The 57,671-nt window shown below is 39.2% G+C and carries 53 protein-coding genes and 2 pseudogenes (2 of these 55 running past the window's edge); 19 read left to right on the forward strand and 36 right to left on the reverse strand.

Translation table 11 applies throughout. From position 1 onward, the window contains the following. A protein-coding gene (locus tag AACL23_RS02475) for a nucleotide sugar dehydrogenase (protein ID WP_095034386.1) crosses the window boundary here: on the forward strand, positions 1-303 show its final stretch. 864 nt of this gene lie to the left of the window's left edge; the window shows 303 of its 1,167 coding nt (coding positions 865-1,167); its start codon lies beyond the left edge, outside the window; the stop codon is at positions 301-303. 55 nt (positions 304-358) lie between these two features. Next, complete coding sequence (locus tag AACL23_RS02480; protein WP_100096155.1) at positions 359-1,285, forward strand: Wzz/FepE/Etk N-terminal domain-containing protein; 927 nt, start codon at positions 359-361, stop codon at positions 1,283-1,285. Here the strand turns inward: AACL23_RS02480 and AACL23_RS02485 are convergent. The 10 genes from AACL23_RS02485 to rpoE form a co-directional block, all read right to left on the reverse strand. Beyond that, positions 1,282-2,007 carry an oxidative stress defense protein gene (locus AACL23_RS02485; RefSeq protein ID WP_100096154.1) on the reverse strand — a complete coding sequence of 242 codons (726 nt, stop codon included), beginning with the start codon at positions 2,005-2,007 and terminating at the stop codon, positions 1,282-1,284. The two genes, AACL23_RS02480 and AACL23_RS02485, sit on opposite strands and share 4 nt — an antisense overlap. A gap of 41 nt (positions 2,008-2,048) precedes the next feature. Beyond that, entirely contained in the window at positions 2,049-2,897 is an 849-nt protein-coding gene (gene mscS / locus AACL23_RS02490; protein WP_095034828.1) for a small-conductance mechanosensitive channel MscS, read from the reverse strand. A 97-nt stretch (positions 2,898-2,994) separates the two neighbouring features. Then, positions 2,995-3,699 carry a DNA repair protein RecO gene (gene recO / locus AACL23_RS02495; protein WP_015873113.1) on the reverse strand — a complete coding sequence of 235 codons (705 nt, stop codon included), beginning with the start codon at positions 3,697-3,699 and terminating at the stop codon, positions 2,995-2,997. A 12-nt stretch (positions 3,700-3,711) separates the two neighbouring features. After that, positions 3,712-4,659: a GTPase Era gene (gene era / locus AACL23_RS02500; protein WP_095034389.1), complete on the reverse strand. Its 948-nt coding sequence runs from the start codon at positions 4,657-4,659 to the stop codon at positions 3,712-3,714. Then, the gene (gene rnc, locus AACL23_RS02505) at positions 4,656-5,336 is read right to left on the reverse strand and encodes a ribonuclease III (protein WP_171967654.1); all 681 of its coding nucleotides are present in this window, start codon (positions 5,334-5,336) and stop codon (positions 4,656-4,658) included. The genes era and rnc overlap by 4 nt, the downstream gene beginning before the upstream one ends. A 79-nt stretch (positions 5,337-5,415) precedes the next feature. Further along, positions 5,416-6,366: a signal peptidase I gene (lepB, locus tag AACL23_RS02510; RefSeq protein ID WP_339051548.1), complete on the reverse strand. Its 951-nt coding sequence runs from the start codon at positions 6,364-6,366 to the stop codon at positions 5,416-5,418. Positions 6,367-6,407: 41 nt separating this feature from the next. Continuing rightward, positions 6,408-8,207 (reverse strand): translation elongation factor 4, encoded by a 1,800-nt coding sequence (gene lepA / locus AACL23_RS02515; protein ID WP_171967653.1) that lies wholly within the window; start codon positions 8,205-8,207, stop codon positions 6,408-6,410. Beyond that, on the reverse strand, positions 8,204-9,160 hold the full coding sequence (rseB, locus tag AACL23_RS02520) for a sigma-E factor regulatory protein RseB (RefSeq protein ID WP_100097075.1): 957 nt from the start codon (positions 9,158-9,160) through the stop codon (positions 8,204-8,206). Before rseB ends, lepA begins: the two co-directional genes overlap by 4 nt. A 23-nt stretch (positions 9,161-9,183) precedes the next feature. Next, positions 9,184-9,789 (reverse strand): RseA family anti-sigma factor, encoded by a 606-nt coding sequence (locus tag AACL23_RS02525; protein ID WP_012738239.1) that lies wholly within the window; start codon positions 9,787-9,789, stop codon positions 9,184-9,186. A 25-nt stretch (positions 9,790-9,814) separates the two neighbouring features. Then, a complete protein-coding gene (rpoE, locus tag AACL23_RS02530) occupies positions 9,815-10,390 on the reverse strand; it encodes an RNA polymerase sigma factor RpoE (protein ID WP_012738238.1) in 576 nt (191 codons plus the stop codon). Positions 10,391-10,554: 164 nt separating this feature from the next. On the opposite strand from rpoE, the gene nadB reads away from it, so the two are divergent. Next, a complete protein-coding gene (nadB, locus tag AACL23_RS02535) occupies positions 10,555-12,165 on the forward strand; it encodes an L-aspartate oxidase (RefSeq protein WP_100096151.1) in 1,611 nt (536 codons plus the stop codon). 81 nt (positions 12,166-12,246) lie between these two features. On the opposite strand, the gene AACL23_RS02540 is transcribed toward nadB, so the two are convergent. Then, positions 12,247-13,644, reverse strand: a complete 1,398-nt coding sequence (locus AACL23_RS02540) for a M48 family metalloprotease (RefSeq protein ID WP_234817537.1) — start codon at positions 13,642-13,644, stop codon at positions 12,247-12,249. A gap of 308 nt (positions 13,645-13,952) precedes the next feature. On the opposite strand from AACL23_RS02540, the gene AACL23_RS02545 reads away from it, so the two are divergent. Next, positions 13,953-15,323: an MFS transporter gene (locus AACL23_RS02545; protein ID WP_339051551.1), complete on the forward strand. Its 1,371-nt coding sequence runs from the start codon at positions 13,953-13,955 to the stop codon at positions 15,321-15,323. 511 nt (positions 15,324-15,834) lie between these two features. Further along, a complete protein-coding gene (locus AACL23_RS02550) occupies positions 15,835-16,062 on the forward strand; it encodes a hypothetical protein (RefSeq protein WP_044612250.1) in 228 nt (75 codons plus the stop codon). Positions 16,063-16,435: 373 nt separating this feature from the next. Here the strand turns inward: AACL23_RS02550 and AACL23_RS02555 are convergent, their stop codons facing one another. The 4 genes from AACL23_RS02555 to tusA form a co-directional block, all read right to left on the reverse strand. Continuing rightward, positions 16,436-16,666 (reverse strand): hypothetical protein, encoded by a 231-nt coding sequence (locus AACL23_RS02555; protein WP_012738231.1) that lies wholly within the window; start codon positions 16,664-16,666, stop codon positions 16,436-16,438. A 183-nt stretch (positions 16,667-16,849) separates the two neighbouring features. Further along, entirely contained in the window at positions 16,850-17,143 is a 294-nt protein-coding gene (locus AACL23_RS02560) for a hypothetical protein (RefSeq protein ID WP_171967649.1), read from the reverse strand. A 26-nt stretch (positions 17,144-17,169) separates the two neighbouring features. Next, positions 17,170-17,364: a hypothetical protein gene (locus AACL23_RS02565; RefSeq protein ID WP_100096147.1), complete on the reverse strand. Its 195-nt coding sequence runs from the start codon at positions 17,362-17,364 to the stop codon at positions 17,170-17,172. Positions 17,365-17,550: 186 nt separating this feature from the next. Continuing rightward, the gene (gene tusA, locus AACL23_RS02570) at positions 17,551-17,835 is read right to left on the reverse strand and encodes a sulfurtransferase TusA (RefSeq protein ID WP_422389618.1); all 285 of its coding nucleotides are present in this window, start codon (positions 17,833-17,835) and stop codon (positions 17,551-17,553) included. Positions 17,836-17,904: 69 nt separating this feature from the next. Between tusA and rfaQ the strand changes: the two genes are divergently transcribed. Continuing rightward, positions 17,905-18,993 (forward strand): putative lipopolysaccharide heptosyltransferase III, encoded by a 1,089-nt coding sequence (gene rfaQ, locus AACL23_RS02575; RefSeq protein ID WP_012738227.1) that lies wholly within the window; start codon positions 17,905-17,907, stop codon positions 18,991-18,993. A 28-nt stretch (positions 18,994-19,021) separates the two neighbouring features. On the opposite strand, the gene rnd is transcribed toward rfaQ, so the two are convergent. The 3 genes from rnd to tsaB are packed head-to-tail and all read right to left on the reverse strand — an operon-like array spanning position 19,022 to position 22,466. After that, positions 19,022-20,152: a ribonuclease D gene (gene rnd / locus AACL23_RS02580; RefSeq protein ID WP_339051554.1), complete on the reverse strand. Its 1,131-nt coding sequence runs from the start codon at positions 20,150-20,152 to the stop codon at positions 19,022-19,024. 25 nt (positions 20,153-20,177) lie between these two features. Continuing rightward, the gene (locus tag AACL23_RS02585; protein WP_100096145.1) at positions 20,178-21,773 is read right to left on the reverse strand and encodes a glycoside hydrolase family 10 protein; all 1,596 of its coding nucleotides are present in this window, start codon (positions 21,771-21,773) and stop codon (positions 20,178-20,180) included. Between the two features lie 3 nt (positions 21,774-21,776). After that, positions 21,777-22,466: a tRNA (adenosine(37)-N6)-threonylcarbamoyltransferase complex dimerization subunit type 1 TsaB gene (gene tsaB, locus AACL23_RS02590; protein WP_100096144.1), complete on the reverse strand. Its 690-nt coding sequence runs from the start codon at positions 22,464-22,466 to the stop codon at positions 21,777-21,779. A gap of 164 nt (positions 22,467-22,630) precedes the next feature. Here tsaB and speE point away from each other — a divergent pair, with 164 nt between their 5' ends. Together speE and speD are read left to right on the forward strand one after the other, a co-directional pair. Next, positions 22,631-23,503 (forward strand): polyamine aminopropyltransferase, encoded by an 873-nt coding sequence (speE, locus tag AACL23_RS02595; protein WP_171967646.1) that lies wholly within the window; start codon positions 22,631-22,633, stop codon positions 23,501-23,503. Between the two features lie 73 nt (positions 23,504-23,576). Continuing rightward, entirely contained in the window at positions 23,577-24,371 is a 795-nt protein-coding gene (speD, locus tag AACL23_RS02600; RefSeq protein ID WP_012738222.1) for an adenosylmethionine decarboxylase, read from the forward strand. Between the two features lie 93 nt (positions 24,372-24,464). Here speD and AACL23_RS02605 read toward each other — a convergent pair whose 3' ends face one another. After that, positions 24,465-25,328, reverse strand: a complete 864-nt coding sequence (locus AACL23_RS02605; RefSeq protein ID WP_339049971.1) for a YicC/YloC family endoribonuclease — start codon at positions 25,326-25,328, stop codon at positions 24,465-24,467. Positions 25,329-25,464: 136 nt separating this feature from the next. On the opposite strand from AACL23_RS02605, the gene rph reads away from it, so the two are divergent. After that, complete coding sequence (gene rph, locus AACL23_RS02610; RefSeq protein ID WP_100096142.1) at positions 25,465-26,190, forward strand: ribonuclease PH; 726 nt, start codon at positions 25,465-25,467, stop codon at positions 26,188-26,190. Positions 26,191-26,224: 34 nt separating this feature from the next. Further along, entirely contained in the window at positions 26,225-26,881 is a 657-nt protein-coding gene (gene pyrE / locus AACL23_RS02615) for an orotate phosphoribosyltransferase (protein WP_100096141.1), read from the forward strand. A 121-nt stretch (positions 26,882-27,002) separates the two neighbouring features. Here pyrE and metK read toward each other — a convergent pair whose 3' ends face one another. From metK to priA, 3 genes are all read right to left on the reverse strand, one after another. Continuing rightward, entirely contained in the window at positions 27,003-28,160 is a 1,158-nt protein-coding gene (gene metK, locus AACL23_RS02620; protein ID WP_339049974.1) for a methionine adenosyltransferase, read from the reverse strand. Positions 28,161-28,638: 478 nt separating this feature from the next. After that, positions 28,639-29,091, reverse strand: coding sequence for a large-conductance mechanosensitive channel protein MscL (mscL, locus tag AACL23_RS02625; protein WP_100096139.1), 453 nt, complete (start codon positions 29,089-29,091; stop codon positions 28,639-28,641). A gap of 179 nt (positions 29,092-29,270) precedes the next feature. Continuing rightward, positions 29,271-31,475 carry a primosomal protein N' gene (gene priA, locus AACL23_RS02630; RefSeq protein ID WP_012738215.1) on the reverse strand — a complete coding sequence of 735 codons (2,205 nt, stop codon included), beginning with the start codon at positions 31,473-31,475 and terminating at the stop codon, positions 29,271-29,273. 293 nt (positions 31,476-31,768) lie between these two features. Between priA and AACL23_RS02635 the strand changes: the two genes are divergently transcribed. Beyond that, positions 31,769-32,002 carry a hypothetical protein gene (locus AACL23_RS02635; protein WP_012738214.1) on the forward strand — a complete coding sequence of 78 codons (234 nt, stop codon included), beginning with the start codon at positions 31,769-31,771 and terminating at the stop codon, positions 32,000-32,002. A gap of 105 nt (positions 32,003-32,107) precedes the next feature. Here AACL23_RS02635 and nuoN read toward each other — a convergent pair whose 3' ends face one another. Then, a complete protein-coding gene (nuoN, locus tag AACL23_RS02640; protein WP_339049978.1) occupies positions 32,108-33,601 on the reverse strand; it encodes an NADH-quinone oxidoreductase subunit NuoN in 1,494 nt (497 codons plus the stop codon). Positions 33,602-33,932: 331 nt separating this feature from the next. Between nuoN and AACL23_RS02645 the strand changes: the two genes are divergently transcribed. Beyond that, positions 33,933-34,370 carry a DNA polymerase III subunit psi gene (locus AACL23_RS02645; RefSeq protein WP_171967883.1) on the forward strand — a complete coding sequence of 146 codons (438 nt, stop codon included), beginning with the start codon at positions 33,933-33,935 and terminating at the stop codon, positions 34,368-34,370. Then, positions 34,315-34,761 carry a ribosomal protein S18-alanine N-acetyltransferase gene (gene rimI / locus AACL23_RS02650; RefSeq protein ID WP_095034404.1) on the forward strand — a complete coding sequence of 149 codons (447 nt, stop codon included), beginning with the start codon at positions 34,315-34,317 and terminating at the stop codon, positions 34,759-34,761. Before AACL23_RS02645 ends, rimI begins: the two co-directional genes overlap by 56 nt. A gap of 50 nt (positions 34,762-34,811) precedes the next feature. Here the strand turns inward: rimI and hflC are convergent, their stop codons facing one another. Next, a complete protein-coding gene (hflC, locus tag AACL23_RS02655; protein WP_100102965.1) occupies positions 34,812-35,801 on the reverse strand; it encodes a protease modulator HflC in 990 nt (329 codons plus the stop codon). Between the two features lie 5 nt (positions 35,802-35,806). After that, positions 35,807-37,039 (reverse strand): FtsH protease activity modulator HflK, encoded by a 1,233-nt coding sequence (gene hflK, locus AACL23_RS02660; protein ID WP_100102964.1) that lies wholly within the window; start codon positions 37,037-37,039, stop codon positions 35,807-35,809. 280 nt (positions 37,040-37,319) lie between these two features. Here hflK and AACL23_RS02665 point away from each other — a divergent pair, with 280 nt between their 5' ends. Then, positions 37,320-37,514, forward strand: coding sequence for a hypothetical protein (locus AACL23_RS02665; protein WP_100096135.1), 195 nt, complete (start codon positions 37,320-37,322; stop codon positions 37,512-37,514). A gap of 67 nt (positions 37,515-37,581) precedes the next feature. Here the strand turns inward: AACL23_RS02665 and hfq are convergent, their stop codons facing one another. The 6 genes and pseudogenes from hfq to clpB all read right to left on the reverse strand — a co-directional run bounded on the left by hfq (position 37,582) and on the right by clpB (position 45,102). Beyond that, on the reverse strand, positions 37,582-37,863 hold the full coding sequence (gene hfq, locus AACL23_RS02670; RefSeq protein ID WP_012738205.1) for an RNA chaperone Hfq: 282 nt from the start codon (positions 37,861-37,863) through the stop codon (positions 37,582-37,584). 152 nt (positions 37,864-38,015) lie between these two features. Next, the gene (gene miaA / locus AACL23_RS02675) at positions 38,016-38,957 is read right to left on the reverse strand and encodes a tRNA (adenosine(37)-N6)-dimethylallyltransferase MiaA (protein ID WP_100096134.1); all 942 of its coding nucleotides are present in this window, start codon (positions 38,955-38,957) and stop codon (positions 38,016-38,018) included. Then, on the reverse strand, positions 38,944-40,725 hold the full coding sequence (mutL, locus tag AACL23_RS02680; RefSeq protein WP_339049985.1) for a DNA mismatch repair endonuclease MutL: 1,782 nt from the start codon (positions 40,723-40,725) through the stop codon (positions 38,944-38,946). The genes miaA and mutL overlap by 14 nt, the downstream gene beginning before the upstream one ends. Positions 40,726-40,791: 66 nt before the next feature. Further along, positions 40,792-41,730: pseudogene (locus tag AACL23_RS02685) on the reverse strand (N-acetylmuramoyl-L-alanine amidase); the annotation flags it as partial. Between the two features lie 65 nt (positions 41,731-41,795). After that, a complete protein-coding gene (tsaE, locus tag AACL23_RS02690; RefSeq protein WP_339051557.1) occupies positions 41,796-42,302 on the reverse strand; it encodes a tRNA (adenosine(37)-N6)-threonylcarbamoyltransferase complex ATPase subunit type 1 TsaE in 507 nt (168 codons plus the stop codon). A gap of 226 nt (positions 42,303-42,528) precedes the next feature. Continuing rightward, positions 42,529-45,102 carry an ATP-dependent chaperone ClpB gene (gene clpB / locus AACL23_RS02695; protein WP_100096130.1) on the reverse strand — a complete coding sequence of 858 codons (2,574 nt, stop codon included), beginning with the start codon at positions 45,100-45,102 and terminating at the stop codon, positions 42,529-42,531. A 155-nt stretch (positions 45,103-45,257) separates the two neighbouring features. Here clpB and manA point away from each other — a divergent pair. From manA to ftnA, 3 genes and pseudogenes are all read left to right on the forward strand, one after another. Next, positions 45,258-46,439 (forward strand): annotated as a pseudogene (gene manA / locus AACL23_RS02700) (mannose-6-phosphate isomerase). A 35-nt stretch (positions 46,440-46,474) separates the two neighbouring features. Beyond that, positions 46,475-47,974: a YdgA family protein gene (locus AACL23_RS02705; protein WP_100096128.1), complete on the forward strand. Its 1,500-nt coding sequence runs from the start codon at positions 46,475-46,477 to the stop codon at positions 47,972-47,974. A 118-nt stretch (positions 47,975-48,092) separates the two neighbouring features. Beyond that, on the forward strand, positions 48,093-48,605 hold the full coding sequence (ftnA, locus tag AACL23_RS02710; RefSeq protein ID WP_012738195.1) for a non-heme ferritin: 513 nt from the start codon (positions 48,093-48,095) through the stop codon (positions 48,603-48,605). A 414-nt stretch (positions 48,606-49,019) separates the two neighbouring features. Here the strand turns inward: ftnA and proC are convergent, their stop codons facing one another. Then, a complete protein-coding gene (gene proC, locus AACL23_RS02715) occupies positions 49,020-49,847 on the reverse strand; it encodes a pyrroline-5-carboxylate reductase (protein WP_100096127.1) in 828 nt (275 codons plus the stop codon). Further along, positions 49,834-50,553, reverse strand: coding sequence for a YggS family pyridoxal phosphate-dependent enzyme (locus AACL23_RS02720; RefSeq protein WP_100096126.1), 720 nt, complete (start codon positions 50,551-50,553; stop codon positions 49,834-49,836). The genes proC and AACL23_RS02720 overlap by 14 nt, the downstream gene beginning before the upstream one ends. A 20-nt stretch (positions 50,554-50,573) precedes the next feature. Here AACL23_RS02720 and AACL23_RS02725 point away from each other — a divergent pair, with 20 nt between their 5' ends. Together AACL23_RS02725 and epmA are read left to right on the forward strand one after the other, a co-directional pair. Beyond that, positions 50,574-51,575 (forward strand): PilT/PilU family type 4a pilus ATPase, encoded by a 1,002-nt coding sequence (locus tag AACL23_RS02725; protein WP_339049991.1) that lies wholly within the window; start codon positions 50,574-50,576, stop codon positions 51,573-51,575. A 189-nt stretch (positions 51,576-51,764) separates the two neighbouring features. After that, entirely contained in the window at positions 51,765-52,742 is a 978-nt protein-coding gene (gene epmA, locus AACL23_RS02730; protein WP_012738191.1) for an elongation factor P--(R)-beta-lysine ligase, read from the forward strand. Positions 52,743-52,799: 57 nt separating this feature from the next. Here epmA and mscM read toward each other — a convergent pair whose 3' ends face one another. The 3 genes from mscM to rsgA form a co-directional block, all read right to left on the reverse strand. Further along, entirely contained in the window at positions 52,800-56,129 is a 3,330-nt protein-coding gene (mscM, locus tag AACL23_RS02735) for a miniconductance mechanosensitive channel MscM (protein WP_407079242.1), read from the reverse strand. Between the two features lie 293 nt (positions 56,130-56,422). Beyond that, positions 56,423-57,289: an archaetidylserine decarboxylase gene (asd, locus tag AACL23_RS02740; protein ID WP_100097071.1), complete on the reverse strand. Its 867-nt coding sequence runs from the start codon at positions 57,287-57,289 to the stop codon at positions 56,423-56,425. A 15-nt stretch (positions 57,290-57,304) separates the two neighbouring features. Next, on the reverse strand, positions 57,305-57,671 hold the 3' end of the coding sequence (rsgA, locus tag AACL23_RS02745) for a small ribosomal subunit biogenesis GTPase RsgA (RefSeq protein ID WP_100096124.1). The gene runs 695 nt beyond the window's last position; the window shows 367 of its 1,062 coding nt (coding positions 696-1,062); the start codon falls outside the window, past its right edge; its stop codon occupies positions 57,305-57,307.

Genomic DNA, 57,671 nt, shown 5'->3' on the forward strand with positions numbered 1-57,671 from the left:
GATGCCATTCTTCAAAAAAAGCCTGAAGTAGTGGGGATTTATCGTTTGATTATGAAAAGTGGCTCAGATAATTTCCGCACTTCTTCTGTTCAAGGGATTATGAAGCGCATTCATGCGAAAGGTATTGAGATCGTCATTTATGAGCCAGTTTTAAAAGAAAAGACGTTTTTTGGGTGCCAAGTAATAGAGGACCTGGTCAGGTTTAAAAATAAATCAGATGTGATTATTGCAAATCGCCCTACATATCATTTGAACGATGTATCAAAAAAAGTGTTTACTCGTGATCTATTTGGGCACGATTAACCTTTTAAAAAGTTTTCTGTTAACAATAAATTCATCTTAAAATTCGGAGCGGTTAATGAGTGATCAAAAAATACAAAATGTTCTTTGTCATCAAAAAAAGCATTCTAATATGTCTGAAAACACATTAGATCTAAAACCTTCAACAGATGAAATTGATTTAATTGATTTGCTTGCAATTTTTTTTAAAAATAAAGTAAAAATTTTTTTCATCACTATTTTTTTTGTGATTGTGAGTGCTCTGATATGTTATAAATTGCCAGAAAAATGGACCAGTAAGGCTATAATTACTTATATCGATGACAATCAACTGCAACCTTTCGAACTGTTATCTTATAAATTAAAATTATTTGATATTTCTTTAAATTTTGATCAAAAAAATTTACTTTCCCTTTTTATTCAATTATTTAACTCAAATGTTCTTAAAGAGAAATATTTAGTTAATACGAGTTATTTTCAAAAATTAATAAAAGATCATCCAGAAAATAGAAATCAATTCATGCTTGATATTATTAAAAATATTCATATCGAATATTCAAAATCAAATAAAGAAAATGACTTTAAAGGTTACGTATTTTATACCTTATCCTATAGTGCTGATACTGCTAAAGATGCTCAAAATTTATTAAACGGATATATCAATTATATATCTGCTATTTTTGACGAAAAACTTAATAACAAGATTACAAATAAAATAAACATAAAAAAAAGTGTACTTTCCTTTATTATTGATAATAAAGGAAAGTCAATTAATGATGATGTAAATTTACCTATGGCCAAATTACAGTTAGAGAAATTACAGTCCATAAAATTATCAGATATCAAAATCATCCCCTTCGAATATCTGCAAAAACCTAACGAACCCGTGAAAAAAGATTCACCTCAATCTGCCTTTATTATTTTGTTATCAGGTATGGCAGGCCTTATGGTTTCTATGTTTTATGTTTTAGTTCAACATTATTTATCGCAGCGAAACAAACCTTAATGTTTTTTTTCAAGCTCAAATACAACATCAACCTGATCTGTAAATTGAATCCTTTGTTTTTGATAAGTCAAAGCGGTATCAGATGAAATGCTGTTTTCTGTCTTGTAGGTGCTCAGAAGGGGCTTAGGCTGATAAGCAGCCTCTCCATGATATCGGACACTGTAAATGGGCCCCAAGATAGACTGAAAACTTTGGGCTAAAAGTTGCGCCTGTTGTTTGGCGTTTTCGATGGCTTTTTGCTGTGCTTTTTTACGATAAAGATCTGGATCTGCGACACTGAATTTGAGTGCTCGAATTTCATTTAATCCCAATTTTAAGGCCTGATCGAGCAGTGTATTGAGTTTATCCATTTGGCGTAATTGCACCTTTACTTCACGTATGGCTCGATACCCTTTTAATAAAGTTTTCCCTTCTTTTTGATAATCGTATTCCGGCTCTGTGATCAGATTAGCCGCATGAATGTCTTTTTGATCTACTTGATTTTTTTCTAAAAAATCAAAGTACTGGTTAACACGATGATCGACCTGTTTTTTAGCATCAGCCGCATCTTTAGCCAATATATTCACGTTAATAATGAGGTTGGCGATATCAGGAACCGCCTCTACATTTGCGATCCCTGAAGTAGCAACATAAGGCCCAGAGGGCCATTGATCTGCTTTTGACATGATAGGGAAGAGACTAAATAAAACGATGAATGAATGAATAAGCTGATGTAATTTCATTTTGTTTCCTCAATATAAGCAGATTATTGTAATCGAAAAATTTATTTTTTGATTTGGTGAAGATGGACATCCATTTGTGGATAAGGAATACCGATCTGGTGTGTATCTAATGCTCGTTTAAAATTTTCCATTAAATCCCAGTAAACTGGCCAAGCATCAGCGTTAAGAGTCCAAACCCGAACCACAAAATTTAATGAAGACGCCGCCATTTCGTGTAAACGTACGATGACTTCTTTATCCGCTAAAATACGTTGATCAGCGGCAATAACCTCTCCCAGGACTTTTTTAACGACATCTATATCCGCATCGTAAGAGACACCAACGATGATTTCAGTCCGGCGTTCAGGTTCACGCGTGATGTTGATAATATTACCTGCGATAATTTTTCCGTTAGGAACGACGATGATTTTTGCATCAGGAGAACGTAAGGTCGTTGAAAACAGTTGCACGTGTAATACAGTGCCAGAAACGCTGCCCAGGTCAACGAATTCGCCTGCCCGGAAAGGACGAAAAGCCACCAGTAATACGCCTGCAGCAAAGTTAGACAGAGAACCCTGTAGTGCCAAGCCCACTGCCAAGCCCGCAGCACCTATGACTGCAATGACGGAGGCAGTTTGTACCCCAAGCCGTCCTAGCACGGCAATAATGGTAAAGGCCAGAATGCTGTAACGCACCATGGTTGATAAAAAATCAGAGACCGTGGCGTCGATACTTCGATTTTTCATCATCTTGTTAAGCGTCTTCGAAACTACTCGCGCCACAATTGAGCCCGTTATCATGATCAGAACAACAGCCACTATATTGATGGCATATTCAATTAATAAATCACGATTATCGATCACCCAACTTCCGGCGTTATGAATGCGATTGACTACATCAAGTTCTTCCATTTTTTTATCCCAAATTGAAAAATTGAGGCACATAAATCTGTGGTTGATTTTTAAAAGTAAAGCGTAAAACGCAAATTTATTCTACGTGAATTTTTTTCTAAAGGTTAAATTTTCTAAATAATGAGCGGCTGTTTAAAGGCCGATGTCCAAGATGAGGTTTTAATGCGATTCGAGTAAAACGTTTGGCGGCTTTCAGTGTCTCTTGATCATAAAATGCACCTTTGGCTAGTGATTGTAATTGATGGCCGGTAAAACCAAGAGAGTCGTCCTCCGGGCTTCTGATAAAGCCGATTTCATGTTGATAACGATAAGTCATTTGAGCGACCACAGGTTCGCCCGTTTCTACACAATGAAGAAAATCAACACCGTAGCCTAGATGCGTTAATAGTGCTAATTCAAAACGGCGTAGTGCCCGTTCCGATGTATCTTGAGCACTGGCTAATGCCTCCAAACAGTCGAGATAATCAAAAAAAAGCGCACGATAATCAATATTTGGTAGCAACAGGCGAGATAAAAGCTCATTAACATATAAACCGCTGTACAGGAAAATGCCAGTTAAAGGCACGGCAATAGAAATGGGTTCCGCACCACATAAGGTTTTTATCGCTGATTTTCCGCTCCAACGCAAAAGTAAGGGCGTAAAAGGTTGTAAATAGCCTTTTAATGCAGATCGAGGGCGAAGTGCTCCTTTTGCGATCAGAGATATCCGCCCTTCGTTTTCAGTCAATAAATCCAGTATTAAACTGGTTTCACTATAAGAGCGGCGATGAAGAATAAACGATCGATGCCAGTGATGATGCATAAAATGAACGGGTTATCTTAGGTCGTCGCTGTAACCGAGGCTACGCAATGCACGTTCATCATCGGCCCAACCTGATTTTACTTTTACCCAGAGCTCAAGGTGAACTTTAGTGCCAAAGAGTTGTTGCATATTTTGGCGCGCCTCAATTCCCATCGTTTTGATTTTAGACCCTCGATGACCTATCACAATTTTTTTTTGTCCTTCTCGCTCAACAATAATAAGGCCATGAATGTGATAAGCCCCTCGAACATTCACTTCAAATTTTTCAATTTCAACCGTGACAGAATAAGGTAATTCTTCACCTAAAAATCGCATCAATTTTTCACGAATGATTTCTGACGCCATAAAACGTTCAGAGCGATCTGTGATGTGGTCTTCAGAAAAATGGTGAGGCGCTTCAGGGAGGTGTTGACGTACAATTTGCTCAATACGATCAATTTGTATTCGTTTTTTTGCAGAGATAGGGACCAAATCAAAAAAGCGGACGTCCAAAAAGCTCAGTTTTCGCTTTAAAAAAGCAATATGAGGCAATAATATTGATTTATCTGTGACATGATCGATTTTGTTGACCGCCAATAAAACGGGACATGTCACTCCTCTGAGCTTATTGACTATCATCTCATCGTCGGGAAACCAATGTGTCCCCTCCACCATAAAAATAATCAGCTCTACATTTCCAATCGCACTGCGAGCGGCGCGATTCATAAAACGATTAATAGTCCGTTTTTCTTCAATATGTAATCCCGGCGTATCGATATAAATCGCTTGATAAGACCCTTGAGTATGAATACCCATGATGCGATGACGGGTAGTTTGAGCTTTAGAAGAGGTGATGGAAATTTTTTGCCCGAGAAGTTGATTAAGCAGTGTTGATTTTCCCACATTTGGACGACCTAAAATGGAAATAAATCCACAATAGGTGTTTTCTGTTTTTTTTTGTTCATCTTGTATTAACTTCATTCAAATTCCAGCTTTTTCAACGTTTTTTCTGCTGCTTCCTGTTCAGCTTTGCGGCGATTAGAGCCCTTTCCTACAACCAGTTCCTCTAATCCGCTGACTTGGCAATGAATAGTAAACTCTTGATCATGTGCTTCACCACAAACCTGAGCGAGCAGATAAAAAGGCAACGGCAGTTGGTGGCTTTGCATGTATTCCTGCAAACGTGTTTTTGGATCTTTTTGCTGATGGGTTGGATTAATCTGTTCTAAACGTTTGTGGTACCACCGCAAAATGGTTTTTTCTACTGTTTGAATATCACTGTCTAAAAAAATAGCGCCAATAATGGCTTCGATGCTATCTGCTAAAATAGATTCACGTTGAGCCCCACCCGTTTTGAGTTCGCCTTGCCCGAGTTGTAAGTAGGCTCCAATATCAAACTCACGAGCGATTTCAGTTAAAGTATCCCCTCTGACTAAAGTGGCCCTCATGCGGCTCATATTCCCTTCATTAATTTCAGGAAAGCGATGATATAACTGATTTGCAATCACAAAGCTTAATATAGAATCCCCTAAAAATTCTAAACGTTCATTGTGTTGCGTGTGTAAACTACGATGAGTCAGAGCTTGTAGAAGAAGCGATCTTTCTTTAAAAGAATATCTCAATTTAAGTTCTAGACTGTTGATATTAATAGAATTCATTGTTATTTATAATCGGTTAATATACATAAAGACATTACGTTAAAATGCCTTTTTTCAATAGTCAGAAAGTCAAATAAGTTTAATCAATAGACCCAATCCTACTCAAACGTACTCCTGTCGGCCATTCATTTTCTTGTTTTTCAAAACTCATCCATATTGCAGTGGCTTTGCCAACCAGGTTACGTTCAGGGACAAACCCCCAAAAACGGCTGTCTGCACTATTATCACGGTTATCCCCCATCATAAAATATTCCCCATGAGGGACCACCCAAGAGCCAATAGGCTGCCCCTGTTGCCTATAATAGGAACGCATTTGATCTGCTGTGCCTGGCAGTATCAAAATAGGGTGACTTACAGAGCCCGCAGTCTCAATGCGCTCATTCTGGCGAATGCCATTGTCTGGTACAGATTGTTGAAGGGGTATCTGAAGGAAAGCAGTTGAGGTATTTTTATCTCGGTTGAAAACAAATGTTTGTACAAAATTACTCGGTTGAGCAGTGCTATAGGTCATCACCTGATGACCACAATCAGTATCAGGTTGGCAAGAAGGCTGAACATGGACCTCTTTTCGTACAGGATCATAGCGGACATGATCACCCGGCAATCCAATCACGCGCTTAATAAAGTCTACCTTTTTATCTAAAGGATATTTAAATACAACGACATCCCCTCTTTTTGGGTGGCCTGTCGGTATCAGTGTTGTTTGAGTGATGGGATCTTTAATACCATAGGCATATTTTTCAACCAAAATAAAATCGCCTATCAGTAACGTTGGCATCATAGAACCAGAAGGGATTTGATAAGGCTCGTATACAAATGAGCGAACACAAAATACTATTAATAATACAGGGAAAATGGAGACAGCGGTTTCTATCCAACACGGTTGTTGAATGATGTCACTTGCTGTTTCAGTAGAAATGGCCACGTTTTTTTTTTGGCGCGCAGGGGCCCATATAAAGCGCTCGATACACCAGATGATACCAGTCAACAAGGTGGCAAGCGCTAGAATCAAGGTGAAGGTGTTGGCCATTGAGGTGAAAGTGTTAGGCATATTTATTGATTCCTGATTTTCTATTTACTCTCTTTTCCAATATGCAAAATAGCGAGAAAAGCGTCTTGTGGTAATTCAACATTACCGACTCGCTTCATGCGCTTTTTACCTTCTTTTTGTTTTTGCAAAAGCTTCTTTTTGCGGCTGACATCGCCGCCATAACATTTTGCTAACACATTTTTTCTTAATTGCTTTACCGTGGCCCGAGCAATAATGTGGTGACCAATTGCCGCCTGGATGGCGATGTCAAACTGCTGCCTTGGGATGAAGTCTTTCATTTTTTCTACCAGTTCTCGGCCACGAGAAGCGGCATTATCACGATGTGTGATTAAAGCCAGTGCATCGACTCGCTCAGTGTTGAGCAAGATATCCACTCGCACCATATCAGAAGCTTGAAAACGTTTAAAATTGTAATCCAAAGAAGCATAACCTCTGGAGGTGGATTTTAAACGATCAAAAAAATCCAGTACGACTTCTGCCATCGGAATGTGATAGGTCAAAGCCACTTGATGACCGTGATACACCATATTCACTTGAACCCCTCGTTTTGCCACACACAGGGTCATAACATTGCCTAAGTACTCTTGTGGTAGCAGAATGTGGCATTCTGCAATAGGTTCACGTAACTCTTCGATCTCACTTAATGCGGGTAACTTAGAGGGGCTATCCACATAGAGTATTTCTTTTTTTACAGTTTTTACTTCATAGACAACAGTAGGGGCCGTGGTAATCAGGTCTAGATGATATTCTCGCTCAAGACGTTCTTGAACAATTTCCATATGCAGTAAACCTAGAAAACCGCAGCGAAAACCAAAGCCCAAAGCGCCTGAATTTTCTGGCTCAAAAAACAAAGAGGCATCGTTCAGGCTTAACTTAGCTAAGGCATCACGGAAGGATTCATAATCATCAGAGCTGATGGGAAATAAGCCCGCATACACTTGGGCTTTGACTTTTTTAAAGCCAGGCAAAGGCTTTTCAGCGGGATGCCGGCTTAATGTTAAGGTGTCTCCCACTGGCGCGCCTAAAATATCTTTAATCGCACACACTAACCAACCTACTTCACCACAATTGAGTATGTCTGTATCAAAACGTTTCGGAGTAAAAATACCAAGGCGCTCTACATTATAAATTTGCCCCGTGCTCATGACTTTAACTTTATCACCTTTACGTAAAGTCCCATTTTTTAAGCGAATTAAAGAAACTACCCCTAAGTAGTTGTCAAACCATGAGTCAATAATCAGAGCCTGTAATGTGCCTTTGGGATCCCCTTTCGGAGCAGGGATGTCTCGCACTAAGCGTTCTAAAACATCGGCGATGCCTATACCTGTTTTGGCAGAGCAACGTACGGCATCTGTCGCATCAATACCGACAATGTCTTCAATTTCTTCTGCAATTCGATCTGGGTCTGATGCCGGTAAATCTATTTTATTGAGGACAGGAACCACTTCCAGATTCATCTCAAGGGCGGTATAGCAATTTGCCAAAGTTTGTGCTTCAACCCCTTGAGCTGCATCTACGACCAGTAAAGCGCCTTCACAGGCTGCCAGAGAACGCGACACTTCGTAAGAGAAATCGACATGGCCAGGAGTATCAATAAAGTTAAGTTGATAGGTATTACCGTCTTGAGCTTGATAATACAAAGTCACACTCTGGGCCTTGATAGTAATGCCGCGTTCACGCTCCAAATCCATAGAATCGAGCACTTGTGAAGCCATTTCACGTTCTGTTAATCCACCACAAAGCTGGATGATACGATCAGATAAAGTAGATTTTCCGTGATCAATATGGGCAATAATAGAAAAATTTCTTTTATAGTTCATTTATTTATTTTTAAAATTAAGTTATCTGCAATACGCTTAGCGGTCGAAAGAGGAATTTCGCCAACGACGGTCATCTGAATATGATCACGCACCTGAGTTTGAATTGTACGACGACTTTGTTGAAAATGACTTTCGGTATTATTTTTTTTATTCACAGGGGAGACAGTAATCAAAAAACTAAACAGGCCGTCCGTATAAAAACGAGAGGCCAAGAATTTTTTCTTATGCATCAGTTGATGTTCATTAGGAGGAATATCAACAAAGCCTGCAGGCAGCCACTTTGGAAACCAATCAAAATTGACGGTTTCTTCCTCAGGAAGCTTCATTAAAGGAGGCACAGGCGCTTTTTTTAAATTTTGCACAAAAGAAGTCAGGTTATCGCCCATATTCAATGAAATAACCTTGAATTGCTCTAATGTTTGACCATTCAGATTCAGTAAATTGATTTGCATAGGCAATTTGGTGACTTCGTCTAACCAAATAAAGTAGCTGTATCTATTATTTTCTTTCGGAAGCACTCGAATGATTTGACATATACGATCAGCGATACGCATTTTCCCTACAAAAATATAGTGATAATACTGTGAAAGCATTGAAAAATCAGAAAAAACAACAGAAGGAAATGCATCTACTATGTGAGTGCCTAGCAATGTGAAAGGTGTTAAGTCAGATTGAAAATAACTGATTTGATCATTGTTTTGACGTACTTCAACTCGAAGTTGATCCATACGCAGTAACTGAGCGAATGTTTTTCCGTTTAAGATAACATGACGATAGCGTAAAGAATCAATATCTTGCTCATCAGCCTGAATGTAATTAAATTCATAGTTAAGTGATCGAATGGCGGTGCTCATTTCTTGCAACATCATACCGGCGTTCGGTTGCTCAGAACCCGCCGAATTAGGAGAAAGAGCAGCAATCAATAAAATCACGAAAAGCAAAAATGGATGCATTACGACTACTTTTTTTTTAAAGATCAATTGTATGACTCTGGCAAAGGAGGATGAGGCTCTAATGGCAAGGAGGTGCGCCGCTTTAATTCAAATTTGTGTAATAAATTAAACTCCTCAGAAGCGTTTTGCTCTTCTTCTGATGGTTTTTTCATATGATGACTTTTTCCTGCATGAGTCCCCACATTAGAATGAAGCCCAAAACTGACTGGAGCCGGTTTTAACTCTATCATAGGACTAATATTAAACGTGGGTAATTCAGATTGATCAGATGATTGATAGTGACCACTGAGAACGACCACCAGAGATACCGAAGCCGCAACGGCAATTTGAGTCAATTGACTGACCCAAGGCCGAATTTTTTGCCAAAAAGGAATATCATCAGTATCACGACTGGTTTCAATCGCAGGTGCAGATGTATTAATACATATAGGATCGTTTTTAATGACTTCTAAAATACGATCAGACATATCCAGGCAGAGAGGATTAGCTAAATCATGGCGTAAAGCGTCGCCAATCAAATGATAATTCTGCCAACTTTTCTGAAGCACTTTATCTTTTGATAAAAGATGTAATAGCTCATCATCTAAAATTTCATCATCGATTAAAGCGGAAAGTTTTTCTTTCTGCATATAAAATACCTTTTTTGATGGTTATTCATCGTTGAATCAGTGGCTGAATTTTATTATCAATCGCGTCCCTGGCTCGAAAGATACGTGAACGAACTGTACCTACAGGACAATTCATAATATTGGCTATTTCTTCATAACTCAAACCTTCTAGTTCACGCAAAGTAATTGTGACTCGTAAATCTTCGGGGAGTAGTTCTAAAGCATTAAAGATAGCCTGTCGCAGCTCTTCAGACAATAATAAGCTTTCAGGGTTCGATATTTCTTTTAGCGCAGTGATATTTTCGTCATTTTTGATATCATCGGCATCAACATCATTGGCTGGTGGGTGACGCCCTTGAGCAATGAGATGATTTTTTGCTGTATTAATCACAATACGATATAACCAGGTATAAAAAGCACTTTCACCACGAAATAATTTTAAAGCACGATAAGCTTTAATAAAAGATTCTTGTACCACATCCGGAACATCCGAAGAAGGGATATACCGAGATGCTATCTTTGCAACTTTATGCTGATAACGAATAACCAACAAGTTAAAAGATTGTTGATCTCCTGATTGAACTCGTTCAACCAACGCTTGATCTGTTAACCGTTCGGTCATTCAGGATACATTCTCCACAATTGATTTTATTAAAAAATGTCATACCCACTGCTTTATTTTGTTTATATTCTAGAAAAAAATCACAAAAACGAATAACCGCAGCTTTTGTTGAGCGGCATAAGCTACCATGAAATTCATTTTCATTCTTCAAACATCATATTTTTATGAAAAAATTATCTGAACAAATGACCGATGTATTAATCATTGGCAGTGGTGCTGCAGGTTTATCATTAGCGTTACGTCTTGCTCCACATTGTCGCATCACCCTTCTCAGTAAGGAATTATTAAACGAAGGGGCCACCTTTTATGCTCAGGGAGGTATCGCGGCAGTTTTTGATGAAGCAGATAGTATCAGCTCACATGTGCAGGATACCGTGATCAGCGGTTCAGGGCTGTGCGATCAAGAGATTGTCGAATTTGTCGCCAGTCATGCCTCTCAATGTATACAATGGCTGGTTCATCAGGGTGTTCTATTTGATACTGAAATAAATTCGATCGGCCAAGAGCGCTATCATTTAGCTCGTGAAGGAGGTCATACACATCGGCGTATTTTACACAGTGCCGATGCGACGGGCAAAGAAGTAGAAAATACTTTAATCAAAAAAGTCTTGGATCACCCCAATATTTGTATACGAGAACGCCATAACGCGGTGGATCTCATTACTTCAGGCAAAATGGGCAATACTGAAAATCAACGAATTGTTGGCGCTTATGTTTGGAATAGAGATAGCAAGAAGGTAGAAACCTTTCGCTCGAAAATAGTTGTACTAGCGACAGGGGGAGCCGCCAAGGTTTATCAATATACCACTAATCCTGAAATTTCTTCTGGTGACGGAATTGCCATGGCTTGGCGTGCAGGATGCAGAGTGGCTAATCTAGAATTTAATCAATTTCACCCTACCTGTTTGTTTCATCCTAAAGCCCCTAATTTTTTATTAACGGAAGCCTTGCGGGGTGAAGGGGCTTATTTAAAGCGACCTGATGGTAGTAGATTGATGCCTGATTTTGATGCGCGCCTTGAATTAGCCCCCAGGGATATTGTGGCTCGAGCCATTGATCATGAAATGAAAAGGCTTGGGGCAGATTGCATGTATCTCGATATCAGCCATAAATCTAGTGAATTTATTGTTCAACATTTTCCTATGATTTATCAAAAATTGCTTTCATTAGGAATTAATTTAACGAAAGAACCCATCCCGGTTGTGCCTGCTGCACATTATACTTGTGGAGGAGTTATGGTGAATCGCAAGGGACGTACAGATCTGGAAGGCTTATATGCCATCGGTGAAGTCAGTTATACGGGTTTGCATGGAGCCAACCGTATGGCCTCTAATTCGTTACTGGAATGTTTGGTGTATGCTTGGTCAGCCGCCGAGGATATTTTGGATCATTTACCTCAATCACATCTGAGCGATGTACTACCTGATTGGGATGAAAGCAGGGTTCATAATTCTGATGAGCAAGTGGTCATCCAACATAACTGGCATGAATTACGCTTATTTATGTGGGATTATATGGGAATTGTTCGTACCACTAAAAGATTGGAACGGGCGTTGCGTCGTATTAATACTTTAAAGCAGGAAGTGAACGAATATTACACTCATTTCCGTATCTCTAATCATTTGCTGGAATTGCGTAATTTATTACAAACCGCAGAACTGATGGTTCGTTGTGCCATGATGCGAAAGGAGAGCAGAGGTTTACATTACACGTTGGACTACCCCAATCAACTACAAAAACCGCAATTGAGTATTCTTTCTCCTTTAAAAGGGTAGACATTTTTTGCTCATCTGGGAGTCAAAAAAATGCTCCAGCAGCATCCCGAAAACTGACTTAAGACACAAAATAAAAAACCTTTATTTTTGATATTTTTTAAAACGCTGCTCTAGTTGTCTGAGTTGATCAATACGAGCATCATAGCGCGCCTGTTGCAGGCTCCCCAGAGGAACCAGATTACTGGCATCACTTAGTAATCCTATGGCTTGAGAAAAATCTCCTTTCAAGGCGGCATTTTCTGCATGAGCCGCGAGGGCTTGATCCCGCCATCTTTTAGCCAGAGCGGCCTTAATCAGTAAATCCCAACCATTCATATCATTGGGATGTTCAAAGGTGTAACGGCGTAATAAAGAAACCGCCTGCGCAGACTCACCTGCCTTGATGTAGGCATTCGCCAGATTAAGCTGCCATATGAGCTGATGTTGCTTCGCCACCCTGGCTTTTTTTAATCGAGTGATCGCCTGAGCCGCTTTATTTTGAGATAAATCAATATCGGTCATTAAATCAAGAAACCAGATATTATCTGGGTACGTTACTGATAGTGTTTGTAAAATCTGGCGGGCTTTATCGTATTTTTTATTTTGATACCATAAAATCGCTTGCCCATATTCTGCCGCTAATCGTTCAGAAGCGGTGCCTTTTTTCAAGGGTTTGAGAAATTCGTTAAAATTTTTCTTTAATTTAAACAGGCCATGTAAACGCACTTTTGCGAAAAGATAATCCTGCGAAGAAACCACAGGGTGCCTGGATATTTGGTTGGCACGATTATAAATATCAACAAGCCGACTTTCTGGTAAAGGATGAGTTAATAACATTTCAGGAGGTTTACTGGTGTAACGTGATTCATCGGCCATTTTTTCTAAAAAATCAGTCATGGCGTGCGCATTAAAACCCGATGCCTGTAATAATTTTAGCCCAATACGATCAGCTTCCTGTTCATTCGATTGACTGAGGCTGAGTATGTCTTGCTGGGCTAATGCCAAAGAAGAATTCCATGCCACCACACCGGCTTTTGGATTTGCCAAAAACAATAAAAGAGATCCCAATTTGCTGGTTAAGGTTAGTTGAGACAGACGTTGATTGTTTTCTATGGCACGAGCAAGGTGCCGCTGAGTAATATGCGAAATTTCATGGGCCAAAACAGAAGCCAGTTCGCTTTCATTATCGGTATAAAAAAATAATCCCGAATTCACCACCACATTTCCGCCCAAAAAAGCAGAAGCATTGATTTGATTATTGTTAAGTAAATAAAAATGGAAAGGTGTTTTAACAGACTGCGCATGATCCACCAATTTCTTACCCAGAGAATTGATGTACTCATTTAATAGAGGATCATAGATGAATGGTGCATGAGAATGCATTTCACGAAGATAAAAATCTCCTATTTCTATTTCTTGATCAATACTGAGTGTCGCTCCAGCGGTTGTACCCATATCAGGGAGTGAATCTTCTGCTGTTGGCTTTGGATTGACTGACATAGGCCAAAAAAGCGCTCCTGCTAAAAAAATCACCGCCATTTTAAAGGTGTATGTTGTGAATATCATGATGATCTGGCCTTGATTAAAATTCTGTTTTCAATTTTATTCGTCTTTTTTATTTTATTCATTATACAAACAAAGAAAGACTTGCTCTGGCATTTCTGCCCTCATTGAGATGATGGGCTTGTCGTTTTTTTATCAAAGAATGATATTCTTCTCAAAAGCAAGAAGCCACAGGAAAGCGTTAAAATCAGGCTTAATATTTCCTGACTGAAGGCCGATATTTAGGGCACACCGGAAAAAATATGATAAACGATAATAAAATGACCGCCTCTGAACTGAGAGGAACCTGGGGTCTAGGCACGGTTTTTTCACTGCGAATGCTCGGTATGTTTATGGTATTGCCCGTGATGACGACCTACGGTATGACACTGCCTGACGCTACTTCAACCCTGGTCGGGGTGGCCATCGGCATTTACGGCTTGACCCAAGCGTTTTTCCAAATTCCATTTGGACTGATTTCTGATCGCATCGGAAGAAAATTCATGATTGTCGGGGGATTGATTTTATTTTCTCTGGGCAGTCTGTTGGCCGCTTTCAGTCAGTCTATTTGGGGGATCATCATTGGGCGAGCTTTACAAGGCTCAGGCGCGATTGCGTCAGCTATTATGGCGTTACTGTCTGATTTAACACGAGAGCAACACCGCACCAAAGCCATGGCCTGTATCGGTGTGAGTTTTGGAATAAGCTTTGCGATTGCGATGATACTGGGCCCGATGATCACTCATGCGTTTGGTCTACATTTTCTTTTTGGAATTATTGCATTTTTATCGTTATTAGGAATTGTGATTACATTGACGGTTGTTCCTTCTACGGACAGACATGTATTGAATAGGGAATCAGGAATGGTTAAAAGCAGTATCACTAAAGTGCTGAATAATCGCCGACTGCTAAAGCTCAATTTTGGGATTATGTGTTTACACATGTTATTAATGCTGACCTTTGTTGCGTTACCATCCGCTTTAGAACGCGCTGGATTACCAGCCGTAAATCATTGGATACTCTATCTGGTCACCATGTTAATTTCTTTTGCAGCAGTGCTACCTATCATCCTTTATGCTGAAATGAAACGTCGTATCAGATCGGTTTTGATTATTTGTGTCACCGTTTTATTGATAGCAGAAGTTATTTTATGGAGCTCAAATAAACATTTATGGAGCATCATCTCGGGTGTTCAGTGCTTTTTTGTGGTGTTTAATGTCATGGAAGCACTTTTACCTTCGTTAATCAGCAAGGAAGCCCCTGCCGGTTATAAAGGGACCGCGATGGGTGTTTACGCTACCAGTCAGTTTATCGGTGTCGCTATAGGTGGGTGTCTGGGAGGCTGGCTGTTTGATATGAAGGGGACCAGTGCGGTCTTTGCTGCCTGTGCTCTGGTTGCTTTTATTTGGTTGATTGTCAGCACTACAATGCGGGAGCCCCCTTATGTCAGCAGTTTACGCATTCTTATTTCCAGGAGGGTACTGGAAGATTCAGATTTACTTAATCGAATAAAAGCTCAAGCAGGAGTCACCGAGGTTTTACTGGTCAAAGAGGAACAAAGCGCTTACATCAAGGTGGACACCAAAAAAACCAATCGCCGGCAATTAGAAGAACTCATTCATTTAGGGAAGAGTTGACGTATGCCATCAAAATAAACCGCTTTAAACCCTTTGTGCCTAGGTTTCGGCACTTTCTCTAAAAAAACAAAAAATATTCCTGAAATGACCAATGGCTAACTCAACGCCAGTGGGGGGCCTCATTGTGTCTAAAGGCGCGGAAATCAAGGCGTTGTTTTGAACAATTTGGGGCCCTTCTTTTTCCCTGAAGTGAATACATCTTAAAGTGATTTAGCCATAAAACATCAAAGAAGAAGTCAATAAAATAAAAAAGTAATAACACTATTTATTATGCATATAATTGATATACTGCTAACTAAATAACATGTTTTCTGGAATCAAACTGATACAGTCAAACCCATAAAAATGTTACGAAAAAAGTCAATTCGTCATCCAAAATCAGGAAAGATTATCCACGATAGAAAAAGTTTTATCTTCTGCAGGTTAAAAAATCACTTCATCACTTTCGCTCAAATTTTTACCTTTAACACGCACAACAAATCGATATATACATTTTAGAAAGGAATTGTTGATGAAGAAGTTTTTACAATTTATTACACCGGGATTTTTTTTATGTCTGTCTTTTTCTATTCATGCCTCGTCTCTGGCGAGCCCAGAAAAAATCACTAGAGATGATCCACTGTTATGCGAAAAATGTTGCAAAGTCACAAAATATCCACAGACATTTCCGCTGTGCGTTGAAGACGTAGAAGACACTAAGAATTGGTGTGTCGATTTTTTGAATTATGAATTACCCTAAAATTAAAAATAAGCGTCATACCTCTTTAAGAGTGATGGCGACTTTGTTGAATAAATCAGACTGGGGAATCCGATCCACATTAAATGTGCTTAACGTTGGACATAAACACTGTTAGGCACCCCCAGTCACTCATTCTGGTTAAGATTCTTAACCGTTACCTGGGTTGTGTCGTGTTAAGGGTAAAAATTTGAGCGAAAGTGGCGGGAGTTTTCTCATCTTCCATGGAAATAACCTTTTTTTGTATGGCATTGTTGCATAAATGAATTAAGGTCTTAATTTTTCTGTTGGGTTAATTTTAAGTGATAAAATTATTTATAACCTGACTTGATTTGAGCGATATTATGTGTAAATAAAGAGTCAGTATGTTGGTTAATCAATTGTTTTTTTGATCAGCACTATCAAAAGAAGAGAGGGCTGTTTTAAGGAGGTCATCTAAAAAATATTTTTCCTCCCTGGTAAATATTTTTTCTTCAGGAGCCGCAACTCCCTTTTTCATTTTAATAGAAAAAGTTTGGCTAAAATGAGTATCGGTCAGAGTGAGATAAATGTCTTCCCGGACTTCCCTGAAAAGCAATTCATCAAAGCCAATATCATACAAAACCAAAATGTCTGTTCCACCGCTGTTTTCTATGGTTGTATGCCCGTCTAAGCGGAAGATCAGGCGCCAGCGTTAAATTATCGAAGGAGTTAGCCGTCTCCTTGTTAAGAACTCAATGTTCATTATCGTCGGTACGACGCAAAATGGCTGTCTGCAGTTCATCAAGACCACCAAAGGGGGTATCCAGGGTTATCGGATCAGAATAATTCTCTTTAATACCACGCGCATTGAAGTGATATTCCCTGCTGAATTTAAGGTATAGCTCAAAAAGCGCGCCGAGACGTTTTTATTGAGAAAGAACGCTCTTTTTTCTTTCATTAAAGTATCAATAAGAAAAACCTTTTCTCGCTGTCGAGAATTTTTCCATGTTTCCTCATAACCTTCTGTATCGACTTCAGAAAAACGCGTATATTCTATAGATTCGTTTTCTTTTATTTCAGACTCAAAAAAGTAGTTATCCATAAAAGATTTCAATTGATCCACAGGATCATCATTTTGAGAAAGAGATTTCAGCCATGAAATATAATTTGTTCATCCAAAAGGCCCATGTTGACGCTGTTCAATAAGATATTGGACAGATAAGCCTGGATTAACTGATGATTTTGATCATGTTGAGTATGAATTTTTTTAACGTTTTTATAAAGCCGGTGGTTTAAGAGAAGATTTTGAGAAAAACTCATATGGCGAGTTTGAGGAGTTGTCATATCTTTACATCCATTTAATAGAAAGACGATTTTTATGTAGAAAAAAGTGACATTTTTAATCAGATGATGACGATAGCACGAGTGAAGCCTGTCTCTATAAATAAAACCGCTGGAAAAAATTTTAAAATAAACTCAAACTAAATTCAGTTCAAACAATTTGGAACGACGGCATCGTGATGAGCAAGATTATTCGAGACAACCTATAACTATCAGGTATTGGTAAGGTATTCTGTCTGCTTTTTTTGCTGATAAATGATGACCCATAAAACGACAAAAAGCAGGGATGTCGCTCAGTGTGGAAGGATCGTCTGAAATCATCAGTAACGTTTGGCCGATTGTTAAATCCCGAGCCGTTTTTCGCAACATCATGAGCGGTTCAGGGCAGCGCAAACCTAAAGTATCCAGGAAGTGATCATAATGATTTAAAGGGTCTTTCATTTCTATACGGTAGATATCGTTATAAAAAGACAATAAATATCTTTATTTAAAAAATTCGACTAAAAACCCTCATTTTTAAAAAATGAGGGATGTTGATTTATTATGGTGAATATGGTGGTAAAAAAAAACAACTTTGAACGAATTTTAGTCATTAAATTGCGTCATTTCGGAGATGTTTTACTCATCACACCTTTACTGACAACCTTACAGCAACATGCGCCTAATGCAAAAATTGATGTGTTGTTGTATTCAGGAACAGAAAAGATTTTATCGAAATATAAAACCCTTCATCATATTTGGACAATCGATCGTCAATTGAAACATGCAGGGATCAAAGCTCAAATATTAGGGGAATGGGCTTTATTTCAATCGTTAAAAAAACAAAATTATTCTTTGATTCTTAATTTATCAGATCAATGGCGGTCTGCCTTTTATTGCCGCTTTTTAAAGCCTGAGCTCAGTATCGGTTTCCATTATGCAAAGCGTGATAATGCGCTTTGGTGCTCTTGTTATGATCATCTGGTGCCTGTTTCAAATCACGTCAAACAACATACTGTCATCAATAATTTATCTATATTAAATCCCTTAAAATTATCGAAAATCATTACCCAGGTCAGTATGTCCTATGGGTCTGATGATATTTTTTATGTAGAAAAAATTTTACATGAAAGATCATTGAGTGATTATATTTTGATTCATCCTTTTGCGCGTTGGCACTTTAAAACTTGGCAGGCATCTTGTTTTTCTAAATTAATAAATTATTTAACCGCACAAAAAGAGAAAATAGTGATCACAGGGGGGCCCGAAAAAACAGAGCAGGATTACGTTCTTAATGTGATCGAAGATTGCAGTCAAAAAGAGGATATCGTGAATCTTGTGGGCCTTCTGAGTTTCTCTCAGTTAGCGGTGTTGATTGAACGAGCTCAAATTTTTATTGGTGTCGATTCTGTTGCTATGCATATGGCTGCGGCTTTAAAAACACCTTCAGTCGTATTATTCGGACCGAGTAACTTGAAACAATGGTCCCCTTGGGAAGCACCTCATACTTTATTGTGGGCAGGAGACCATCGAAAGTTACCTCTTCCAGAAGAGGTAGATACCCGCACTTGCGATCGTTATCTGGATGCAATCCCATTGAAAAAAGTCATAGATGCGGTGGATTTTTGGCGAACTCAACGCAAGGTAAGGTAGCTTTTGAAAAAGCGCTATGGCTTATTTTTCAGATCATCATAGGATGACGATCAAGTATTTTGGTTAATTCTAGAGATAACACTTGAGCTCGCCATCCTGTCAATAATAAAGGGCGTTTTTCTTTTGGGATCAAACCGAAATGCCAGTTTAATAGCTGATTAATATGTTTTCGTGATCCGATCAACTCATGACTTAATCCAATAAGAGCACCTATAGACTGGATCAGATCTTTGATCTCTTTAAATATCTTTTTATAAACAGGCTCATGGTTTAAATAAGCTATCACAAGTGAAGGATCCTCTTTTGTTTTTTGACTTTCTGTCACTAATCCCAGAAGGGTTAAGCCATGTTGACGAATGGTCCGACGGTCCAAGCCTAAATGGAACAACTCCGATAAAGAAGTCGGCTGATAACGCGCCACTTTCCATAAATAAGATTCTTGTATCACAAAATTGATCGCGACATTTTTTTCACGGGCGTAAACTAAACGCCAGGAAGCCAGCTTTTTTAAGCAAATGAGTTGTCCAGGGTTGAGTTGAGAAGCATTCCCGATATCACGGTAAGCCATTTCAGGATCTTGAATTTGGCTACGGCGTTGACAAAGCAATTCACATTCTTCTTTGACTGCCTCCATCCAACCGGAGGTCTCTATTTTTTTCATCAAAGCATTTGCCAGAGGCAAAAGATAAAACACATCCTCAGCCGCATAATCACATTGTTTTTGACTCAATGGACGAGCCAGCCAGTCTGTTCTGGATTCGGCTTTATTTAAAACAATCCCTTGAAATTCTTTCACTAAGATAGAAAAACCACAAGAAACAGGTCGGCCTGTGAATGCCGCTAAAATTTGGCTATCTATTAAAGGTTCAGGGAGTGTTTTAAAAAAATGAAAAAATATTTCAATATCCTCTCCTGCTGAATGCAAAAATTTGACGATTTTTTTATTTTTCAACAAGCAATAAAAAGGGGCCCATTCTGTTATCAAAAAAGGATCAATAAGGGATACACGATGACCGTCATACAGTTGAATTAAACCCAATTCGGCATAATAGGTTTTTGTTCTCACAAATTCAGTGTCTAATGCTACTGCTTTACACAAAACAGCCAGCTCACAAATATGATGTAAGTCTTCATTGGTGGTAATCAAACGATAATTCAAGATATGGCTCTCGATAAGTTTTTTATTAGTCAAAAATTCGCCCTAAGCTTTCATTATGATTTCTGTTAAGCGCACTAATGATATAAACATCACTTTTATGACTGAAAGGCGATGGATCCAACCAGGTTTCATAGAGACCTGTTTTACGAACCGTTTTTAATAATTGATAGTGATACAATAATCCCCAAGTATTTTTACTCCGTTTATAGATAGCATAATAAAGGGTTAAGTTTTGATGAGATTTATCTCCTGGCTTATCTCCTGCTTTCCAAGTCAGCTCAATACCTTTGCTCGTGATGATTTTTTTTATTTTTATGGGGATTTCAGGAGGAACAGAGCCTTTCCAAGGCATCGAAGGAATCAACACAGGCATTGACCAGAGCGTATTTTTTATCATGTTGGCGGCGTTTTTTTTCAGAGGATCGTTCAAAGATAAGTGTCGAAATAAAATGCTGCCTTTAATTCCAGAGGTGTTTTCATTAAAATGCAATTGCCTTTCTATTTCAAGGGCACCGCCATTCTCAGCCCAACCGGGTTCTAATTCAGAAGGGACTCCGGCCTTATAAAAAGCGTTCCCTATATAAAGGTGAGTGTTTTTGTTTTCTAAAAGATCGGCCCACCATGATGCGATTACATCATACCTTGCAACCTTTCGGTCAAAACTCCAATAAACCTGTGGAACAATATAATCAATCAACTTTTCTTTTACCCAAAGAACCGTATCAGAAAAATTCTGATCATAATGAGTCGATAACACACCGGTTTCTGAACCTAAAGGATCTTGTTTTTTATTTCGCCAAACCCCAGTTGGGCTAATGCCAAATTTCACCTGGGGTTTAAGTCGATGAATTTCCTCTGAGAGGCTCTTGATTAAAAGATAAGTGTTCTTTCTACGCCAATCTGCTTTATTGTTAAAATTATTGAAATATTGTAGATAAGTTTCATGATCATTCAATTTTGACGTAGGTGTTTCATAATAAAAATAATCGTCTAAATGAATGGCATCAATATCATACCGAATCACAATTTCTTTAATAATATTTTTTATCCAGTCTCGTACTTCGGGTATGCCAGGATCTAATACAAAACGGTCGTAAGCGATACGAATCCATTCAGGGTGACTTTTATAAACACTTTTTTTTCTGTCAGGGAGAAGTCTATTTAATTGATCGATAGTATTTTTTGCTGTATTCATTGAGACGCGATAAGGATTAATCCAAGCATGTAACTCAAGGTTTCTTTTATGCGCTTCTTGTACTGCAAATGCCAGTGGATCGTAGCCAGGGTTTTTACCTAAGGTACCGGTTAAATAAGAAGACCAAGGGAGAATATCTGAAGCATATAAGGCATCCGCTTCGGGCTTTACCTGAAGAATAATTGCATTCATTCTCATTTTGACGGCTTGATCAAGTATTTGAATCAATTCTTTTTTTTGAACCAGGATGCGCTCTTGTTCAGAAAAAATTTCCGTGGATGTTTTAGATGGCCAATCTAAATTTATGACACTGGCAACCCAACTGGCACGAAAATGACGATTTTTTTCACTTCCCACTTTTTTTAAATTTGAGCAGGCGGTGATCAAAAAGATAAAAACAAAAAGCCACCAGTGACACCATTTCATATTTTATCTCGCTTTTTGTGCCACATTATTACGTAAATAGACAGGCTCTGCCTGCTCAACAGGGACAGCCACCCCGGCTTGCCATAATTTTAATGCCAAAGGCAACATATCTTCTGCCTGTGGTAAAAGCAGATCAGCCTGTGTTAAAACCTCCGAATTCACTTTCAATAAATCAGGATAGATAGTCCAGGCATTCCCCGCATAGGCCCACTTCCCTTTTAACAACCGGATCTGGCGTTCGGCCTGTTTTGGTGTTTTCAACATTTCCTTTTCTACGCTTTGCCATTGACTGGCACTTTTTTGAATAAAAGCACCCCAATAAATCTCTCCCATCCGTGCATCCATCGCTACTAGTACTTGTTTTAGGCCGGTTTGACGACATCCTCCTTGCGCTAACATTTCTAAAGTGGAAACGCCAATCATCGGCAAATCAGCCCCTAATGCCAAACCTTGGCTGACACCAATCCCGAGCCGCACGCCCGTGAAACTCCCTGGGCCACGGGCAAACGCCAAAACATCCAATTGATGAAGGGAAAGAGAAGAGGCGCCCAAAATCTGTTGTACCATAGGTAAAATACGTTGAGTTTGATTTCTTGGGCAGATTTCAGATAAAGAAGAGATTTCCCCATGATTCAAAAGGGCCACAGAGCAGGCGTCTGTGGTTGTATCTATGGCTAATATTTTGGGGGGCATAAAAAACTCAAATCGCAGATGAATAAAAAATGATAAGGCGAGAATTCTAGCATAAGTATGATGAAGATTTTTTTAAAAAACACTTGACACTTTATGGTCGCAACCAAAGCTGGAGTTCGGTATGATACGCCCCATTTTTGTAGTGATAGCTCAGAAGGTAGGATATGTCACAAAAACAGCTTTGGTATGAGAAATTACATTCCTCTTTCGGCCAATATTTTTCCATCAAAGAAGTGTTGTACCGCGATAAAACGGATCATCAGGATTTGATTATCTTCGACACTGAAGAGTTTGGCCGGGTGATGGCCTTAAATCATGTGGTGCAAACAACAGAGCGTGATGAATTTATTTATCATGAGATGATGACACACGTCCCTTTACTGGCTCACGGTGATGCTAAAAAAGTCTTAATCATAGGGGGAGGAGACGGGGGGATTTTACGTGAAGTGTGCCGCCATGCCGGTGTCAAAGAAATTATCATGGTCGAAATTGATCGAGATGTGGTCAATTTATGCCAACAATATTTTCCTCACCATCATGCAGGGGCTTATGATGATCCGCGATTTCAGTTGAAAATTGATGATGGCGCGCATTTTGTCGAGCAAACAAATCATCGCTTTGATCTGATCATTTCGGATAGCACCGATCCGATAGGGCCAGGTGAACATTTATTTAAGTCTTCGTTTTATCAAGCATGCCGTCGTATCTTGAATGCAGGGGGTCTCTTTGTAGCTCAAAATGGCGTGTGTTTTTTACAACAAACAGAAGTCATCAATACGTATCAACGCCTGATGCCTTATTTTTCTGATGTGAGTTTTTACCAAGCCGCTATTCCTACTTATTACGGGGGAATCATGACATTCGCCTGGGCTTCAGAAAATGCAAATTTACGTCGAATTGGGCTGAATGATTTAGAATCCCGCTTTGCTGATTCAGGCCTAAAAAGTTGTCGTTACTATAATCCTTTTGTACACTTTGCCAGTTTTGCCCTTCCTCAATATTTAATAGAAGCATTGGCGAAAAAAGCGCCTAAATGATAAAAATGGGTTTCATGAGCACAGAGGCCTTGTCACATTGCATTTGAATTTTTCTTTTTGAAGGTGAGATAAATTGAACAAACTGAAACTACATGGTTTCAATAATTTAACCAAAAGCCTGGGATTTTGTATTTATGATATTTGTTATGCTCAAACCTTTGCTGACCGTGATGGCTATATTGCTTATATCGATGACGAATATAATGCCGATCGTTTAACCGAAATATTAAGGGAGACCTGCTCCATTATAGGTGCAAATATTTTAAATATCGCTCGCCAGGATTACAATCCGCAAGGGGCCAGTGTCACTATTTTAATCAGCGAAGAAGCGATTGATCCACGTGATGTCGATACTTCCGAACACCCGGGGCCTTTGCCCGATTCTATTGTGGCTCATTTAGATAAAAGCCATATTTGTGTGCATACCTATCCAGAAAGTCATCCAACCGAGGGTTTATGTACCTTTCGGGCCGATATTGAAGTGTCGACCTGCGGGATTATTTCGCCTTTGAATGCATTAAATTATTTAATCCACCAGCTTGAATCAGATATTGTGACCATAGATTACCGTGTGAGGGGGTTTACTCGTGATGTGAATGGGGTCAAGCATTATATCGATCACCAAATTAACTCCATCCAGAATTTTATGTGTAAAGATATACAATCGCTTTACCATATGATGGATGTCAATGTTTATCAAGAAAACATATTTCACACAAAGATGATGTTGAAGGACTTTGATCTCAAGCATTATCTCTTTAATTCACATCCAGAGCAGCTGAGCGTTCAAGAAAAAGATCTCATCACAAAGAGGCTATATAAAGAAATGCAGGAAATTTACTATGGACGAAATGTGGTGGAAGTGTAGCAAGATGAAGTCGTTTTTTAAGGCAAAAATCAACGCTGATCATCATTGAAACTTAATCACAGCGTCAATCTTTGGCTCTCTAAATATGCAAAATTACTCAATATTTTGAACCTGCTCGCGTATTTGCTCGATTAACACTTTAAGCTCAACAGCAGAATTGGTAACTTCAATATTAATCGATTTAGAGGCCAGAGTATTGGATTCTCGGTGACATTCCTGCACCATAAAATCAAGGCGGCGCCCGACAACGTCTTGATGATTCAAAATATTTTCAATTTCTTTTATGTGTAGCTCTAAACGATCAAGTTCTTCTGTTGTATCCACTCGTTGGGCTACCAACATCAATTCTTGTTCTAATCGGTTAGGGTCCAGCTGAACTTTTAATTCTTCAAATTTATTTTGTAAGCGCTCACGTTCCGATTCTACAATAGAAGGCATATGGTCTCGTATTTTAACAATTTCAGCGCTCATTGCTTTTAAACGTTGTTTAATAAATTCTTTTAAACCCGCTCCTTCTTTTTCACGCGAAACCATAAAATCATTTAAAACATGTTCTAATCCTGCGAGTAATTCATAGCTGATGTCTTCTAAAGGAAGGTCTTCTGATATCATCACACCGGGCCATTGAAGAAGATCAAAAGCATTGAATGTGGTTATTTTAGACTGCTCTTTGACCCAAGAAAGCACATTGATGAGTTGTTTTGCGAGAGCACGATTGAGTCTGAGTTCATTTTGGGTGTTTTCATTAGCTTTAAAAGAGAGATGGCACTCTATTTTACCGCGGGTCACACGCGAGCGAATTTTTTCACGAAAAACCGATTCTAATCTTCGAAATGTGTCTGGCAAGCGAATATAGATGTCTAAATAACGATGATTAACCGCCCGTAGCTCCCAAACTAAATCACCATATTCACTTTTGTGATCATATCGAGCATAAGCCGTCATACTACGTATCATGAGCAGATTCCCTATGAGATTGTTATAAATTAAATAGATTTCAGTATACAGAGCGGCTGTCTTAATGACGATAGGCATGCACTGACTTAAGCTCTATAATGAAATTTTTTATATTGATTTTACAGGAGAAAAACAGATGCGACCTTCAGGCAGAACCGCGCAACAATTACGCCCTTTAACATTCACTCGACATTATACCAAGTATGCTGAAGGCGCAGTGTTGGTAGAATTTGGGGAAACCAGGGTTTTATGTACGGCCACAGTGGAAGAGGGGGTTCCTCGATTTCTCAAGGGCCAAAATAAAGGCTGGATCACCGCTGAATATAGTATGTTGCCCCGTTCGACTCATCAACGTCATGCACGTGAATCCGTTAAGGGAAAGCAAGGAGGGCGTACCTTGGAAATCCAGCGATTGATTGCACGCGCATTACGCGCGGCAGTTGATTTGACAAAATTGGGTGAGTTTACCATCACTCTCGATTGTGACGTGTTGCAGGCAGATGGGGGCACTCGCACTGCTGCTATTACGGGGGCCTGTGTGGCACTCCAAGATGCCTTACAAAAAATGAGGGTTGAGGGAAAATTAAAAAGCAATCCTATGAAAGGCTTGGTCGCCGCGGTATCGGTTGGGGTTGTTGGGGGTGAATCTATTTGTGACCTGGAATATATAGAAGATGCCATAGCCGAGACAGATATGAATGTCGTCATGATCGAAGAAGGCGCTGGGAGGAAAATTATTGAAATTCAAGGCACCGCAGAAGGCGCGCCTTTTAGCCATCAACAATTATTAGAATTATTAGCCTTAGCTGACGATGGAATAAAAACCATTTTTCAGGCTCAAAAAAAAGTTTTAGAAAAATAGACTTTGGGTCGAATCAATAAAAGAAATGGAATCAATGAAAAAATATAAAGCTCAATTTATTGAATTTATGCTTGATAGAAAGATTTTAACCTTCGGTGAATTTATTCTGAAATCTGGGCGAGTCAGTCCCTATTTTTTTAATGCCGGGCTGTTTAACAAAGGGAGTGATTTAATCAAACTAGGGCGTTTTTATGCTGACGCTTTGATGGATTCTGGTATTGAATGCGATCTGTTATTTGGCCCCGCTTATAAAGGCATTCCGATTACCATCACAACCGCTATGGCGCTTTATGCGAATCATCATCTCGATCTGCCTTACTGTTTTAATAGAAAAGAAATCAAAGATCATGGAGAGGGCGGCGGTTTGGTAGGGGGGGCATTACAAGGCAAAGTGCTTTTAGTGGATGACGTGATCACGGCGGGGACGGCTATTCGTGAATCTGTAGAAATAATCCATGCTCATTCGGCCTCTTTAGCAGGAATATTAGTTGCTTTAGATCGTCAAGAACGAGGTAATGGCACGCTTTCAGCCATTGAGGAAATTGAACAAAAATATCAGTCTAAGGTGATTTCAATCGTGACTTTAGAGGACATGATCCATTTTTTAAAAAATGAAAAAACTATGATTGAGGCTTTTTCAGCATTAAATAAATATGCCGAACAATATGGCGTCTTAAGAAAAAATTTATGACACACTTAAACTCACTGACTTTTCTGTTGTCGATAACTGCCCCAGGCATAGGGCTTTTTCTGATGCTTTATTTAATCGCTGAAAAATCAAAGCCTCAATCCGTGGTCAGTTTTGAATAAATCTATTGATTTAAACCCGCTTGTTCTCTAAGCAACTCAGCCTTATCGGTCGCTTCCCAAGGAAAAACATCACGCCCAAAGTGACCATATGCCGCAGTCGCACGATAAATAGGCTTTAGTAGATCTAACATTTTGATCAAACCATAGGGTCTGAGATCAAAATGTTGGTGTATTAAACTCATGATCTTTTGAATGGTTATTTTTTCGGTGCCAAAGGTTTCGAGCATAATAGAAGTAGGATTTGCGACACCAATCGCGTAAGAAATTTGAATTTCACAGCGATCGGCCAATCCTGCTGCGACGATATTTTTTGCAACATAACGTGCTGCATAAGCGGCAGAACGATCCACTTTAGAAGGATCTTTTCCAGAAAATGCACCGCCCCCATGGCGAGCCATGCCGCCATAAGTATCGACAATAATTTTGCGACCGGTTAAACCACAATCTCCCATAGGGCCCCCTATCACAAAACGACCGGTTGGATTAATAAAATATTTTGTACTGCTTGAAAGCCATTTAGTCGGTATCACGGGTTTAATGATTTCCTCCATCACAGCTTCTTCTAATTGTTTTTGAGTGACATCTTCCTCATGCTGAGTAGAGAACACAATAGTATCGATCGCTACAGCATAGCCTTTATCATATTTAAACGTGATCTGACTTTTTGCATCTGGACGCAACCAAGGCAACTGACCTATTTTTCGCATCTCAGATTGACGCTTCACCAAACGATGTGAATAAGTAATGGGCGCAGGCATTAAAACATCGGTTTCATTGGTCGCGTAGCCAAACATCATTCCTTGATCTCCTGCACCTTGATCCAGCGGATCTATACGGTCAACCCCTTGATTGATGTCGGGTGACTGTTTTCCAATGGCGCTGAGCACAGCACAAGAATGCGCATCAAAACCCATATCAGAATGAACATAACCAATTTCAGCAAGGGTACGACGCGTGATCTCTTCAATATCCACCCAGGCAGAAGTGGTTATTTCTCCACCTACAATGACCATACCGGTTTTAACATAGGTTTCACAGGCCACACGGGCTTTAGGATCTTGAATTAAAATAGCGTCTAATACGGCGTCAGAAATTTGATCCGCGATTTTGTCTGGGTGTCCTTCAGAAACAGATTCAGAAGTAAATAGCTGATGGGGCATTTTTTTACCTTAAATAACAAAAATAAGTATACAAAACAAAGACAAATAAAATTTCGACAATAGTAGAAATCCGTATTTAAAAAAATAATAAATGGGATGGATCAACATCTAGACGGCTATTTTAGATCGTATCTTATGCGAATGGCTATTCTTTTTTATTTTTATCATAAGCGGATTTTGAATGAACCTGTTTCAAGGCTCACTACGGACTACTGTCCATTCTGAGTTGTATATAGATTAATTAAATAAATTTAAAAAAATATTAAAAATAAGTATATTTTACTTTTATTTTTTGTTATGATCGAGGCTTCCCTGGTGTTAGCCATATATTGGCACCCCCTTTTCAAGTCACGCTCGCAAAGGGGGTTTTTTTATGAAGTGTAGGTAAGGCCTGACATTCATATTATATAGAATATAGAATGGATATGTTGAGACATGAGGGGGAATGAAAGACAGTTTTAAATATAACGAATTCATATTATTTTTTAGTTGACTTTTTTAACAAATCACGAATTTCCATTAATAATATTTCTTGAGGTGCGGGCGGTTCTACCTGCGTATCAACTTCTGTTTTTTCTTTATTGATCTCCGCTCGAGATTCTAATATTCCTTCTAACTCACGACGGAGCTTATTCATAAATTTGATTACAGAAAAAATAGCGAGCGTGACAATAATACAATCAACCAAACTTTGTAAAAAAGAACCATAATTCATGATGACAGCAGGAACATCATTACGAGCTTCCCTTAGAACAAAACTAAACTGTTTCAAATCAACTCCTCCTATTAATAACCCTATTGGAGGCATGATAATATCAGCCACAAGTGAAGAAACCACTTTGCCAAATGCTGAACCAATAATAACTCCAATAGCCAAATCAGCCACATTGCCACGCATCGCAAACTCACGAAATTCTTTAATGAAACTCATGCTTTTCTCCTTTTTCAACGATTTTAAAAGCCGATCAAAAGTGGTTTTTGCTACGCTAAATGATGCAATATAAATATATATTTTAAATCATAAAAATGAATATAGAGATGCACCACTCAAACTATAGAATAGTTTTATGTATTTATGATTCGAATAAAAAATATTTTTGTTTTGATGATTCAACTTTCTGTTGGATCAACATCCAAAGACCATCTTATTTTTTGATTGAGTGCTAAAGAAAGCAGCAGTGGATTGCATCTGTTGACAAGCTGTTGTAATTGTTTCCGGGAAGGATGTTGCAATAATAATTGCCACTGAAAACGCCCATTGCGTTTAGAAAAAAGAGCAGGAACCGGCCCCATTACCCAAAGATCTGTGTCTTTTAATGAGTCTGATTCGAATATGTCACGTACCCGTTGCAAAAAAATAGGCGCTTGCTCGTTATCATTGTCCTGACTTCGGATAATAATGTGATAAGTATAAGGAGGTAATAATGCTTTTTTTCTTTCTTCCAACGCTTCTTTAGCAAACGCGTCGTAACCTTTTCCCAGTAACGTTTGCAGTAAAGGATGTTCAGGGTGATGCGTTTGTAAAAATATTTCCCCTGCTTTTTTAGCGCGCCCTGCGCGCCCTGCCACTTGAATATAAAGTTGGGAAAAACGTTCTGCTGCACGGAAGTCAGATGAAAATAAAGCCCCATCGACATCCAACAAACCCACCAATGTCACATCAGAAAAATGATGGCCCTTTGATAACATTTGAGTCCCAATCAGAATGCGAGCCCCTCCTTCATGAATATGGGACAAATATTTTTCCAATACGCCTTTTTTTCTCGTGGTATCACGATCAATCCGCGTAATCGGGACATTAGGAAAAAGAGAAAGCAATGTGCTCTCTAGCTGCTCCGTACCCACTCCGACAGGCATAAGATGCGTAGAATCACAGCGGGGACATTGTGATAACAACTGACTCTGCCTATTACAATGATGACAACGTAGCTTCTGTGAATTCTGATGTAGGGTATAATAATGATCACAGTGTAAACATTCAGCAATCCAGCCACATTCATGGCACAGTAAAACGGGGGCATAACCACGACGGTTTAAAAACAGCATCACCTGATTATTTGCTTGTAAATGTTGTTGCATCTTTTTTAGTAAAGGCTGACATAAACCCGAGGTCAGAGGTAATCCTTTGATATCAATGAATTTCTGTTTGACAAGTTGAGTCTGAACGGCTTTTTGAGATAAGACCAATTTTTGATATTTTCCAAGCTCAACATTACGCAGCGTTTCTAAAGCAGGCGTTGCCGATCCCATCACTATCGGGATATTTTCTTTCTTTGCACGAAATACCGCCAAATCACGAGCCTGATAACACCAACCTTCCTGTTGCTTATATGAACCGTCGTGCTCTTCATCAATAACAATGATGCCAAGCTGTGCAAAAGGTGTAAACAACGCGGAACGTGTCCCAATCACTATGGCGACTTCACCACTACGGGCCTTCAGCCAGACCGAGAGTCGTTGCTTATGATTCAAACCCGAATGTAGAACATCAATAGGGACATCAAAGCGTTCACGGAAACGGTCAACGATCTGCGGTGTTAAACCAATTTCTGGTACCAAAACAAGCGCTTGTCGGCCTTCAATCAGAAGATTTTCTAATACACGCAGATAGACTTCTGTTTTCCCTGACCCCGTCACTCCCGCTAAAAGCCATACCACAAATTGCTTATTTTGATGATGAATACGTTTTATCGCTTCAATTTGTTCAGAATTGAGTTGTAAACGATTTTCTCCCTTCATCTTTTTAATTTTGCTCCTCCAATCAGAAGATTGGATTTCTTGAGCACAAAGTAAACTCAATCCCTTCTTTTGCAAAGCTTGAAAAGTATTTTGAGTAAAACCTAAGGAATTCACTTCATGATGATAGATAGGGCCTTGTAATAATTGATTCATCGCTTTTTGTTGTTTGGGCGCTTTATGTAAAGCATCGATTGAAATAGTTTGGCCCTTTTCGGTCGCCACCCAATGTAATACAGGTTCAAATTTTGCTTGTTTTCCTTCCCTTAACAACAAAGGAATCGCATGAAAAAGAACTTCACCGATAGAATAATGGTAGTACTGAGATGCCCAATACAGCGTCTGCCAAAGGCTGTCTGAAAATAAACTTTGATCATCTAAAATTGCCTCAATATTTTTCAATTTTTCCAGAGAAACAGCGCTGCTTTGACTCAAACTGGTCACAATACCTATCGCTTTTCTATGACCGAAAGGCACTTTGACACGTGCACCTATGGCAGGATGAGGCATGTTCATCGCTAAACAATAATCAAATGTACGATTTAAAGGGATAGGAAGAGCAATTTTTACAATTAACATCAAAAAATGATTCCATCCTTAAGATATTGCTTGAAGTGAATATGTGCGTGATGAGTCTGAGCTTTTCAATTTAGAGAAAAGGCACATTTGAGAAGTGCTCTATGCTCAGCATGATATCGATTTTTATGCTACCATGCGCTTTTATAAATTTAATAAGTTATCCACAATACGCCAGATAAGGAAAATTTTTGAGCATTTTTTTATAATTCAAGATGTTATCTTTTCCCCCATTTTTGGTTCTGTTTTTAACTCATCAAAACATTTCATCAGCCCACTTCCAATAAGGATAAAAAATGAAAAAAGTGTCCGTCATTGCTCAATGTTTAATCAATGAAAAAAGTTTTAATGAAATGTCTGAGGCTGAGTCTCGGATAAAGCAAATTTTCGGTTTGCAGTATGCTGATCATTCATTTGATGAGTGGAATACAGAAGTCTCATTATTAAGTGCTAAAAGGTTTATTTCTGTTGTCGCCAACTCTTCTAAAGTTAGGATCAGGGCTCTCATTCAAGAATTATGGCATTATTAACCGTAAACGACTCGCCAGTAAATCAGTCAACTTTTAAGATAAAACTGTGGTGAAAAAGTCATCTGTCATTTTATCTGTTTTAAAAAACACTCGTTTGAGAAAACCTTAAGATAAGGCGTTGAAGCCTTTGATAAAAGAAATCAAAGGTTGAGGATAAATGCCAAATACCAACACCAATAGCGCCGATATCCATACCACAATCCCTCCGGCTGTGAATGCCCAATCTTTAGGGGTGTCTCGTTGCAATATTTCTGGTGGACTTAAAAATAAACTGACCGTAATACGTAGGTAGTAATACAAAGCTATTGCACTTCCAATCACCACAGTCGCCGTCAATACCCATAAATGCGTATTGACCGCTGTGAGTAAAAGAAAAAATTTAGCGATAAACCCAAGCGTCATGGGGATTCCTGCCAGCGATAACAGCATGATAGTCATAACCGCTGCTAATATAGGCCGATGCCAAAATAAACCACGATAAGAGAATAAGGCTTCCGCATCTGCCCCTTTATAAGGACTAGACATTAAACTCACCACTCCGAGTACACCTAAGCTGCTGAATAGATAAGCCACGATATACACAGCCACTCTTTCTAATACCATAGGATCCTGATGCAAGGCGATCAACCCTATCATCAAGTATCCAAAATGCGCGATAGAAGAATATCCTAGTAAACGTTTGATGTTATTTTGAGTGAGTGCCATGAGGTTGCCAAAAAATATAGAAGCCACCGCCATAAATGATAATGCCGTGTTCAAACCCGGAACGTTAAATGTAGGCACATACAAAAAGAAGCGCATGACCCCGGCTAACAGGGCAATTTTACCAACGGTTCCCAAAAAAGTCGTCACAGGCGCAGGCGCACCTTGATAGACATCTGGGGTCCAGAGTTGAAAGGGCGCCAGAGAGAGTTTGAAACCAAACCCTACAAGTATCATTCCCATCCCTGCCAAAATGAGCGGCTTAGAGAAGACATGTTCGTTGAATGCATTGCCCAGAGAGGTAAAAGATAAACCGCCTGTTTGTGCATACAACAGCGCCATGCCGAATAATAGAAAAGAAGAAGCGGCGGCCGAAAGTAAAAAATATTTGATACTGGCTTCCAGCGAACGATTTTGTTGGTAAGCGTATCCCAACAGGCCAAAAAGCGGCAGTGCAATCAGTTCAATGCCTAAAAAGATTGCAGCTAAATGTTGAGCGCTGACCAGGACTAAAGCGCCCAAGGTAGCGATGAGTAGCAAAAGATAAAACTCTTCACGGTTGTCTGGATAGCCCTTTAACCAAGGATATGCAAAGGTGCAGGTTGCTAAGCTCGCCAATATCACCAAGCCACTGTAAAAAATCGAATAACCATTAATACGTAATAAAGGTGTGACGTTAAGTGCATCATGTTGGGAAAAATGAAATAAACACCAGACTGTATAAAGTGAAAATAAAGCGCAATTGAGGCCAATGACGGTGAGGCTGCCGTTAAAAAAATGATGACGTCGCCAGGCAATCGAAAGCATGAGGAGAACGACCGTACCAGCGACGATCAATATCGGCAACATTGCCATTAACATTTCACCGGAAAGAGCAGATTGCGAACTTGTTATCATGGCAAAAGGTGACCTTATCAGTGTGAAGTTATTTTTTTGAAAAAATAATTAAAAAAATACATCAATTAAATTTAGATTAAAAATAGAGAAAAAAGACGATTTTTAAATGCTGATTGAATCACATGACCTGTTGGTGATGGCCTGTGATAACTTTTAAAATAAGAGGTAGTATCACACAATCCGTCTGTTTTTTATACTTGATTTATTGATCCTCAGACCCGAAAAAAACATGAATATTCAGCATAATTTGCTTGATGTGGTTTACTGATCTGTCTGAATTAAAAATACGAGTTATCATGAAATAATCAAGAGTTTAATGAAAGGATCGGGCCTGATGTCAAACCGAGATCGATTATTACAACAGCTTGGAATCACACAATGGGTATTAAAACGCCCCTCTGTGTTTCAAGGTGACATGTTTCTTCAGTTAACGGAAAATATCCGTTTTATCATTGTAGGAGATCCTCTTCCTGCTTATGATGATGATTTAATCAAAGATGTATTGCAGGCGTTACGTTTACAACCCAATCAAGTGTATTTTTTAATGCCTTTTCAGTTAAAAATGTTTCCTAAAAATACTCGTTGCCATAGCTGGCGATTAGGGGTAAGAGAATCTCTATCTTTGATAGGGGTTCAATTATACAGCCCAAACTGGGATGATTTTTATCAAAATGGGAAAGCCAAACACGCTCTTTGGAAGCAAATTTGTGATCATGAAACAGATTTCTATTTTAACTGCGGTAGATCTGCCGATGGCATATCAAATTGAGAAAAGAAGTCATACTTTTCCTTGGAGTGAACATATTTTTACCAGTAGCCAAGGTAAACTTTATTTCAATATTAAATTACATATTCAAAAAGAGATGCTGGGTTTTGCCATCACCCAAATTGTTTTGGATGAAGCCACTTTATTTAATCTGGCTGTCGATCCTTTTTATCAGCGTCAAGGCTGTGGTTCATTTTTAATGGAATATTTGATCGATTATTTAAGGGGATTTGAGGTAAAGAACCTTTGGCTTGAAGTCCGAATTTCTAATCTGAACGCTATTCGATTATACGAAAAATTCGGCTTTAATGAAGTTTCAATCAAAAAAGAGTATTACCCCAAAAATAATGGAAGAGAAGATGCATTAATCATGGCCTTGCCACTCCTTTTATAAGATCAAAAAAGGCCCCAAGGGGGCCTTAAAAATAACAGACATACTGTTTTTTAATTTTTTGGCGCTTTCATATAGCGGAAAAAGTCACTATCAGGGTTAAGGATCATGACATCCGTACTATTAAAGCTGTTTTCATAAGCCCTTAAGCTGCGGATGAAGGAGTAAAAATCAGGATCTTTACTAAACGCATCTGCAAAAAGCCTGGCAGCTGTAGCATCACCTTCACCACGAGTAATGCGTGCTTGACGCTCAGCTTCAGCTAAAGTACGAGTGACCTCATAATCTGCTGTGGCTCGTAATTTTTCTGCTTCTTCTTGCCCTTGTGAACGATGACGTCGTGCCACCGCTTCACGCTCTGCGCGCATGCGCTGAAAAATCGCGTCAGAGACTGACGTTGGTAAGTTAATTTGCTTAATACGAACATCCACCACAGCAATCCCTAATGCGGCCATGCTATTGGGGTTTACAGTGACCTTTTGTTTCCCTTGAGTTTCTTTCTCAACCAGTGCTGCTGCAGAAGCAATCGCATCATCTGCACTGGTTTTAGCTGTTTCATCATCTGTTGTCCCTGTATTTAAAGCATGACGTACATCAGAGGTCAGCTTACCACGCGAGTCGGTGACAATATCCTTGACATCTAAACGACCAATTTCAGAACGTAGCCGGTCACTAAATTTACGTTTTAATAAAACTTCTGCTTGAGAAATATCTCCGCCACCCGTCGCTAGGTAGTAACGGCTAAAATCACTGATACGCCATTTTAAATAAGAATCCACAATCAGATCTTTTTTCTCTTTAGTGACAAATCGATCCGCCTGGTTATCCATGGTTTGAATACGAGCATCGAGCTTTTTTACTGTTTCAATCAATGGGATTTTGAAATGTAATCCTGGTACATAAACCAAAGGCTTTTTATCAGCATCACGTAGCACTTTACCAAAGCGGAGTACTATTCCACGCTGACCTTCCTGAACAACAAACACTGAGGCAAAAAACAGGGTCAAGGCCCCAAAAATCATAAATAAAAAAGAGTTGCGCATTGATATTATCTCCCTACCCGAACGGGGCTATAACGCTTGGCGTTTTCCATACGTTGCTCAGCCACATTCTCTGTACCAGAATTGGTACTGTTCTTTTTCAGACTATTTTTGCTAGAAGAGGATGAATGTAAATTATTCAACTTGCTGATTTGATTAATATTTTTTTTATTTGGTGTGATTTGCCCTTTTAATATTTGATCTAATGGCAATACCATCAAATGATTCCCTTTATCATTAACCAGAATTTTTTTGGTATGACTCAACACGTTTTCCATCGTATCAATGTATAAACGTTCACGTGTAATTTGAGGCGCAGATTTATATTCAGGTAGCAATTTTGCAAAACCCGCCACTTCACCTTGTGCTTCTAAAACCGTGCGATCTTTGTAAGCTTTTGCATCTTCTAAAAGACGCTGAGCCTGACCGTTAGCACGGGGCTGAACTTCGTTAGCATACGCCTCGGCTTCACGAATATACTGTTGTTCATTTTCACGGGCGGCGATAGCATCATCAAAAGCCGTTTTCACTTCTTCCGGTGGGCGAGCTGCCTGAAAGTTAACATCTAATAGGGTAATTCCCATTTTGTAGGGGCGAATGGTTTCTTCCAGTACACGCTGGGTATCGCTCCGTACTATGGTTCGACCTTCAGTCAAAATTTTATCCATAGTGTATTTTCCGATAACACCTCTGACTGCGCTGTCCGTTGCTTGACGCAAGCTGTCATCCGGATGGGTAACACTAAAAAGATAAGCCGCAGGATCAGTGACACGATACTGAACGTTCATCTCTATCCGAACGACATTTTCATCAGAGGTTAACATTACACCAGAAGCCGCCAGTTCACGCACAGATTCGACATTAACCGGAGTAACCTTATCGATAAAAGTAGGGCTCCAGTTTAAACCTGGCTGTACAGTATGATTAAGTTTACCTAAACGGGTGACAACGCCTCGTTCTGCTTCTTTGACAGTATAAAAACCACTGGCAGACCAACCCACAATGACTGCAAGCAGTACGATAATAAAAAAGCGCGGATTAAGTTTTGAATTTTTTGACTCCTTATTATTATTGCTGTTTCCTTTAGCTATTGTATTTAATTTTTGACTCAACTGACGCAACAGATCATTAAGATCGATTGAACTTTTGCCTCGCCCATTTTGTTTATTGCTACCTTTATCGCCGCTGCTCCCCCACGGGTCGCGGTCCTGTCCGTTATTTCCGGGCTGATTCCACGCCATGCTTTAACTCCGTTGCTGTAATGTAAATTTTTAAAAATCAAGATTGAGCTTCAAGACGCATTCAAAATCTCTTTATTGTTCTCTGATATCTCGCAAAAAAATGAACTGACAGTGAATTTACTCTGTAAATTCGATTTTTTCAGTTCGTTTTTTTGGTGTTTGAGCCGGGTTCAGAATCATTTTGAACAATTTCAAGAAGCCTGGTTTGGATGCTATAAAACCTAATCCAACATATTATCACTAGTGTCAGATAATACCACGAGTCGATCAGGCCCTGTTTATGCTTACAAATGACGACGACATTCAATCATCAGCATTCGTGTCTTGTAATGATACCCGTGTTTCGTCTTTTCATGACCATTATTTTCAATCGCCTACAGCGGATGCAAACGACGTCGAAGACGGCCCATTAGGTGATGATATTCAATTCATCACGATTAACAAAGGCTTAACCTCTTTAAATAAAAAAAGGTAATAAAAAAGGGCAATAGGGAATATGATTTTTTAAAAAATTTGTGCAAACCCCATATTATAAAAAACCATTAACTACCATCATCTTCGGGTTTTTGAAGCGGGGGAGCGTGATGAGGTGAAGAGGATACAGCACGAGAAGGAACAACAGTCGAAACAGCATGTTTATAAATAACCTGACATATCGTATTTTTTAAAGAAGGGGAGGTACTTTTTAATAAAATGACAAATTGATCAAACGACTCAATCTGGCCTTGCAATTTAATGCCATTGATTAAATATATAGAAACGGGAATCCTTTCTTTACGTAATGCATTTAAAAAAGGATCTTGCAAAGATTGCCCCTTAGCCATTTTTTTATTCCTTAATTTGTTTGTTGTTTTAAAAAAAATTACGAGGGAAAAACTGCGTCAATTGTACACAATCATGAAATCTATGCACTACTAATAGATTAAATTATTCCTTTCGATAATTTCTGAAAATTAATTTCAATCACTTTTACTTTTTATCTCTTTAACAGAGTTTTAAATTTTTTTAAAAATGCTTGAGGCTGATCGCTGTCCAGCCAGTATAAATTTTTCCATTGACGTAACCAAGTCATTTGCCGTTTTGCTAATTGACGTGTTGCACAAACACCACGATAAATCATCTCGTTATAATCGATTTCCCCCGAAAGATAAGACCACATTTGTCGATAACCTACAGCACGAATCGCAGGTAAATCAGCAGATAGATCGTCCCGAATAAATAAGCTTGAGACTTCTTTAACAAAACCTGCTGAAATCATTTTCTGGAAACGCAGCTCAATGCGGTGGTGTAACTGTTCTCTAGAGCTTGGGATCAGACCAAAAGGATAGACTTTGTAAGGCAAGCGACCGCCTGAAATCTTAATGAGCTCCGTTAACGTTTTACCTGAAATGAAAAAAACTTCCAGCGCTCTGATCACTCTTTGTATGTCATTGAAATGAATACGTTCAGCCGCAACAGGATCGATCACAGATAATTGTTCATATAAAAAAGTATTTCCATATTTTAATGCTTGATTTTGAATGTCTTGACGAATGTTGGGATCAGAAGAAGGTAAAGGGGATAACCCCTGTAAAAGCGCCTTGAAATAGAGCATTGTGCCCCCCACCAGCAATGGGATTCGCCCTGCCAAGGTGATTTCAGACATGAGTTTAAGTGCATCTTTCTGAAAACAAGCCGCTGAATAACTTTCAGAAGGATCACGTATGTCAATTAAATGATGTGGTGTTTTTCTGAGCTCTTCGGCAGTTGGCTTCGCCGTACCGATATCCATACCACGGTAAATTAACGCTGAATCAACACTGATTAGTTCGACAGGAAGGTATTGAGACAAAGCCATCGCCAAAGCGGTTTTGCCTGCAGTCGTTGGCCCCATAATAAAAATAGCAGGGGGTAAGGTGATTGGTTCAGTTTTTTCCATGGATTAACATAGCCAATGCAGGCTGAATATCTATCAATTGTAAAAGTTTTTCAGAGGGATCTTTAATCGATTCAACACAAAAACGTTCAAAATCCGTTAATAATTGAATCGCTTGTGAAACAGTCCATTCATGATGCAACGAATCAAATTGAGAAGCCAACCAATCCGCAAGATGCTCAGGCAACATGGTTTCATGTTTCGACAAATAGGCGAATAATTCTGGAATGCACTTTTGTAAATTGTAAGTACGTAATTCTAAAGAAAGCCCCCGTAGCAGGGCCGTATTTTTTTCTATGATTAGATCAACGCCCATTAAAGTCAGTAAATGTTGATGGCGCTCCCAAGCCATCATTTCTGTTTTCTCTAATTTAAATTTGAGAGGGATGAGCATAGGCTGTATTCGTGATCTTTCGGATGGGGGCGTCAAAAATGCTTTTTTTAGCAAGCGTTCCGCTTCAGGTAACGATAATAAAGCAATGTTATTGCGATATTCTATCAGTGCATAGCAGGATGAAAAAATACCAAGCACTCGCCCAAAATAATTCGGATTCTCATCCCTTACAATCTCTTTTTTAAAAGGGGTCTTCTCCTGCTCGGTTTGAGCAGCCTCATAAAATGACAAAGAAGCTTCACAAGCCTGTTTTGTTAAAATCCGATTTTTATTCAATGCCCTATCAGATTCAGCATAATGATTGCTCCCTGCTGCTGAACGATTTTGTTTGGGTATTGGGGCAATTTTTTCTATATCAGCAGGGGGGGCAAAAAATGAAGATGTTGAATGATTTAAAGCCGTTGTAATGGCTTGATAAATAAAATCATGAACTAGCCTCGTTTGATGAAAACGAACTTCCTGTTTTGCCGGATGAACATTCACATCGACTTGACGAGGATCCATATCGAGATAAAGAACGTAACTCGGGGTATTAGACCCTGTTGAAATCGTTTCATAGGCTTGACGAACGGCATGATTCACCACTCGATCACGAATAATACGATGATTGATATAAAAATACTGAATATCATTTATTTTAGGGCTGTGAGGATCCGCTATCCAACCTTTTACACTTAAGCCGGTGCTTTCCAAAGAAAGCGTGAGCGCATGCTGTAAAAATGAAGCGCCACATAAACGGAGAAGACGCCGTTCCTTTTGTAATTCTGATTGGGCCACGCCGTATTGACGTAATAATTTTCCATTATGCGAAAGATCGATGGCCACATCAAACCTGGATAAAGCCAGGCGCCTGACCACCTCATCAATATGTTGCCATTCTGTTTTCTCTGTTCGCAAAAATTTTCGTCGAGCAGGCGTATTATAAAATAAATTTAAAACCTCGATCGTACTGCCCACAGGGTGAGAAGCCGGCTTTATCGTGACATTCATTTCACGTCCCTCTGTATAAGCCTGCCAGGCTTCTTTTTGTTCCAACGTGCGTGAAGTTAACTTTAAACGAGAAACAGAGCTGATGCTCGCAAGGGCTTCTCCACGAAACCCCATACTCAGAATGCCCTGTAAATCTTCCAGAGAAGAAATTTTATTGGTGGCATGTCGCGCCAGTGCTAAGGAGAGCTCCTCTTTACTGATCCCGCAGCCGTTATCACAGATCCGAATCCGTTCGATTCCTCCACGATGAATGTCAATTTCCATTTTTGTGGCACCGGCATCCAAACTGTTTTCAACCAATTCTTTCACTACAGATGAGGGACGTTCTACTACTTCACCTGCGGCGATTTGATTGGCCAGTTCAGGCGATAAAATTTTAATAGGCATAGACAATTCTCTGTTTAATATCCTACTCGCTTACAAAGCCAAGGCTTAGGGTGCCTTCGATAAAACAGGGATTTTCAGTGTTTTGCCGATGGGAATCACATCAAATTTCATCTGATTGGCCTTTTTTATGGCAGAAATAGAAACTTTATATTTTGAAGCAAGGCCAAACAAGGTCTCTCCTTTTTTGACTTTATGATGGATCACCGAATGTGATGCTTTATTCTGGGGAGCGATTTGTAGGGAATGGGTCAAAAAATAATGTCTTATCCCTTTGTAAAGGGCTTGAGCTATTTTTTTTTGATGTCTGGGTGTAGCCAGCAGTTTTTCCTCAGATAGGTGGCTAATAAAGCCCGTTTCTACTAAAAGTGACGGGATATCAGGCGACCTTAAAACGCCAAAACTGGCGTTTTCTGGCTTGGATTTATTTATAAACCCTATTTTCTTTAATTCTTTTAATAAATCTAACGCAACCTTGTAGCTTACTCTTTGTGAGTGCGAAAACTGTAAATCGAGCACTGTGGTACTCAAATAAGGATTTGCCTTTTTATTCGACAGCACACGGCCTGCGCCACCTAGCAATTCAGACTGTTTTTCATGTTGCTCAAGCCAACGGCCCATTTCAGTCTCAGCTCGGCGATAAGATAATAACCAAACCGAGGCGCCTCTCAGCTTACGATTAGGAGCGGCATCAGCGTGTATGGAGATCAATAAATTGACTTTGTGTTGACGAGCAATATCTGAACGCGCCATCACCGAAATAAAATCATCTTGATTGCGTGTCAAAATGGCTTTAAACATGGGATCTTTATTCAGCAAAAGCGCCAGCTGACGCGCTATGTTCAGAGTCACCTGTTTTTCTTGAAGACCATGCTGACCTGTAGCACCAGGATCTTGGCCTCCGTGTCCTGCATCAATAGCAATGACCACAGGATTAAATATTTTTGCAGCGGTTTTTTTTATTTTTGTTTTTGCATAAGCAGGGTTAAATGAAGATATGATCAAAAGCAAAAAGATAGTCATATTGAATAAGACAGAAAAAAAAACAGATCTGATCGTCTGAATGACTAATGTCATCTCAATATTCCGGTAACATCATTTTTAGGGTTTTGCAAGAGATCTATGAAATGCTTTAGTGAATCTACACCTTGGTCAGAGAGGGCGACGAGCTGCACATCTCGTTTTTGCCCCTGATAAATAAAATGCAGCTCAAGATCGGCTTCAGGCAAAACAGAAAGCCCTTTATCTGGCCATTCTATTAGGCAAATCGCTTGCTCGTTAAAATAATCGCGTATTCCTATCCATTCTAACTCTTGCGGATCTGAGACACGATAAAAATCGAAATGATGAATCGTTTTGGGAAATAATGAATAAGATTCCACTAAGGTATAAGTCGGGCTTTTGACTTTTCCTGTATAACCTAAAGCTTGAATAAATCCACGGCTAAAGGTTGTTTTCCCGGCCCCTAAATCTCCAAATAAAGCGATCACAATCGCGTGATGACAAGAAGCAGCAGCCAACATGGCCCCTAATTTTAGAGTGGCCCTCTCATCTATTAAAGATAAAAAATGTTCTTTCATTTTGAGTCGTGACTCAGATTGCTTGATAATCGTAGAATATAAACTCAACAAACCGGGGTCACCCCAAAAAATCCCTTTTCAGAATCAAAATACTCCATGTTTATAAGCGTCACGAATTTGATATTCCCATGTTAAATCGCCGAATTTATTGATCTAAAACGTATCATATCCTATCCGATTTTTGCCTTCAAATTGACACTTTTTTGAACATATGCCATTGTCCCTTTCACTGCCTCGCAAGGATGTGCCCTTCATTCAGATCTAAAACAATAGGCATACCAGGTATTAACTGGCCCGATAATATTTGCTGTGCCAAAGGATTTTCAATTTCTTGTTGAATAGCGCGTTTTAAAGGTCGGGCACCATAAACAGGGTCGTATCCTTCTTTTGTTAAAAAGCCCAAAGCGCTTGGAGTGATTCCCGCTGTGTAGCCTTTTTCTTCGAGGCGTTGATATAACTGCTTGAGCTGAATTTGCGCGATAGACTCAAGATGCTGTGCTTCTAATGGATGAAATACCACGACTTCATCAATCCTGTTAATAAATTCAGGACGAAAGTAACGCTGGACCACCTCCATCACCGATTTTTTCATGTCGCTATAATCGGCTTGAGAAAAGCGTTCCTGAATCAGATCAGAGCCTAGATTTGAAGTCATGATGATGACCGTGTTTCTAAAATCGACTGTTCTACCTTGACCATCTGTTAATCGTCCATCATCGAGTACCTGTAATAAAATATTAAACACGTCCTGATGGGCTTTCTCTACTTCATCGAGCAATACTACAGAATAAGGGCGGCGACGAACCGCTTCGGTTAAATACCCCCCTTCTTCATATCCCACATATCCTGGGGGTGCACCCAACAAGCGCGATACCGTGTGTTTTTCCATAAATTCCGACATATCGATACGCACCATGGCGTCTTTGCTGGAAAATAAAAAATACGCTAAAGCTTTGCATAGTTCTGTTTTCCCTACGCCCGTCGGGCCCAAAAATAAAAACGAACCGATCGGACGGTTAGGATCCGATAAACCCGCCCGACTACGTCGTAACGCATTCGAAACCGCAATGACCGCTTCATTTTGGCCTATCACCTGTTGATGTAAATTTTCTTCCATCCGTAATAATTTTTCACGCTCGCTTTCTAACATTCGATCAACGGGGATCCCTGTCCAACGTGCCAGCACCTCCGCAATTTCAATATCGGTCACTCGATTGCGTAATAATTTCATGCTACTCATTTCTTTCTCGGTCGCCGCCTGCAACTGCTTCTCCAGTTCGGGGATTTTGCCGTATTGCATCTCCGACATTTTTGCTAAATCTGACACCCGTCTCGCTTGCTCCAGTGTAATTTTTGCTTCTTCGAGTTGTGCCTTAATGTTTTGAGTTCCCGTCAAAGAGGCTTTTTCAGCCTTCCATTCTTCTTCCAGTTCAGAATATTGCCGTTCTTTTTTTTCTAGTTCCTCATTAAGCATTTTCAGTCGTTTTTTACTGGCTTCATCCTGCTCTTTATTTAATGCTTGCTGTTCCAGTTTTAATTGAATAATCCGACGCTCTAATTTATCCAATGCTTCAGGTTTTGAATCTATTTGCATACGAATACTTGCCGCCGCTTCATCAATCAGATCGATGGCTTTATCCGGTAATTGACGATCTGCGATATAGCGTTGAGACAAGCTCGCCGCTGCCACAATCGCAGGATCAGTAATCTGGACATGATGATGTAATTCATAACGCTCTTTCAGACCTCGCAAAATGGCAATCGTGTCTTCTACCGTCGGCTCAGCCACATACACTTTTTGAAAGCGGCGCTCTAAGGCCGGATCTTTTTCGATATATTGCCGATATTCGTCTAAGGTTGTTGCCCCAACACAATGTAATTCTCCTCTTGCCAAAGCGGGTTTTAACATATTGCCTGCATCCATCGCGCCTTCTGCTTTACCCGCCCCAACCATAGTGTGCAATTCATCGATAAACAAGATTACGCTTCCCCCTTGTTTCGATAAATCTTTAAGCACACCCTTGAGCCGTTCTTCAAACTCCCCCCGATATTTCGCCCCTGCCAATAATGCCCCCATGTCAAGCGACAATACTCGCTTTTTTTTGAGCCCTTCGGGAACTTCTCCATTTACGATCCTCTGAGCCAACCCTTCTACTATGGCGGTTTTCCCGACACCAGGCGCGCCTATCAACACGGGATTATTTTTTGTACGCCGTTGTAAAACCTGAATGGCCCGACGAATTTCTTCATCTCGACCAATCACCGGATCCAGCTTGCTTTGTTCTGCCCGCTCAGTGAGGTCAATCGTAAATTTTTTTAAAGCCTGGCGATGATCTTCGGCACCTTGATCATTGACGTTATCCCCTGAGCGCAAGCGCTCAATTTCTTGTTTCACGGGTTGTTCTGAAATCCCACAAGATTTCAGAATTTCCTTTAAAGCCCCTCGCTCTTCGAGGGCAGCAAGAATAAACCATTCTGAGGAAATATATTTATCTCCTCTTTGTTGAGCCAACTTGTTACAAATATTCAAGATTCGTATAGAAGCATTCGATAATCGCACATCACCCCCAATTCCTTCGACAACAGGTAAAGCGGATAATGCCTTGTCAAGCTCTGTATTTAACCGGTTGATATCAACACCTGTTGCGACCAGCAATGGCCGGACTGTTCCAGTTTCTTGATTGAGCAAGGCTTTCATCATGTGCACAGGCTCTATAAACTGCTGATTCTTACCCAGTGCTAAAGATTGCGCCTCCGAAAAAGCGGATTGAAACTGATTGGTAAAATTATCCAAATTCATAATATCCTCTCCATGATGATAAAAAGATGAGTGATAAATATCATGTATGATGAAGTAAAGCCAAGCTTTCAATTTTCAAGGTATATTAAAAAAATTTATTCTCTCCATGGACTTTTAATAGGTCAGTTTTTTAATTAAGAGCAGGACTCATCATCATGCAAAAAATGATCAATTCAGTACAAAATTATGCTTGGGGCAGCCGGGATGCTTTAACCCGTTTGTATGGTATTCCTAATAATCAGGGGCTGCCTATGGCGGAACTCTGGATGGGCGCGCATCCACAAAACAGTTCGCAATTAATCAATGATCAGAAAGAAAGACAGGCTTTGTGCGATTTAATTCAACAAAATCCCGCCGCTTATTTGGGGCCACAGGCTCAAAAGGGGGATCAATTACCTTTTCTTTTTAAAGTCCTTTGTGCGGCTCAACCGCTCTCACTTCAAGTACATCCTGATAAACAAGCAGCACAGAAAGGGTTTGCAAAAGAAAATGCCAGGAGGATCCCGATCACAGCCAAAGAGCGTCTCTATAAAGACGACAACCATAAACCTGAATTGCTTTATGCCTTAACGCCTTTTAAAGCGATGAATGGTTTTCGTACCATAGAAGATCTTCAAAAACTATTCACACCTCTTGTCGAAGCACATCCCGATATTCATTTATTTGTAGAAAAGCCCAGTCTAAAGCATTTATCAAACGTCTTTTTGAGTCTTCTGAGTATGACAGACGAGACAAAAAAACGGGCGCTCGCCGTATTACAATCGGTAGTGGCGGGTAGATCAGACGAGCCCTAGAGTACCATTCAACATATCGCTTCATTTTATCCAGAAGATCCTGGCTTATTTGCGCCTGTATTCCTGAATGTGATCACGTTAAAACCAGGAGAAGCCATGTTTTTAGAAGCGCAGACGCCGCATGCTTATATCGAAGGGGTCGCATTAGAGGTCATGGCAAATTCGGATAATGTGTTGCGTGCCGGCTTAACAGCAAAATGGATTGACGTACCTGAGCTCATGGCTAACGTACGCTTTGTTCCTAAACCTGCTTCAAATTTATTGACCCTGCCCCTTCAAAGAGAAAATCGACAGATCTTTCCTGTCCCTGTCTCAGATTTTGCATTTTCTGTTTATCAGTTAAAATCCGATGGACAACTTTTAACACCGAATATAATCTCTATTATTTTTTGCATGGAAGGCAACGCTCGATTAGATCAAAAAGGCAAAAAACTGGAGCTTATCCCTGGTGAATCTTGTTTTTGCTCTGCTGGCGAATCCTCTATCAGGGTCTATGGGAAAGGCAAAATTGCTTATGTCTCTCATCCTCCCATTAATATATAAACCCGCTCATTTATAAAAAATAAAGGAATCATAAAATGATGAAAAAATCATCCCTCACCATCAGCATGTTCGCTCTATTAGGCGCTGCCTGGACAGGCGCTTCTTGGTATACAGGGAAAATAATAGAAGAAAAAATGCCGGCATTAACGGATAATATTAATCATAAAATTTCGAGTTATTTACCGAGACAAGATATCAAATTCACTTATCAAGATTATCACCGCGGTATTTTTAGCACTAAAGTACGCTATGTCTTGCAACTGAATCAAGATAAGACCGCCGAAAAAATTATTTTTATTGAAACCATCGACCATGGGCCTTTCCCAATATCGCAAATAAAAAAAGGCTATCTATTACCTGTTATGGCTTCAGTACATTCTACTTTAGAAAACACGCCCGTTTTAGAAAAAATATTTACAGCCAACCAGGGAGAATCTCCTCTTAGTGCGGATTCACGCGTTTCTTATCTTGGTAATCACACATCTGTGATCCACTTTTCTCCTATAAATTATGAATATCAAGATACTCGCTTAACATTTTCTGGGGGCATGATGACAGCCCATCTTTCAAATGATATGAATAATGCGGATTTCACAGCGCAAAGTGATGCCTTCACTTTCATCACTCAAAACGACTTAAAACAAACTGAAACACTGAATTTAAAAGGTTTAACGCTGAGCAGCGTCAATCATATGGGGAAATTTGGTGTCTTTCTTGGTGAAGAAAAAATCGCTTTTAAAGAAATTCTTTTTAATGTGAATGATAAAAACAATATAAATCTCAATGGAATTGAGTTCTATCATAAAACGAATGAATTAGATCATGCGTTAAATACGGAATTAAATTATTCATTAAATGATCTCAACATTGACGGAAATGATTTTGGTTCCGGAAAATTATTTGTTTCTCTAGAGGGTATAGACGGCCAAACGATCAAACATTTTATGGAAATGATCAAAAATAAAACCATCAAAAGCTTTAAGGCTGAAAATAATGATGAGTTTTTAAATACAGATCAAAAAGATATCATAAAAAATATATGGCAAGCTGCATTGAAAGGAAATGCAGTTTTAAAAATTGAGCCTTTGAGTTGGAAAAACAGCCAAGGCGAAGGTACTTTTAATTTACAGGCGCAGATGAAAATACCTGAATCTACAACGACCGATCCTCAAAATCTTTCTTTGGCAAGCGGAATTAAAAAGATAGATGCTCGTTTAAATATACCGGTTGTGATGCTAAAAGAGCTGATGACACAGATTTCCATCTTACAGGGAAATAGTCAGGAAGAATCTCAAAAATTGGCAGATCAGCAAGTACAAAGCTTGGCCAAATTGGGTAAACTGTTGAAGTTCACTACTCTGGAAAATGACATCATCGGTAGTCAATTTTATTTTGAAAATCATCAAATAGATTTAAATGGTCAAAAATTTTCATCACAATCGTTTTCTGAATTATTTAATATGGCCGGTTTATTGAATTCAGAACAACAAACGGCACCAGAAATCCCGTCAACAATCACACCTGCTAATCCATAAGAGGTGCTGTATGGTTGTTTTTCGCACAAATTTGAAATACCTCTCATGATATTAATTGTAAATGCTACTAATATCAGGGAGAGAGAAACAGTTGAAATAATGAGATGAGGAAAAAATAATGATCAAAGACAGCATGGTGAAAAAATTGAATCAACAAATGAACCTGGAATTTGATTCAGCCAGTCTTTATTTACAAATGAGTGCCTGGTGTAGTTACAAAGGTTTTGAAGGAGCCGCCATTTTTTTAAAACGACATTCTCAGGAAGAAATGCAACACATGCAGCGCATTTTTGACTATCTATGTGATATTGGTCAGCAACCTATTGTTGATTCTGTTAAAAAACCTCAAAATAACTTTGAATCATTGATCGACCTCTTTGAAAAAACCTATAACAATGAAAAAATTGTTAGCATGGAAATCAATAATTTATGCGACCTTGCATTGACTGAAAAAGATTTTCCTACCTTTGAGTTTTTGCAATGGTATGTTTCAGAACAACATGAAGAAGAGAAATTATTTAAATCTATCTTGGATAAACTGAATTTAGTAGGTAGTAGTGGTGAGGGGCTCTTTTTGGTTGATAAGGAACTCAAGGATATTAATGAAAAAATAGAACAACATCAGGTTTAGCTTTTTAAAGGGGCGAAAAACTGTCACTTTTCTGCTGTGCATGCCGTGTGTTTCAAATTTACTTCCGCTGTTAATAATTCACAAAAAAACCTCGCCAAACAAGGGCGAGGTGTAATCAAGAAATATGATAAATAAAACACCAGAAAATATATCTATCAACTACCTATTGTGTGTGGTTTTCATTGTATCTTTTGCAGCATTTTTCGTTATCTTCTCTGAAGACTTACCCTTTTGATGACCACTTTTTTGTTCCATTGTAGAAAGAGTTGATTTTAAAGTCATGTTAACCTCCAAGATAATAAATAAAATACCAGATTTAAAATTAAATACAAATTATTGATAATTTAATTACTTTAAATAATCAATATTTATACATTAGTCTATTTTTGAAAGTGTGCAAGTTTCAACATTTTTTTAAAAAGTGTTTTTTTCCAGGAACTCAGCTTGAGCAATAGCCGCTTTCATAGCACTGGAAACAATAGTAAATAACTGTTTTTTATTAAAAAATTCGATCGCGGCCTCGGTGGTGCCTCCTTTCGAAGTCACCTGCTGACGTAGCTCAGACAGAGAAAGAGCAGAACTTTTCTCTACCAGTGCACAAACCCCTCTCGCTGTCTGTTGTACTAATAAACGGGCACTTTCCTGACTAAAACCGAGAAGTAAAGCTTCCCTCTCTATGGCTTCCATAAATAGAAAAAAATAAGCCGGCGCACTTGCAGAAACCGCGATTACTTTATTGATATCAGCTTCATTTTTTAACCAGCAAACCTTACCGACAGAGCACATTAACTCGGTGGTAAAATGGCGATCAGCCTCATTCACTTCTTCTGCGGCAAACAACGCGGTCATTCCTTCATGCACTCTAACCGGAGTATTTGGCATCATCCGGATCAGATTTAATTTTGTGTTTAGTAATTCACAAAAACGTGAAATTGAGATACCGGTCACTACAGATAAAATTAATTTATTTGAAAAATCTATCTTTGCATCGCATAAATCTTGACATAACTCCCTGATTTTTTGAGGTTTTACAGAAAATATGATGACATCGCCCTGACGAATCGCCGACGCATTATCCGCACTACTGATAACCCCCCATTTCTTGGCAAGCACACCACGATGACCTTCAGAAGGAGCGCATACGGTAATTTTTTGAGAGGGATATCCGTTTTCGACTATCCCAGAAACGATGGCACTCGTTATATTGCCAGAGCCGATAAAAACGATCTTATGATGTTTCATTCATTTTTCCTTCGAAATGACCAAAAATACCCTCTCCAATTCGAACCAAAGTACTGCCCGCATGAATAGCAGCGGTCATATCATTTGTCATCCCTAAAGACAGAATATCCCATTCGGGATATTCTTTTTTTAATTCTAAAAATGCACTGTGCATCTCTTCAAATACCACCAATTGCTGGTGATAATCTTTTATTAGAGCGGGAATGGCCATTAAGCCGCAAAGTTTCAGTTTTGGAAGAGGGCTTATAAGACTGGCCAAATCAAACAATTCACTCAACATTACCCCTGATTTGGTTTTTTCCTTACTGATATTCACCTGAATTAACACGTTTAAATCAGGCAGATTAGAAGGTCTTTGAGCACTTAATCGCTCGGCGAGCTTAAAACGATCAACTGTGTGACACCAATCAAAATACTCTGCGACCGAGCGCGTTTTATTTGATTGTAACGGCCCGATAAAATGCCATTGCGGCTTTATATTGCCCATCCTATTTTTAGAAAAATAGTGAATTTTCTCTATTCCTTCCTGCACATAATTCTCACCAAAAGCATATTGCCCAGCTTGAATTGCTTCTGTGATCAGCTTCACAGATCTTGTTTTACTCACTGCAAGTAATTGAATTTCTTTTGGAGAACGCCCGCAATTTTGAGCATCCGATAAGATTCTTTCTTTGACATTCTGTATATTTTGCTTGATAGCATTCATTGAAATTTTGGGGCTAAGTTATGGATTTCGAAAAATGGATTGAACTTGGTGTAAAAAAGAAGGCTTCTGATTTACACCTTTGTAGTGCTCATTACCCGCGGCTACGTATTGATGGTGAGTTACAGGTTTTAGAAGGATATTCCAGAGTAGATGAGAAAGAAATTAAAATGTTGTCTCAAACACTATTGACAGAACCAAAATATCTACAATTAGCAGAAAAAGGACAACTAGATTTTGCTTTCACCCAAAATAAACAGCGGCTTAGAGGGCATTTTTTTAAGCAACAATACGGAATATCAGCGGCTTTTCGTTTCATTCCAGAATCTTGCCCTGATTTTGATGTTTTGAATATACCAGCGATCGTTCAACAATTAATGCGACAAGAAAATGGCTTAATTTTAATCACTGGAGCAACGGGTAGTGGCAAATCAACCACTCTGAACGCGGTGATTTCAGCTATGAATCAGCGTTATGCCCGTCATATCATCATATTAGAGGATCCTATTGAATATCTTCACAGAGACGGCTTGGGATTGATTCAACAAAGAGATTTAAGTTTACATACCTGTTCGGCAAATGCTGCTTTAAGTGCTGCGTTAAGGCAGGATCCTGATATTATTTTATTAAGCGAATTACGTGATTTAGAGAGCATTCGTCTTGCATTGACAGCGGCTGAAACAGGGCATTTAGTATTGGCAACGCTGCATACGCTTACTGCGGCTCAGGCGGTTGATAGACTGATCGACGTTTTTCCTGCAGAAGACAAGTCATGTGTCAGAGGTCAATTGGCTTCGAGTTTGATCGCGGTGCTTGCTCAAAAATTAGTGCTTAAAGAGGGAGGAGGACGTATTCCTTTATTTGAAGTATTGGTGCGTACCCCTGCTGTATCTCATTTAATTCGAGAAGGTAAAATCCATCAATTAGAAGATGTCATGCACAGAGGAAGACAATGGGGAATGCAAACTTTTACGCAACATAAAGAACAGCTTCAACAAGAGGGATCCTTAGCAAAAAACGCGTAACATGTGTGGATTCGAAGGGAAAGCGGTTCAAAATAAATTTTGATCAAATAAAATATCAAAAAATTGATTAATTTAATGAATGAATAAGGTGAATACTCGATTTCAATCCATTTGTTTGGCGGGTATTCTACGAGTAGAATGTATTCCCCCCCTCTGAATTATCTGGAGTAAAGTCTTATTATGAGTGCTATGAGCGAAGCGGCTAACTGGCAGCCAAGTGCTCCTATTTCCAATTTATTAAAACGCGCCGACATGATCAAAAAAATTCGGCAATTTTTTACTGACCGGGGTGTGTTAGAGGTTGATACGCCCTGTATGAGCCAAGCGACGGTCACGGATGTACATTTGTCCACTTTTGAAACCCGCTTTTTAGCTCCAACGATGGCTAAAAGCTTGTCGTTATATATGACGACCAGTCCTGAATATCATATGAAACGCCTTCTTGCTGCAGGGAGCGGCCCAATTTATCAGATGGGGCGATGTTTTCGAAATGAAGAAATGGGGCGTTATCACAATCCTGAGTTTACTTTATTAGAATGGTACCGACCTCATTACGATATGTATCGTCTAATGGATGAAGTGGATGATTTACTGCAGCAAATATTAACCTGTCATTCTGCGGAGACACTTTCTTATCAGCAGGCATTTTTACGGCATTTGAATATAGATCCCCTTTCTGCTGATGAAACTCAGATTAAAGAGGCTGCTGTGAGGCTGAATCTTGCCTCTATTACTGATAACGAAAAAGATCGTGATACTTTTTTGCAATTGCTTTTTATGGCTGGAGTCGAGCCTTATATTGGGCGTGATAAACCTGTCTTTATTTATCATTTTCCTGCTTCTCAAGCCGCCCTGGCAAGCATCAGTACTGAAGATTATCGCGTTGCAGAGCGTTTTGAGGTGTATTTCAAAGGGATTGAATTAGCGAATGGTTTTTATGAATTAACAGATAGTGCCGAGCAACAACAGCGTTTTGAGCAGGATAATCGTCAGCGTGCTGCTTTAGGCTTGCCTAAACGTTCAATTGATGAGCGTTTTATCGCTGCTCTCAAGCACGGATTACCGCCTTGCTCAGGTGTTGCATTAGGGATTGACCGTCTTGTTATGTTGTCAGTGAATGCAGAAAATTTAAGCGAGGTCATGGCTTTTCCTGTTGAAAGAGCTTGATAATAAAACGGCGTTTTTATCTTCATCTGCATTATCTGAAACAACGTTAGTGTCTCGTTATAAGCTCCCTGTTTTTCTTATATGGTTTTTATTCAAAAAAACAGCATGCTCATCGTGTTTAAAAGTATCGATTTTTGCCTGAAAAGGCGGAAAGGGCAGATCAATACCATGTTGTTGATAGCCCTCCAAAATTAACTGATGTATTGCGTGACGCAATGGCATCCGTTCCGTGATATCTGAAGCAAAAACCCGCAATTCGAAAATCTGTATGCCCTGCTCAAGATTGATTAAATAGGCTTCCGGTTCTGGATGAGTTAATGATAAAGGACAACATTTGCAGGCATTTAATAATATGGATTTGATGAGTTGGCTATTCACGTTTGCGGGGGCAGGAATATTTAATACCACACGAGTAATGGTATCTGACAGAGACCAATTAACAAATTGTTCAGTCACAAACGCTTTATTCGGCACAATGACTTCTTTTTTATCCCAATCAAAAATCGTTGTGGCTCGCGTATTAATTTTTGTCACAGTGCCGGTAAAATTACGTATGGTGACTGTATCGCCAATACGAATGGGTTTTTCAAATAAAATAATCAGACCAGAAATAAAATTAGCAAATATTTCCTGTAAACCGAATCCTAATCCCACGGTTAAAGCTGCAGCCATCCACTGCAATTTCCCCCATTCAATTCCCAAGAAAGAAAAGCCAATCATCCCCCCAGCAAGCATGATTAAATATTTAGTAATGGTAGAAATAGCGTAACCGGTGCCCGGTGTCAGATCTAAATGCTGTAGCAGCACCAGTTCTAATAGAGCAGGGAGATTACGTACCAGCTGAGCGGTCACAATAATAAAAAAAATACAGACCAGCAGCGAGCCCATAGTAATATTTTGTATATTATCTACACCATTAATGGTTGAAGCTACCTTCCAAAGGTGAATGTTTTCTAAAAAACCAAAAGCGGAGTGGATATCGGACCAAATCGTAATGACTGAAATTAACGCGATCATAGTGAGAATAAATCTCACCAAACGTAGAGATTGTGCACTGATCAGATCCAGATTGATCACGGGTTCCTCTATTTCTATGGCACTTTCGGAATTATTATAAAGATTTTCCTCTTCCCCTCGCGCCCGTTGCGCTAAAATATCAGCCCGCCGCTGTTTAGCACGTTCAAAAGCAATACGCCGTCTTTGAATCAACATCCAGCGACGAATGATGTGATAAACGATCAATAAAAAGAACCAGATGGTAACAGAGGTTTCTAAACGTGAGAGCAAAGCTTGAGCTGTTGCCAGATAACCTAATGTAGAAGCAAAGGCCGCGATCAAAGGAGCAAAAAACAACAATCGCCATAATGTGTGATTCAGTACATTGTCACAATGACCATTTTTATCCAAATAAAGAGGCACACCTGCCCGTTTTAGGCTGGTTGTCACCAGGCTAAGTGCAATACACAACAAAATAAAACAAAGGCGGCCCAAAGTACTTAAAAATTCTCTGTCATTATAATTTTGAAAAGTAATGATAGCCATCATAAGAGGCACGATAAGCCAAATGAGCATACGATAAAAACGCATGGCTCTTTTAACCTGGTCGGGGTGCCAGCGAAAATGAGAGATAAAAAGTCCATAAGGGCTGGCGAAAGTGGCGCTGATCATAAAAACCCATAACACAGGCACAGTTTCAGTCACAGCAGTACCAATACTGACCGCGATGGGATAAGACCAAGCATTTTGTAAACCATAACCCATGATTTTCCATAATATAGGTAAAGGGGATGCGATAAATATGGACCAAAATACTGTTCGGAGCGTTAAAGAAAATTGATCTTGATTGACTTTCCCGACACGGTTGTGGGTTCGTTCAAGAAAAGCATAATAGTGTCGACGCGAACCTATACTGAAAGCAACAAGGAGTAATGCGCCAATAGTCTGGAGAAGCGTTTGCTGGTTGTTTAACATTGTCATTAAAGCGCCTGAAATTTGCGAGGCGGTATTTAATGATAATAATTGCATTAAATCTTTAACGGTTTTAATAGGGTAAGCAAAGGAAACTCGATTAATGTCGGGTACCCAAAAAAGATAACGGTGAACAGCTTCTTGCACTTCATTAAGTGCGTCGACCAGTTGATTACTTGCTAATCTGATTTTGGTCAATTCTAATATTTGTGAGTCATAACCTGAAATCAGTAAATTAAGTAATTCAGATTTATGACGCATCTGAGCATCAAAAATACAGCGTTGCTGAGATGCTAAAGAGGGGCCACCTTCCTGTATTGAGATCATTTTTTTTCGTTCTTGTTCCAATAACTCTTCATAGTTCAATCGTTTAAGCCGTAAGTCAGCCATATCCTGATCTAATTTTTGTAATTTTGGTTTCTCAGGTAATTTTTCTACTTGTGTGATTAAGGTTTCGCCTAATGCGGGTGAAACAGAAAGCCATTGTACCTGCTCACGGATCGCATTTAAGGTTTGCTTGACTTTTAAAATTTCAGAATCAATTTGACGTTTTTGGTAAGAAATTGCATTCATACGTTTTGCCTGCTCGTTTAATGTGTCAGTGAGCATGCGATTGGTTTCCATGTTTTTACTGATCGATACAGGCAAATCAGCACATTCTTTTGCCATTAATTCGGTACGTTTTAAGGCTTGCTCTGCATTTTTATATCGCTGATCATTAAGATTTTTTTGCAGTATTTCTAGCAATTTATCTTTGTGTTCATGGCGTTTTTGATACAGTTCGATACGCATACGTGATAACTCTTGCCGATTATTGGACGAAAGCTGTGCTAGTTCGAGTTGATTGAGCTTTGCTCTATGTGCTAACACTTCAGCTTTCAATAAAGTCAATTGAGCTTGTTCAAGCGGCGTGAGGGGATTGCTTTTTAACTGTAACTGTTGAGTGATTTGGCTCAAAATACGTCGTATTTCGGATTGTTCCGCCGGTATTTTGAGAATCAAATCAAAAATTTGTTGGAATTCTTCTTGTTCGTGTTGTATCTGTCGAGTGAGCTCTATCAGTTGACTGTTGGTTTTTATCACCTCTTGTTCGAGTTCTTGAATTGTTAGGTTGGCTTCTATTGAAAGGGGTTTCTCATCTTCTTTTTCTATTTGTTTCTGTAAATTTTTTGTGAGACTTTCAAAATTATTAATCACTATCTGATATTTCTTTGCTTCTTTTTCAGATATCTCAGTAGCATCTAGCCAGTCTATACTGGCCTCAAGCGTTTGAATGATTTCTTTTTGATGAGGTAATTTCTGATTTGATTTGACTTTTTTTAAAAAGCTTTCGATCTGAATTTTATTTAATCGAGGTGGATCGGGGAGTGCTGTTAGAGAATATAGTAAGCCTATCAGTAACAAAATAAACGGTAATATAATACTTTTTATATAGCCTGATACGAATTGTAATTTTTCCGTTACATGATGTTTCTCCTCCTCATCTATTCTAATGTGCTCCGGTACCTGCACCGAGAACGTTTTCAATTCACCGCGCTCTATAGGTTTTTTCAAGAGGTCTATTGAAAAAAAGCAGTTTCTCAAAGGATGCACTTGTCTTCATTCGCTCCAATAGATAATTTTCTGAAAAATATTCAACTCGTTTAGCATAAAACCGACTTTGTTCAAAATTGTAAAAAATAGATCAGCATTTTTTATACAACTTTTAAAAATTAATGAAGGGCTTCCCCTAATATTTCTCCCAACCTTGTGATTGAACCGTTTTGTAAATGAGAGGCTAATTTTATTTTATTTGATACAAATAAATTAATCACAGTAGAGCCTAATTTAAAAAGCCCCATTTCTTCACCTTTTTTCAAAATAATCGGGGCTTCACTACCTTCATCAGGATAAACCCAGCGTTGAATAATGCCCTTTCTCTGGGAATCAACAGGCCCTGACCACAAAGTTTCAATACTCCCCACAATCATTGCACCTACTAAAATCTGAGCCATGGTGCCAAAGGCTGTATTAAAAATACAAATCACGCGCTCGTTGCGGGCAAACAAATAAGGGACATTCTCTGCAAAAAAAGCATTCACTGAAAACAAAGAGCCTGGAACATAAATCATTTCGCGCAGAACCCCATCACAAGGCATATGCACTCGATGGTAATCACCCGGCGCAAGATAGGTTGTCACAAATTGCCCATTTTCAAATTCTTTTGCAAGCAAAGACTGGCCGGCCAGTAAGGCCTCTAAAGAATAGTCATGGCCTTTCGCTTGTAGAATTTTATCCTTATCAATTCGGCCTGATTCACTGATTGTGCCATCTGCTGGTTGAACGAGAATGTTATCTCCTGCTGCAATAGGGCGGACATCAGAACGTAAGGAACGAATAAAAAATTCATTAAAAGAAGAATACGCAGAAAATTCAGTATATTGTGCTTCTTTCATGTTAACGCGGTAATAGGAAGCAAATATCTTAATCACCTGCTGAGTAAGCCAGCCTGCTTTTTTATTGGCAGCCCAACCGGCGAGACGAGTCAAAGCGTGTTGAGGTAATAGATATTGTAATTTAATTTTTAATTTTTTTAGCATAAAATCCATGAATATTTAATCTTGATTAAAAAGTTTTTTGCCTTTCAAAGAAGTGATTTCCGACAAAATTTGATGATAGTTATCAAAACGCTCTTTAGCGATATGGCCTTTTTGAACGGCATCACGCAGGGCACAACAGGGATCATCGATGTGTGCACAATCTCTGAATTTACAATGCCCAACATAATCACGAAATTCAATAAAACCCTGGATAATTTGCTCTTGGGTTAAATGCCAAAGACCAAATTCTCTGATCCCGGGTGAATCAATCAAATCTCCTCCTTGTTGAAAATGATACAAACGACTTGTTGTCGTAGTATGTTGACCCAGGGCGGATTTTTCTGAAAGGGCTTCAACCAGGATTTGCTGTTCAGTCGGGGGC

It is taken from the genome of Candidatus Williamhamiltonella endosymbiont of Tuberolachnus salignus, assembly GCF_964019775.1.
In the GTDB taxonomy this organism is placed as follows: Bacteria; Pseudomonadota; Gammaproteobacteria; order Enterobacterales; family Enterobacteriaceae; genus Hamiltonella; species Hamiltonella defendens.

Excerpts from the sequence above, each read along its gene's own strand:
- AACL23_RS02480 (WP_100096155.1), top strand. The coding sequence starts at position 359 with ATGAGTGATCAAAAAATACAAAATGTTCTTTGTCATCAAAAAAAGCAT.
- AACL23_RS02485 (WP_100096154.1), bottom strand. The coding sequence starts at position 2,007 with ATGAAATTACATCAGCTTATTCATTCATTCATCGTTTTATTTAGTCTC.
- mscS (WP_095034828.1), bottom strand. The coding sequence starts at position 2,897 with ATGGAAGAACTTGATGTAGTCAATCGCATTCATAACGCCGGAAGTTGG.
- recO (WP_015873113.1), bottom strand. The coding sequence starts at position 3,699 with ATGCATCATCACTGGCATCGATCGTTTATTCTTCATCGCCGCTCTTAT.
- era (WP_095034389.1), bottom strand. The coding sequence starts at position 4,659 with ATGAAGTTAATACAAGATGAACAAAAAAAAACAGAAAACACCTATTGT.
- rnc (WP_171967654.1), bottom strand. The coding sequence starts at position 5,336 with ATGAATTCTATTAATATCAACAGTCTAGAACTTAAATTGAGATATTCT.
- lepB (WP_339051548.1), bottom strand. The coding sequence starts at position 6,366 with ATGGCCAACACCTTCACCTTGATTCTAGCGCTTGCCACCTTGTTGACT.
- lepA (WP_171967653.1), bottom strand. The coding sequence starts at position 8,207 with ATGAACTATAAAAGAAATTTTTCTATTATTGCCCATATTGATCACGGA.
- rseB (WP_100097075.1), bottom strand. The coding sequence starts at position 9,160 with ATGCATCCATTTTTGCTTTTCGTGATTTTATTGATTGCTGCTCTTTCT.
- AACL23_RS02525 (WP_012738239.1), bottom strand. The coding sequence starts at position 9,789 with ATGCAGAAAGAAAAACTTTCCGCTTTAATCGATGATGAAATTTTAGAT.
- rpoE (WP_012738238.1), bottom strand. The coding sequence starts at position 10,390 with ATGACCGAACGGTTAACAGATCAAGCGTTGGTTGAACGAGTTCAATCA.
- nadB (WP_100096151.1), top strand. The coding sequence starts at position 10,555 with ATGAAAAAATTATCTGAACAAATGACCGATGTATTAATCATTGGCAGT.
- AACL23_RS02540 (WP_234817537.1), bottom strand. The coding sequence starts at position 13,644 with ATGTCAGTCAATCCAAAGCCAACAGCAGAAGATTCACTCCCTGATATG.
- AACL23_RS02550 (WP_044612250.1), top strand. The coding sequence starts at position 15,835 with ATGAAGAAGTTTTTACAATTTATTACACCGGGATTTTTTTTATGTCTG.
- AACL23_RS02565 (WP_100096147.1), bottom strand. The coding sequence starts at position 17,364 with ATGACAACTCCTCAAACTCGCCATATGAGTTTTTCTCAAAATCTTCTC.
- rfaQ (WP_012738227.1), top strand. The coding sequence starts at position 17,905 with ATGGTGAATATGGTGGTAAAAAAAAACAACTTTGAACGAATTTTAGTC.
- AACL23_RS02585 (WP_100096145.1), bottom strand. The coding sequence starts at position 21,773 with ATGAAATGGTGTCACTGGTGGCTTTTTGTTTTTATCTTTTTGATCACC.
- tsaB (WP_100096144.1), bottom strand. The coding sequence starts at position 22,466 with ATGCCCCCCAAAATATTAGCCATAGATACAACCACAGACGCCTGCTCT.
- speE (WP_171967646.1), top strand. The coding sequence starts at position 22,631 with ATGTCACAAAAACAGCTTTGGTATGAGAAATTACATTCCTCTTTCGGC.
- AACL23_RS02605 (WP_339049971.1), bottom strand. The coding sequence starts at position 25,328 with ATGATACGTAGTATGACGGCTTATGCTCGATATGATCACAAAAGTGAA.
- rph (WP_100096142.1), top strand. The coding sequence starts at position 25,465 with ATGCGACCTTCAGGCAGAACCGCGCAACAATTACGCCCTTTAACATTC.
- pyrE (WP_100096141.1), top strand. The coding sequence starts at position 26,225 with ATGAAAAAATATAAAGCTCAATTTATTGAATTTATGCTTGATAGAAAG.
- metK (WP_339049974.1), bottom strand. The coding sequence starts at position 28,160 with ATGCCCCATCAGCTATTTACTTCTGAATCTGTTTCTGAAGGACACCCA.
- mscL (WP_100096139.1), bottom strand. The coding sequence starts at position 29,091 with ATGAGTTTCATTAAAGAATTTCGTGAGTTTGCGATGCGTGGCAATGTG.
- priA (WP_012738215.1), bottom strand. The coding sequence starts at position 31,475 with ATGTTAATTGTAAAAATTGCTCTTCCTATCCCTTTAAATCGTACATTT.
- AACL23_RS02635 (WP_012738214.1), top strand. The coding sequence starts at position 31,769 with ATGAAAAAAGTGTCCGTCATTGCTCAATGTTTAATCAATGAAAAAAGT.
- nuoN (WP_339049978.1), bottom strand. The coding sequence starts at position 33,601 with ATGATAACAAGTTCGCAATCTGCTCTTTCCGGTGAAATGTTAATGGCA.
- rimI (WP_095034404.1), top strand. The coding sequence starts at position 34,315 with ATGAAACAGATTTCTATTTTAACTGCGGTAGATCTGCCGATGGCATAT.
- hflC (WP_100102965.1), bottom strand. The coding sequence starts at position 35,801 with ATGCGCAACTCTTTTTTATTTATGATTTTTGGGGCCTTGACCCTGTTT.
- hflK (WP_100102964.1), bottom strand. The coding sequence starts at position 37,039 with ATGGCGTGGAATCAGCCCGGAAATAACGGACAGGACCGCGACCCGTGG.
- AACL23_RS02665 (WP_100096135.1), top strand. The coding sequence starts at position 37,320 with ATGCTTACAAATGACGACGACATTCAATCATCAGCATTCGTGTCTTGT.
- hfq (WP_012738205.1), bottom strand. The coding sequence starts at position 37,863 with ATGGCTAAGGGGCAATCTTTGCAAGATCCTTTTTTAAATGCATTACGT.
- miaA (WP_100096134.1), bottom strand. The coding sequence starts at position 38,957 with ATGGAAAAAACTGAACCAATCACCTTACCCCCTGCTATTTTTATTATG.
- mutL (WP_339049985.1), bottom strand. The coding sequence starts at position 40,725 with ATGCCTATTAAAATTTTATCGCCTGAACTGGCCAATCAAATCGCCGCA.
- tsaE (WP_339051557.1), bottom strand. The coding sequence starts at position 42,302 with ATGAAAGAACATTTTTTATCTTTAATAGATGAGAGGGCCACTCTAAAA.
- clpB (WP_100096130.1), bottom strand. The coding sequence starts at position 45,102 with ATGAATTTGGATAATTTTACCAATCAGTTTCAATCCGCTTTTTCGGAG.
- AACL23_RS02705 (WP_100096128.1), top strand. The coding sequence starts at position 46,475 with ATGATGAAAAAATCATCCCTCACCATCAGCATGTTCGCTCTATTAGGC.
- ftnA (WP_012738195.1), top strand. The coding sequence starts at position 48,093 with ATGATCAAAGACAGCATGGTGAAAAAATTGAATCAACAAATGAACCTG.
- proC (WP_100096127.1), bottom strand. The coding sequence starts at position 49,847 with ATGAAACATCATAAGATCGTTTTTATCGGCTCTGGCAATATAACGAGT.
- AACL23_RS02720 (WP_100096126.1), bottom strand. The coding sequence starts at position 50,553 with ATGAATGCTATCAAGCAAAATATACAGAATGTCAAAGAAAGAATCTTA.
- AACL23_RS02725 (WP_339049991.1), top strand. The coding sequence starts at position 50,574 with ATGGATTTCGAAAAATGGATTGAACTTGGTGTAAAAAAGAAGGCTTCT.
- epmA (WP_012738191.1), top strand. The coding sequence starts at position 51,765 with ATGAGCGAAGCGGCTAACTGGCAGCCAAGTGCTCCTATTTCCAATTTA.
- asd (WP_100097071.1), bottom strand. The coding sequence starts at position 57,289 with ATGCTAAAAAAATTAAAAATTAAATTACAATATCTATTACCTCAACAC.